The sequence below is a fragment of the Amycolatopsis sp. WAC 01416 genome (assembly GCF_003947485.1).
In the GTDB taxonomy this organism is placed as follows: Bacteria; Actinomycetota; Actinomycetes; order Mycobacteriales; family Pseudonocardiaceae; genus Amycolatopsis.
Genome location: NZ_QHHX01000013.1, coordinates 173,015 through 224,990, shown reverse-complemented (window position 1 = coordinate 224,990; position 51,976 = coordinate 173,015). Strand labels below are relative to the sequence as shown.

Annotated in this window: 53 protein-coding genes, 4 tRNA genes and 2 pseudogenes (1 of these 59 only partly in view); 41 read left to right on the top strand and 18 right to left on the bottom strand. The window is 67.6% G+C overall.

All coding sequences use genetic code 11. The features are described from left to right. The 6 genes and pseudogenes from DL990_RS37435 to hisS form a co-directional block, all read left to right on the top strand. Nucleotides 1-112, top strand: a pseudogene (locus DL990_RS37435) (IS5/IS1182 family transposase); the annotation flags it as partial. A 140-nt stretch (nucleotides 113-252) separates the two neighbouring features. Then, on the top strand, nucleotides 253-957 hold the full coding sequence (locus DL990_RS37430) for a hypothetical protein (RefSeq protein ID WP_199746763.1): 705 nt from the start codon (nucleotides 253-255) through the stop codon (nucleotides 955-957). Nucleotides 958-1,402: 445 nt separating this feature from the next. Beyond that, a pseudogene (locus DL990_RS42035) lies at nucleotides 1,403-1,852 on the top strand (phosphotransferase family protein); the annotation flags it as partial. 108 nt (nucleotides 1,853-1,960) lie between these two features. Continuing rightward, complete coding sequence (locus DL990_RS37420; protein WP_125788051.1) at nucleotides 1,961-2,140, top strand: hypothetical protein; 180 nt, start codon at nucleotides 1,961-1,963, stop codon at nucleotides 2,138-2,140. 63 nt (nucleotides 2,141-2,203) lie between these two features. After that, nucleotides 2,204-3,406, top strand: a complete 1,203-nt coding sequence (locus DL990_RS37415; protein WP_199746762.1) for a hypothetical protein — start codon at nucleotides 2,204-2,206, stop codon at nucleotides 3,404-3,406. 77 nt (nucleotides 3,407-3,483) lie between these two features. Next, nucleotides 3,484-4,785, top strand: a complete 1,302-nt coding sequence (gene hisS, locus DL990_RS37410; protein ID WP_125788052.1) for a histidine--tRNA ligase — start codon at nucleotides 3,484-3,486, stop codon at nucleotides 4,783-4,785. Nucleotides 4,786-4,847: 62 nt separating this feature from the next. Here hisS and DL990_RS37405 read toward each other — a convergent pair whose 3' ends face one another. Both DL990_RS37405 and DL990_RS37400 read right to left on the bottom strand, forming a co-directional pair. Beyond that, complete coding sequence (locus DL990_RS37405) at nucleotides 4,848-5,036, bottom strand: DUF397 domain-containing protein (protein WP_199746761.1); 189 nt, start codon at nucleotides 5,034-5,036, stop codon at nucleotides 4,848-4,850. Between the two features lie 93 nt (nucleotides 5,037-5,129). Then, a complete protein-coding gene (locus DL990_RS37400; RefSeq protein ID WP_199746760.1) occupies nucleotides 5,130-5,825 on the bottom strand; it encodes a DUF5753 domain-containing protein in 696 nt (231 codons plus the stop codon). Nucleotides 5,826-5,931: 106 nt separating this feature from the next. Between DL990_RS37400 and DL990_RS37395 the strand changes: the two genes are divergently transcribed. After that, nucleotides 5,932-6,243, top strand: a complete 312-nt coding sequence (locus DL990_RS37395) for a helix-turn-helix domain-containing protein (protein WP_233620684.1) — start codon at nucleotides 5,932-5,934, stop codon at nucleotides 6,241-6,243. A 201-nt stretch (nucleotides 6,244-6,444) separates the two neighbouring features. Further along, nucleotides 6,445-7,665, top strand: a complete 1,221-nt coding sequence (locus DL990_RS37390) for a tyrosine-type recombinase/integrase (RefSeq protein WP_370451398.1) — start codon at nucleotides 6,445-6,447, stop codon at nucleotides 7,663-7,665. A gap of 49 nt (nucleotides 7,666-7,714) precedes the next feature. On the opposite strand, the gene DL990_RS37385 is transcribed toward DL990_RS37390, so the two are convergent. From DL990_RS37385 to DL990_RS37370, 4 genes are all read right to left on the bottom strand, one after another. Next, nucleotides 7,715-7,789 (bottom strand) — tRNA-Val (locus DL990_RS37385). Between the two features lies 1 nt (nucleotide 7,790). Continuing rightward, nucleotides 7,791-7,861 (bottom strand) — tRNA-Cys (locus tag DL990_RS37380). A 25-nt stretch (nucleotides 7,862-7,886) separates the two neighbouring features. Continuing rightward, nucleotides 7,887-7,959: transfer RNA gene (locus DL990_RS37375), tRNA-Gly, on the bottom strand. Nucleotides 7,960-8,095: 136 nt separating this feature from the next. Then, on the bottom strand, nucleotides 8,096-8,521 hold the full coding sequence (locus DL990_RS37370) for an SsgA family sporulation/cell division regulator (protein ID WP_005159130.1): 426 nt from the start codon (nucleotides 8,519-8,521) through the stop codon (nucleotides 8,096-8,098). A gap of 400 nt (nucleotides 8,522-8,921) precedes the next feature. Between DL990_RS37370 and DL990_RS37365 the strand changes: the two genes are divergently transcribed. The 5 genes from DL990_RS37365 to DL990_RS37345 all read left to right on the top strand — a co-directional run bounded on the left by DL990_RS37365 (nucleotide 8,922) and on the right by DL990_RS37345 (nucleotide 14,868). Continuing rightward, nucleotides 8,922-8,993, top strand: a tRNA-Val gene (locus DL990_RS37365). An 892-nt stretch (nucleotides 8,994-9,885) separates the two neighbouring features. Further along, entirely contained in the window at nucleotides 9,886-11,412 is a 1,527-nt protein-coding gene (locus DL990_RS37360; RefSeq protein ID WP_199746759.1) for a sugar transferase, read from the top strand. A gap of 108 nt (nucleotides 11,413-11,520) precedes the next feature. Continuing rightward, nucleotides 11,521-12,135, top strand: coding sequence for a malonic semialdehyde reductase (locus DL990_RS37355; RefSeq protein ID WP_125788054.1), 615 nt, complete (start codon nucleotides 11,521-11,523; stop codon nucleotides 12,133-12,135). Nucleotides 12,136-12,274: 139 nt separating this feature from the next. Continuing rightward, nucleotides 12,275-14,335 (top strand): threonine--tRNA ligase, encoded by a 2,061-nt coding sequence (thrS, locus tag DL990_RS37350; RefSeq protein ID WP_125801505.1) that lies wholly within the window; start codon nucleotides 12,275-12,277, stop codon nucleotides 14,333-14,335. Next, nucleotides 14,332-14,868, top strand: coding sequence for an HIT domain-containing protein (locus DL990_RS37345; protein WP_125788056.1), 537 nt, complete (start codon nucleotides 14,332-14,334; stop codon nucleotides 14,866-14,868). Before thrS ends, DL990_RS37345 begins: the two co-directional genes overlap by 4 nt. A gap of 440 nt (nucleotides 14,869-15,308) precedes the next feature. On the opposite strand, the gene DL990_RS37340 is transcribed toward DL990_RS37345, so the two are convergent. After that, nucleotides 15,309-15,851: a YceI family protein gene (locus tag DL990_RS37340; RefSeq protein WP_125801504.1), complete on the bottom strand. Its 543-nt coding sequence runs from the start codon at nucleotides 15,849-15,851 to the stop codon at nucleotides 15,309-15,311. A 117-nt stretch (nucleotides 15,852-15,968) separates the two neighbouring features. On the opposite strand from DL990_RS37340, the gene DL990_RS37335 reads away from it, so the two are divergent. The 6 genes from DL990_RS37335 to DL990_RS37310 all read left to right on the top strand — a co-directional run bounded on the left by DL990_RS37335 (nucleotide 15,969) and on the right by DL990_RS37310 (nucleotide 20,290). Next, nucleotides 15,969-16,511, top strand: a complete 543-nt coding sequence (locus tag DL990_RS37335; protein ID WP_125788058.1) for a MarR family winged helix-turn-helix transcriptional regulator — start codon at nucleotides 15,969-15,971, stop codon at nucleotides 16,509-16,511. 102 nt (nucleotides 16,512-16,613) lie between these two features. Further along, nucleotides 16,614-17,255: a phosphatidylinositol phosphate synthase gene (pgsA, locus tag DL990_RS37330; RefSeq protein WP_125788059.1), complete on the top strand. Its 642-nt coding sequence runs from the start codon at nucleotides 16,614-16,616 to the stop codon at nucleotides 17,253-17,255. Beyond that, a complete protein-coding gene (locus DL990_RS37325) occupies nucleotides 17,252-18,169 on the top strand; it encodes a phosphatidylinositol mannoside acyltransferase (protein ID WP_125788060.1) in 918 nt (305 codons plus the stop codon). The genes pgsA and DL990_RS37325 overlap by 4 nt, the downstream gene beginning before the upstream one ends. 22 nt (nucleotides 18,170-18,191) lie before the next feature. Beyond that, complete coding sequence (locus tag DL990_RS37320; RefSeq protein ID WP_125788061.1) at nucleotides 18,192-19,337, top strand: glycosyltransferase family 4 protein; 1,146 nt, start codon at nucleotides 18,192-18,194, stop codon at nucleotides 19,335-19,337. Beyond that, complete coding sequence (locus tag DL990_RS37315) at nucleotides 19,334-19,816, top strand: NUDIX hydrolase (protein WP_125801503.1); 483 nt, start codon at nucleotides 19,334-19,336, stop codon at nucleotides 19,814-19,816. The genes DL990_RS37320 and DL990_RS37315 overlap by 4 nt, the downstream gene beginning before the upstream one ends. Before the next feature lie 12 nt (nucleotides 19,817-19,828). Beyond that, nucleotides 19,829-20,290 carry an XdhC family protein gene (locus DL990_RS37310; RefSeq protein WP_125801502.1) on the top strand — a complete coding sequence of 154 codons (462 nt, stop codon included), beginning with the start codon at nucleotides 19,829-19,831 and terminating at the stop codon, nucleotides 20,288-20,290. A 365-nt stretch (nucleotides 20,291-20,655) separates the two neighbouring features. On the opposite strand, the gene DL990_RS37305 is transcribed toward DL990_RS37310, so the two are convergent. Next, a complete protein-coding gene (locus tag DL990_RS37305; protein ID WP_125788064.1) occupies nucleotides 20,656-22,767 on the bottom strand; it encodes an elongation factor G-like protein EF-G2 in 2,112 nt (703 codons plus the stop codon). A 164-nt stretch (nucleotides 22,768-22,931) separates the two neighbouring features. Between DL990_RS37305 and DL990_RS37300 the strand changes: the two genes are divergently transcribed. From DL990_RS37300 to DL990_RS42515, 3 genes are all read left to right on the top strand, one after another. Then, nucleotides 22,932-24,350 carry an FAD-binding oxidoreductase gene (locus DL990_RS37300; protein WP_125788065.1) on the top strand — a complete coding sequence of 473 codons (1,419 nt, stop codon included), beginning with the start codon at nucleotides 22,932-22,934 and terminating at the stop codon, nucleotides 24,348-24,350. 201 nt (nucleotides 24,351-24,551) lie between these two features. After that, nucleotides 24,552-25,466, top strand: a complete 915-nt coding sequence (gene pdxS, locus DL990_RS37295; RefSeq protein WP_125788066.1) for a pyridoxal 5'-phosphate synthase lyase subunit PdxS — start codon at nucleotides 24,552-24,554, stop codon at nucleotides 25,464-25,466. 53 nt (nucleotides 25,467-25,519) lie between these two features. Continuing rightward, entirely contained in the window at nucleotides 25,520-25,822 is a 303-nt protein-coding gene (locus tag DL990_RS42515) for a hypothetical protein (protein WP_370451397.1), read from the top strand. On the opposite strand, the gene DL990_RS37290 is transcribed toward DL990_RS42515, so the two are convergent. Then, complete coding sequence (locus DL990_RS37290; protein ID WP_125801501.1) at nucleotides 25,747-27,126, bottom strand: UDP-glucose/GDP-mannose dehydrogenase family protein; 1,380 nt, start codon at nucleotides 27,124-27,126, stop codon at nucleotides 25,747-25,749. The genes DL990_RS42515 and DL990_RS37290 overlap by 76 nt on opposite strands. A 213-nt stretch (nucleotides 27,127-27,339) precedes the next feature. Between DL990_RS37290 and serC the strand changes: the two genes are divergently transcribed. Genes serC through DL990_RS37260 form a run of 6 tightly spaced genes read left to right on the top strand, consistent with a single transcriptional unit; the run spans nucleotide 27,340 to nucleotide 32,906 of the window. Continuing rightward, a complete protein-coding gene (gene serC / locus DL990_RS37285; RefSeq protein ID WP_233620682.1) occupies nucleotides 27,340-28,491 on the top strand; it encodes a phosphoserine transaminase in 1,152 nt (383 codons plus the stop codon). Next, nucleotides 28,484-29,638 carry an FAD-dependent oxidoreductase gene (locus DL990_RS37280; RefSeq protein ID WP_158632696.1) on the top strand — a complete coding sequence of 385 codons (1,155 nt, stop codon included), beginning with the start codon at nucleotides 28,484-28,486 and terminating at the stop codon, nucleotides 29,636-29,638. The genes serC and DL990_RS37280 overlap by 8 nt, the downstream gene beginning before the upstream one ends. 36 nt (nucleotides 29,639-29,674) lie before the next feature. Next, nucleotides 29,675-30,445 carry a class II aldolase/adducin family protein gene (locus DL990_RS37275; RefSeq protein WP_125796795.1) on the top strand — a complete coding sequence of 257 codons (771 nt, stop codon included), beginning with the start codon at nucleotides 29,675-29,677 and terminating at the stop codon, nucleotides 30,443-30,445. Further along, nucleotides 30,438-30,950: an NUDIX hydrolase gene (locus tag DL990_RS37270; RefSeq protein WP_125801498.1), complete on the top strand. Its 513-nt coding sequence runs from the start codon at nucleotides 30,438-30,440 to the stop codon at nucleotides 30,948-30,950. Before DL990_RS37275 ends, DL990_RS37270 begins: the two co-directional genes overlap by 8 nt. Next, a complete protein-coding gene (locus DL990_RS37265; protein ID WP_158632695.1) occupies nucleotides 30,947-31,651 on the top strand; it encodes an HAD family hydrolase in 705 nt (234 codons plus the stop codon). Before DL990_RS37270 ends, DL990_RS37265 begins: the two co-directional genes overlap by 4 nt. Further along, nucleotides 31,641-32,906, top strand: coding sequence for an MFS transporter (locus tag DL990_RS37260; protein ID WP_125801496.1), 1,266 nt, complete (start codon nucleotides 31,641-31,643; stop codon nucleotides 32,904-32,906). The genes DL990_RS37265 and DL990_RS37260 overlap by 11 nt, the downstream gene beginning before the upstream one ends. On the opposite strand, the gene DL990_RS37255 is transcribed toward DL990_RS37260, so the two are convergent. Beyond that, nucleotides 32,828-33,610: an AfsR/SARP family transcriptional regulator gene (locus DL990_RS37255; RefSeq protein WP_125788075.1), complete on the bottom strand. Its 783-nt coding sequence runs from the start codon at nucleotides 33,608-33,610 to the stop codon at nucleotides 32,828-32,830. The two genes, DL990_RS37260 and DL990_RS37255, sit on opposite strands and share 79 nt — an antisense overlap. A gap of 297 nt (nucleotides 33,611-33,907) precedes the next feature. Here DL990_RS37255 and DL990_RS37250 point away from each other — a divergent pair, with 297 nt between their 5' ends. Further along, nucleotides 33,908-34,990, top strand: a complete 1,083-nt coding sequence (locus tag DL990_RS37250; protein WP_158632693.1) for a bifunctional 2-polyprenyl-6-hydroxyphenol methylase/3-demethylubiquinol 3-O-methyltransferase UbiG — start codon at nucleotides 33,908-33,910, stop codon at nucleotides 34,988-34,990. On the opposite strand, the gene DL990_RS37245 is transcribed toward DL990_RS37250, so the two are convergent. From DL990_RS37245 to DL990_RS37235, 3 genes are read right to left on the bottom strand one after another with little or no spacing between them, the layout of a single operon-like run. Then, nucleotides 34,939-35,376 (bottom strand): NUDIX hydrolase, encoded by a 438-nt coding sequence (locus tag DL990_RS37245; protein WP_125788077.1) that lies wholly within the window; start codon nucleotides 35,374-35,376, stop codon nucleotides 34,939-34,941. The genes DL990_RS37250 and DL990_RS37245 overlap by 52 nt on opposite strands. A 35-nt stretch (nucleotides 35,377-35,411) precedes the next feature. Continuing rightward, on the bottom strand, nucleotides 35,412-36,179 hold the full coding sequence (locus DL990_RS37240) for a class II aldolase/adducin family protein (protein ID WP_125801494.1): 768 nt from the start codon (nucleotides 36,177-36,179) through the stop codon (nucleotides 35,412-35,414). A gap of 18 nt (nucleotides 36,180-36,197) precedes the next feature. Then, nucleotides 36,198-37,328: a glycosyltransferase family 4 protein gene (locus tag DL990_RS37235; protein WP_158632692.1), complete on the bottom strand. Its 1,131-nt coding sequence runs from the start codon at nucleotides 37,326-37,328 to the stop codon at nucleotides 36,198-36,200. A 304-nt stretch (nucleotides 37,329-37,632) separates the two neighbouring features. On the opposite strand from DL990_RS37235, the gene DL990_RS37230 reads away from it, so the two are divergent. From DL990_RS37230 to DL990_RS37220, 3 genes are all read left to right on the top strand, one after another. Continuing rightward, entirely contained in the window at nucleotides 37,633-38,361 is a 729-nt protein-coding gene (locus DL990_RS37230; protein ID WP_125801492.1) for an RNA polymerase subunit sigma-70, read from the top strand. A 129-nt stretch (nucleotides 38,362-38,490) separates the two neighbouring features. Then, nucleotides 38,491-38,916 carry a DUF2000 domain-containing protein gene (locus tag DL990_RS37225; RefSeq protein ID WP_125801491.1) on the top strand — a complete coding sequence of 142 codons (426 nt, stop codon included), beginning with the start codon at nucleotides 38,491-38,493 and terminating at the stop codon, nucleotides 38,914-38,916. 89 nt (nucleotides 38,917-39,005) lie between these two features. Next, a complete protein-coding gene (locus DL990_RS37220) occupies nucleotides 39,006-39,968 on the top strand; it encodes a DMT family transporter (protein ID WP_125801490.1) in 963 nt (320 codons plus the stop codon). Here the strand turns inward: DL990_RS37220 and DL990_RS37215 are convergent. After that, entirely contained in the window at nucleotides 39,919-41,118 is a 1,200-nt protein-coding gene (locus tag DL990_RS37215) for a pyridoxal phosphate-dependent aminotransferase (protein ID WP_158632691.1), read from the bottom strand. The two genes, DL990_RS37220 and DL990_RS37215, sit on opposite strands and share 50 nt — an antisense overlap. Nucleotides 41,119-41,384: 266 nt before the next feature. Here DL990_RS37215 and DL990_RS37210 point away from each other — a divergent pair, with 266 nt between their 5' ends. The 4 genes from DL990_RS37210 to DL990_RS37195 all read left to right on the top strand — a co-directional run bounded on the left by DL990_RS37210 (nucleotide 41,385) and on the right by DL990_RS37195 (nucleotide 45,000). After that, a complete protein-coding gene (locus DL990_RS37210) occupies nucleotides 41,385-42,044 on the top strand; it encodes a hypothetical protein (RefSeq protein WP_199746758.1) in 660 nt (219 codons plus the stop codon). A gap of 114 nt (nucleotides 42,045-42,158) precedes the next feature. Beyond that, the gene (locus DL990_RS37205) at nucleotides 42,159-42,911 is read left to right on the top strand and encodes an SUMF1/EgtB/PvdO family nonheme iron enzyme (RefSeq protein WP_125788127.1); all 753 of its coding nucleotides are present in this window, start codon (nucleotides 42,159-42,161) and stop codon (nucleotides 42,909-42,911) included. After that, on the top strand, nucleotides 42,908-43,543 hold the full coding sequence (locus DL990_RS37200) for a molybdopterin-dependent oxidoreductase (protein ID WP_125801488.1): 636 nt from the start codon (nucleotides 42,908-42,910) through the stop codon (nucleotides 43,541-43,543). Before DL990_RS37205 ends, DL990_RS37200 begins: the two co-directional genes overlap by 4 nt. Nucleotides 43,544-43,608: 65 nt before the next feature. Continuing rightward, nucleotides 43,609-45,000, top strand: a complete 1,392-nt coding sequence (locus DL990_RS37195; RefSeq protein ID WP_370451399.1) for a class II 3-deoxy-7-phosphoheptulonate synthase — start codon at nucleotides 43,609-43,611, stop codon at nucleotides 44,998-45,000. A gap of 3 nt (nucleotides 45,001-45,003) precedes the next feature. Here DL990_RS37195 and DL990_RS37190 read toward each other — a convergent pair whose 3' ends face one another. Next, the gene (locus DL990_RS37190; RefSeq protein ID WP_125788087.1) at nucleotides 45,004-45,840 is read right to left on the bottom strand and encodes a TrmB family transcriptional regulator; all 837 of its coding nucleotides are present in this window, start codon (nucleotides 45,838-45,840) and stop codon (nucleotides 45,004-45,006) included. Nucleotides 45,841-45,988: 148 nt separating this feature from the next. Between DL990_RS37190 and DL990_RS37185 the strand changes: the two genes are divergently transcribed. Beyond that, nucleotides 45,989-46,405: a hypothetical protein gene (locus tag DL990_RS37185; protein ID WP_125788088.1), complete on the top strand. Its 417-nt coding sequence runs from the start codon at nucleotides 45,989-45,991 to the stop codon at nucleotides 46,403-46,405. A 105-nt stretch (nucleotides 46,406-46,510) separates the two neighbouring features. On the opposite strand, the gene DL990_RS37180 is transcribed toward DL990_RS37185, so the two are convergent. Further along, nucleotides 46,511-47,578 (bottom strand): P1 family peptidase, encoded by a 1,068-nt coding sequence (locus tag DL990_RS37180; protein WP_125801486.1) that lies wholly within the window; start codon nucleotides 47,576-47,578, stop codon nucleotides 46,511-46,513. Further along, a complete protein-coding gene (locus DL990_RS37175) occupies nucleotides 47,575-48,186 on the bottom strand; it encodes a TetR/AcrR family transcriptional regulator (RefSeq protein ID WP_125788090.1) in 612 nt (203 codons plus the stop codon). The genes DL990_RS37180 and DL990_RS37175 overlap by 4 nt, the downstream gene beginning before the upstream one ends. A gap of 142 nt (nucleotides 48,187-48,328) precedes the next feature. Between DL990_RS37175 and DL990_RS37170 the strand changes: the two genes are divergently transcribed. Beyond that, the gene (locus DL990_RS37170) at nucleotides 48,329-49,705 is read left to right on the top strand and encodes an APC family permease (RefSeq protein ID WP_125801485.1); all 1,377 of its coding nucleotides are present in this window, start codon (nucleotides 48,329-48,331) and stop codon (nucleotides 49,703-49,705) included. On the opposite strand, the gene DL990_RS37165 is transcribed toward DL990_RS37170, so the two are convergent. Then, entirely contained in the window at nucleotides 49,706-50,272 is a 567-nt protein-coding gene (locus tag DL990_RS37165) for a helix-turn-helix domain-containing protein (protein ID WP_125788092.1), read from the bottom strand. A gap of 68 nt (nucleotides 50,273-50,340) precedes the next feature. Here DL990_RS37165 and DL990_RS37160 point away from each other — a divergent pair, with 68 nt between their 5' ends. The 3 genes from DL990_RS37160 to pdxT all read left to right on the top strand — a co-directional run. Further along, complete coding sequence (locus tag DL990_RS37160; protein WP_148106806.1) at nucleotides 50,341-51,054, top strand: AzlC family ABC transporter permease; 714 nt, start codon at nucleotides 50,341-50,343, stop codon at nucleotides 51,052-51,054. Beyond that, a complete protein-coding gene (locus DL990_RS37155; protein WP_125788093.1) occupies nucleotides 51,054-51,374 on the top strand; it encodes an AzlD domain-containing protein in 321 nt (106 codons plus the stop codon). The genes DL990_RS37160 and DL990_RS37155 overlap by 1 nt, the downstream gene beginning before the upstream one ends. A 218-nt stretch (nucleotides 51,375-51,592) precedes the next feature. Next, on the top strand, nucleotides 51,593-51,976 hold the 5' portion of the coding sequence (pdxT, locus tag DL990_RS37150) for a pyridoxal 5'-phosphate synthase glutaminase subunit PdxT (RefSeq protein WP_125801484.1). 246 nt of this gene lie beyond the right edge of the window; the window shows 384 of its 630 coding nt (coding positions 1-384); it begins with the start codon at nucleotides 51,593-51,595; its stop codon lies beyond the right edge, outside the window.

Below are 51,976 nucleotides of genomic sequence, written 5' to 3'. Positions count from 1 at the left end.
GTGCTTCAACCGGCTCAAACAGTTCCGCGACCTGGCCACCCGCTACGCCAAACGCGCCGCCTACTACCAAGCCGAACTCACCATCGCCGCGATCGTGCTCTGGCTCCAATGACTTACAGGACACGCCTAGTCCGTGAAGCCGTCGCGGCTCAGCTGCGGTACTCCGCCGGACTTCTGAACGCGCGATGCAGCGATCGGCTCCACGGCGACCTGCACTCGGCCGTCGGATTCCTGGGACACACCGCGGCCTTCATGGCGTTCGATGCCTACGCACACGACGATGCGCGCCGGATGTTCGAGTTCGCTCTGGGCTGTGCCGAGGAGGCCAACGACTGGCACCTTCGCGCGAAGGTGTTGTCCAGTATGGCCAGGCAGGAGATTTGGTGTGGGAACCCCGACGCCGGGTTGACGCTGGTCGAGCTGGCGATGGTCCGCGCCGACAGGCTCACTGCGTCCGAACGGGCCATGCTGTTGACCGCACGCGCGCGAGCGCTTGCCAAGCTCCACCGGGTCTCCGATGCGGTAACGACTGTGGGCCTCGCGGATGAGCAGTTCGCCACAGTCTCACCTGACAACGACCCTGTCTGGGTGCGGTACTACGACGAAGCGCAGCATGCCGGCGACACCGGCCACGCTCTGTTCGATCTCGCTGTCGACGGGCGCTTCGTCGGTGAAGCACGCGATCGCCTCGCCCTAGCGGTCGCTGGCCATTCTCAGCCGTACGCGCGGTCACGCACCATCTCCGGGATCAAGTTGGCGTCGCTGACGATGCGCGCGGGGGATTCGGTCGAAGCGGCCCAGATCGGGGCGTGGGCCTTGCGGGAGGCGGGCACGATTACTTCGAGACGAGCTGCCGACGATCTGCGGGAGCTGCGTACATTCGCGAATGACCACCGCCGAGTGACCGAAGTGGCTGAGCGGCAAAATGGAATCGGTGATCGGCTCGGGGTCGCGTGACCGAGGTGACTGACGAACAGGACGTCCTGAACCTCCTGGAGCGCGCCTGTGCGGCCGCAGGGCTCGATTCGTCGAACGCCTCGGTCATCCGCCTTGGCGAGAACGCGATCATCAGCATCGCGCAGGGCCTGATCGCCCGAATCGCCCGTACGGGCCAGGTCGCTTCAGCTCGCAAGGAGGTTGAAGTGGCTCGATGGCTGGAGCAGGCGCACATCCCCGCAGTCGAGCTCGCCGGCCCGGTAGACCAGCCCGTTGTCGTGGATGGCCACGCGGTGACGTTCTGGCGAGAACTGCCGCCGCACAAGCACGGGACACCCGTAGAAGTCGCCAAGGCGCTCCGGTGGCTCCATGATGCCGACCCGCCCCGAACCTTCAAGCTCTCAGAGATTCAGCCCTTCGTGAGGCTCGCCGAGCGGATCGATCTGGCAACGACGCTCAACTCGTCGACCGGGACTGGATGCGGGACTTGCTCGGAGATCTCAAGGACCGCTGGGTCCGTCGTCCAGACGGCTTGCCATGGTGTGTCGTACACGGCGACGCCTGGGTGGGCAACGTCGTGTCGACCGCTGATGATCGCGTCGTCTTCCTCGACCTCGAGCGGGCCGCGATCGGTCCGCCCGAATGGGACCTCGTGCACACGGCGATCAAGTACCGATCCTTCGCTTGGATAAGCCGGGAAGAATACGACGGCTTCTGCGCCACCTACGGACACGACGTGAGTCAGTGGGACGGCTTCGATCTGTTCAGAGACATCCGTGAGTTCCGGATGACGTGCATGGCAGTGCAAGTCGCAGCGCGAAACCGCACGGCACAGGAACAGGCGGTATGGCGTCTCGAATGTCTCCAGGGCAAGCACGGAGAGCGCCCCTGGCCCGGCTGGCATGCTCTGCCGTGAGTCTCGCGAAGTACTGATTTCGCTTCAACTGTGCGGTGTTCACAGGTGGTGATCGCCTCATTACCTTCGATGGAGCCGAGCTTTTCCCGAGCCCATTGGAGGTCTGCTGTGTCTGTATCCCTTGGTACCCAGTCGAAGGAGATCGCCGCGCCGGATGAGCGGCTTGAGGTGACCGAGCTGGCGGCCCTGGTCGCCGAGACGATTTCCGTCCGGAACGGACTGGATCGGATGACGCCGTCGCGCCTCGAGGAGTTCATGACGCCGGTCGCGCTGACAGCGCACCTGTAAGGCGATGGGACCGCGAGCTGGAAGGACGTTCTTCTGATGACTAGTGATCAGCAACGTGTCAGCTTGGAGTTCACTGCCGGCCCGCGGTCCCTCAAGCCACCTGAGGCCTGGTCGCTGGCGGACATGCTGTTGGCGAACCAGTTGCCGCCGTCGTTGTTTCAAGCCTATGTCGTCGACGATCAAGATGGATTGCGGCCGACGCCGATGACAACGGTGCTGAACGACATGCCGGCGGCTCACCGGGTAGTGCTGCGGTGCATCCGGAACACCGACATCACGACACTTCGAGCCCCTCATGTCGAACTCGTCGCCCACGACGAGAGTCCGGTCGTCGCCCTGCCCGACCTCGACGTGGGCAGCCACGAGCCGATGGCGCGGGCGCATCTTGTCGACGAGACCACGTTGCGGGAGATGGTGGCGAGCAGGATTGGGCACTTCCTTGCCCAATACGAAGTCACCGGACCGATCCTGGCCGGGATCTCCGGCGGCGGGGACAGCAATACCTTGGTCAACGGACTCAAACAGTTCGCTTCCGCGACCGGGCAGCCCGCCGGGAACGTCGTCTGCTTCACGCTGGCGATGGAGCCTTTGTGGCCTGAGTCCGCGGTCGACCGCGCTCGAGAGCTGTGCGAGAGCGCGGGGTTCGAGCACGTCGTCCTGTACGCGCAGGACATGGCAGATCTCCTCGGCATGACGAAGTCCCCGGCGGAGCTGTGGGAATCGTTCAGGAGGGATTTCGGCCCGGACACCGTGCACTTCTTCGGAACGTTCTTCGTGAACTTGGTCGGACGGCGCCTGTGCACGGATAGAGGAGCCCGCTCGCTGGCGGTCGGCTACAACCGGGAGGACCTGACGGCCGAGCTCCTGTTCTGTCTGTTCAACGGCCGTAAGCCTCTCCCTTATCCGGTCCGGCGGATGGGCACGGTGGACTGCTTGTTCCCGCTGTGGGAGATCCCGAAGTACCTGCTGGACGCCTGCTATCCGCGCTACAGCGCGAGCAACTACCGAGAGCGGGTGGACTCCACGACGCCGCACCGGTCGGCGATCTACGTCCTGGCGCACGCCCTGGACGCGCTCAACCCGCAACTATCGTTGTCCCTGCTCAAGGGAGTCTCGAAGCTCATGAACGACGTCGGGGGCTGGGAACCGCTGAACCCGATCGAAGGCACGCCGCTGATGCGGACCGGTCTCAGCGACGAGGACAGCGAGCGGCAGGTGCTCGGTCTGCTGCAGGAGTTCTTCGGGGACTGGCACGAAGCATCCTGACTGGGGCCGGTTCCGTCACCAGGTCGGGTGTTCGGCCAGAATGACCAATCAACCCACTACGTGTGAAGGGCTGGTTCATGGCGAAGGTCGAGCCACCATCAGGTACCCGCGACTTCGTGGGCGACGAGGTTCGTCGCCGGAAGCTCGCGTTCGACCGGGTGAGCACGATCTTCGAGCATCATGGTTTCCAGCCCTTGACCACACCTGTGTTCGAGCGGCTCGAGGTCTTCGCCGGGAAACTCGGGGAGGAGGCGAGCAGCCTCATCTTCAAGATCCTCAAGCGCGGTGTCCACGAGGCCACCGGAGAAGCCGACCTCGCCTTGCGCTATGACCACACCGTCCCGGCCGTCCGCGCGGTGGTCACTCATGGGAGCCGGTTGTCGCTACCGTTCAAGCGGTACGTCATCGACAATGTATGGAGGGCAGATCGCGCCGCCCGCGGGCGATTCCGCGAGTTCGTCCAATGCGACATCGACATCTTCGGTTCGGCGTCTCCGTTGGCCGACGCCGAGATCGTGTGGGCGATCAACAGCGGACTCGAGGCGCTCGGTGTCAAGGAGTTCGTCTTCCAGCTCAACTCTCGGCTGGCCCTGGCCGGCCTGCTGGAGGCCTACGGCATCCCGGACGAGCTGGGCACGCGCGTGCTCGGCTCGCTGGACAAGCTGGACAAGGCCGCTCCGGAGGTTGTGGTCGCCGAGTTGGTCGAGCGCGGTCTGACCACGACCGTCGCCGAGAGTTTGGTCGCTGACGTGATCGCCCCGGACAGCGAGCGGGTGCGCCAGCAGCTTGGCACCACCGAGCGCGGCCGCGCCGGACTGGCCGAGGTCGACCGCTTGCTCGCCTTGACCGAGGACCTCCCGGCTGGCCGTGTCCGGTTCACCCCGCGCATGGTGCGCGGCCTGGACTACTACACCGGCCCCATCTGGGAAGTCTCCGCAGTGGGGTACCCCGGCTCGATCGCGTCAGGAGGCCGCTACGACCAGCTGGTCGCCAAGCTCGGCGGGCCGGACATGCCGGCCTGCGGCGGTTCGATCGGCCTGGAACGCATCCTCGCGATCCAGGAGGCCGAAGCGCCTATGGAACAGGGCCTCGACGTCGCCCTGACCGTCCTCGGAGCTGAACGCGAGATCGTGAGCTTGGCCGGCCAGCTCCGCGCCCGCGGCCTGCGCACGGCCGTCTACCTCGGCTCCTCCGGCAAGCTGGCCAAGCAGATGAAGTGGGCCAACGAGCAGCGTTCCCGCTGGGTCCTGCTCTACGGCTCGGACGAGCAGGAACGGGGGACGGTGACCGTGCGAGACATGGAGTCCGGTGAACAGAGCCAGGTCGCGTTCGACGACGTCGCCGCGAACCTCACGGAACGGATGGCGCCGAAACCGTAGGCCCGAGGTCTTCGGAGAACGGGCCGAACGAGGCCCGTTCTCCGCGGATCCGCGGCCGGCTGTCAGCTCGGGCTCGGCAGGCGGAAGCTTCCGTTGGCCACGCCGCCGACGAACGCTTCCCACTCGCCGTGATCGAAAACCAGCACGAAGCCGTCCGGGTTCCGACTGTCCCTGAGGCCCACGGCGTCCTTGGTGATCGAGACCTCGACGCACTGGTTGTCCGGAGGATTGCTCAGGGGGACATCTTCCACTCCTTGAAATCGGTATCGAGGTGGTCTTTATGAGCGTCCTGGATGTCCATCTATCTGCTCGTGCCTTTCTGCTCTCGACGAGGCCGCAACCGGCTACAGCGACGAGGCGATGTCGAGCAAGGTGCGGCGCGTCTGCTCTGGCCCACTGGCAGCTGCCTTCTGGTGGTCCCAGAGCGTCAGGTACCGCGCCGTCCGCTTGCTGTTGTCGACGTACTCGCCGCCGTCGTGTTGCTCGAGATAGATGATGTCAACCGCGGGGTTCGTGTCGTAACCGAAGATGGTGTAGTCGTCCCCTTGGCCCATGTAGTAGCCGGCGGCGAACGGCACGATCTGCAGTTCGATGTTCGGGCGATCGATGGTCTCGATGAGCTTCGTGATCTGCGCCTTCATGACCGGACCACCTTCGGTCCGATGGAGCGCGGCCTCGTCGAGGATGAACCAGAACTGCTGGTCGGTGTTGTCCAGCACTCGTTGCCGCGCCAGCCGATTGGCGGCGTACTTGTCGATCTCCTCGGGAGTCAGCGAAGGCCGCCAGGCACGCGCGTTGGTGCGCATGTAGTCCTCCGTCTGCAGAAGGCCGGGGACGACGAGTGCTTGGTATGAGGAGTACCTGGTGCAGCTCGGTTCCATGTCGACCAGCAACCGCAGGTACTGGCGGAACCTGGTGCTGAAGGCGCCGCGCTTGGTTCGGCGGTTGCTCTCGGCTTGAAGGTCCCGCGCGTAGGCCCGGTCCGACTCGTTCGCGTCATAGCGGTCGAGTAGCACGTTGAGCTCGATCAGCTTGTTCACGTCTGCGGGTGCCAGAACCATCCGGTGCCGCAGACGTGGCAGGGCTGAACCGTGCTGCCCGCATCGCTGGAGGAGGTGAATTGTTGTGACGGACGAGTCTTTGCGGATGAGCGCTTCCGCCCCGGAGCCTGTCGATGACGGTGCTGTGTTGGCGGCGTCGATCCGGGAGCTCGCCAACGCGATCCGTGCGTTGGCAGCGCACGCGCCTCGCGATCCCGACGCCTTGCTTACGGCCGACGAGGTCGGCGCGTTGCTCGGCTTGTCGCCGAGGTCGTTGAAGGACCGGGCCGCGTCCGGGGCGTTCCCGCATCGCCGGTTCGGCAAGCACTACCGATTCAGCCGGGAGGACGTCGCGGAGATCGTGCAGTTGACGAAGAGTTCGGTGCGTCCGTATCGCGGTGGCATGCGTGCGGCGTGAGCGTCGGCCCATCACGTCCCGGAACTGGCCGGGGCGCTCTCCAAAGAAAGTGAGGTATCCGTCGTGGCCTACGCACAACCAACCGACGGTGATCCGCCGGGCTGGCGTGCTCGGTTCAAACGTCCTGATGGGACGTGGGGGAGTCGTGCCGGGTTCAACTCAGAGAAGGCCGCCGAGGCGTGGGGCGTTGAGCAGGAGGCGTTGATCCGACGCAACCTGTGGTTGGACCCGCGCGAAGCGGAGATGTTGTTCAGTGTGTTCGCCGAGGAGTTCATGGACGCGGTCGGTCCGCGGCTGGAGCCGACGACGCTGGCGAAGTACCGGTCCTTTCTGGACAACCACTTGCTGCCGCAGTGGTCGTCGTGGCCGCTGGCCGGGATCTTCAACAGCTACGTCGAGATCGAGAAGTGGCTCTCGGAGTTGCACGAGGACTACGCCGACTCGTCAGTGGCGTCGATCTTCTCGTTGTTCTCCACGATCCTCGGTGCTGCGGTCAAGGCCAGGAAGATTCCTGCGAACCCGTGTGCGGGTATCCGGGTCACCTCGGGCGAGTTCGAGGTCGAGAACCTCGTCGCGACACCAGTGCAGGCACTGCGCGCGTCGATGCGGCTCTACGAGAGCGGGCTCGGACTCGCCGGGTTCGTGCTCGGGTTGCTCGACTTCTACACCGGTTCCCGTTGGGGTGAGCTGGTCGGTCAGCAGCGCCATGAGTACGACAATGAAGCACGCGCGATCCAGATCCGCGAACCCTTGAAGGAGATCGGTGGACGTCTGTTCAAGGGCGGCCGCAGGATCGACACCTCACGGTTGGCCGATCTCGGGCCGCGGCCGAGTCGCCCGGTGACGCCGAGACGGCAGGGTGGCCGAACGAAGAAGGGCCGGACCAAGACCCCGGCGGGTACGCGGAGCGTGGAGCTGCCGCCGAGCATCGCGGTCTTCTATGAGGAGTTGATGGACAGCCACAGCTTCCCGTTCGTGCTCTGCAGCGCCGAAGGCGCGCCGCTGCGGCGGTCCAACTTCCGCAACCGGTACTGGCGCCCGGTTTGGGACGGCAGTGACGCTGAACACACGCGGTCGGCCGAAGTGGTGCAGCCGATTCTGCCGACGTTCACGTTCCACGAGGGGCGGCACAGCCATAGCACCTGGCTGGCGGAGGACGGCATCCCCGAAGTTGCCCGGCGAGCGCGGCTCGGGCAGAAGATGAAGGGCATCGCGAGGGTCTACGACCACGTGACTCCGCTGATGCGTCAGCAGATTCTGCAAGCGCTCGAGACCCGGTGGATCGGGTCGCTGGTCGCGCTCACCGCGGGTGAGCGGACGAAGCTGGGGGAGTGGTTCCCGCACCTGCATGCCACGTTCGGTGACATACGGCTCGAGACGGCTCCGAAGGCCATCGCCTTTTCATCGCCTTTTTACGACTGAAGCCCCGCCCCTCCGAGGAGGAGCAGGGCTTCTGACCTGCGAAAACAGATGGTGCGCGATACTGGGATTGAACCAGTGACCTCTTCCGTGTCAGGGAAGCGCTCTCCCGCTGAGCTAATCGCGCGAGGTGGAGACGGGATTCGAACCCGTGTACACGGCTTTGCAGGCCGTTGCCTCGCCTCTCGGCCACTCCACCGTGTCAGGCCCGAGAAGGCCTTCCGAGCGGATGACGGGATTCGAACCCGCGACCCTCACCTTGGCAAGGTGATGCGCTACCAGCTGCGCTACATCCGCACATCCTCGGTCTGGATGGGAGCTCAGATCCTCATGGTTCTGTCTCTCACCCCGTCGCCGTGGTGTGTGTGAACACTATCGAACCCCGAAATCGCCCCTGCAACCGGGGTGCCACTTGCTGTTCGCAAGCCCGTCATCAGGCCAGATCGTTGGGGATCAGGTGGGTCAGGGCGTCGTCGACGTCGACCCACAGGTGCTCGTTGCCCGGGAGCACGACGTCGTAGGTCCGGTCGAGGAAATCGGCCAGCTCCTGAGCGGACGCCTCGAACATGGCGTGCCCGGAGGGCGAGTTCAGTTCGATGAGGACGGACTCGGGGTCTTCGACGGAGGGGCGGATGCGTACGTCGCCGTCGCCCGCGTCGGCCAGGAGGCCGTCCGCGAGGAGGTCGCGCGCGTAAACCCACTCGACCCAGCCGGCGCGGCCGGTGCGGAAGGCGGCCACGACCGCGTAGGGGTCGCGAGTGTCGTATCGCAGTTCCACCTTGACAGGGACCGCGGGCGTCCGCGGCGCCAGGAGGTCGAACACCGCCGTCGAGCGGAGCGTCACGTGATCGTTGCGCATCGTCCTACCCTTCGTCTCCTTCCCGGCCCGGTCGAACCGAGTGGCGATGATGTGACGTATCGGCCGGCTGATCGGAACGCGGTTTTGCCGCAGATCACCCGGACGGGGTCATCGGACCCCGGGTCCATGCTCCGTCACCCCATCATCACCCGCGCGACGCGCAGCCATCCATGCGCCCTGCAGGCAGTCCACATGTACATACTGCGCGGTTTAGTCGTCACGCGATAGCACCGTCGCATGAATGTCGAAACGCGTCGCGGGCGCCCCCCGGCCGTGACAACCCCGGCTAGCTCGTGGTTGTTCGCTCCGTATTTGCTGGTGAGCGGAGTGTGGTCGGCGGGAACCACCCATTTGCAGGCCCCCTAAAGTCTTGGGGTAGAGTCTGCCGGACACCGCGAGCGGGCGATTAGCTCAGCGGGAGAGCGCTTCGTTCACACCGAAGAGGTCACTGGTTCGATCCCAGTATCGCCCACCGGATGAAGGCCCTGGACCATCGGTCCGGGGCCTTGATTCATTTCCGGGGCCCGTCAGCGGTGAGCCGTCCGGCGGCATTCGATCCCCAGGTCGGACGCGGGTTATGTGGGGACGGTACTTCTGCCGTCGCGGAGATCGCGGGCGGCAAGGCTGAATCCGTCGGGTGCGGCGGGGGTCGCGGTGGGCCGCCGGTTCGAAGATCGACGAGGCCCGCCTGTCCGGCCGGTGTGGACATTCGTCTAGAGCCTCGTGTCGCGTCGCGAAGGTGTCGCATCGTCCGGCCATCGAGACATCTTTGTGATCCTCGGCACGAAGCGGCCGCCGAAAGGTTCAGACCATGAGGAAAGTGATGTGGGGCATGGCGGGCGGGCTCACCCGTACGGCTCCGGCGGCGGGGCCGCCGTGATGCTGACGTGATGTGACGAAACGCCACTCCGGTGACCGATTGACAAGGTGGGTCCGTGTGCGGTGAACCTGACCGCTCGGCCGTGGTCCCCCGGACCCGTGAAATCCACAATGGACCGGCCGGAGATCGACTACCCGAGACCGTCCACTGTGGAGTTTTCCGGGCTGCTCGGCCGATCGGGGACGCGGTGCTCCAAGTGGCCGTGCGGGCCGGGAATTCGTGACTACTTTAAGTAGTTGTTCGGCGGATACGGTCTATTACGCATCGTCACCATCTTGTTATCAACAGGGCATTCATTTGCCGGATGCTCGCGCAGGGTGTGGCTGGAAATCCTTGTAACGATGGCCGGAGAGTGGCCGATACCTTGGCGTGTGTCGCCCCATCGGCCGCTGAAGGATCTCGAGAATCGATCACTCTTCGAAATCGCTCTCATTTACTCAGCGTGCTGATCCGGCGTTCGGGAATTCCCTCTCCGGGAGGTCTGATGGAAGAGTCGGTGCGGCCGTCGTCCACTGTCAACGGGACGCCGCAGCACATCGACCTTCAGTCGATCCCGCCCGCCCCTCGACGGGGTGCGGGCGATGTCGCCGCGGTCGACACCACGTCGGCGCGGCCGCCGTACGCGGCTTGGGAATCGCGCTACCGCGCCTGGGTCATCGGTAGTGACGTTTTCACCGCGTTCGTGCTCATCGTGATGAGCGCCTTCTTGATCGATCGATCGGATCCGCACGACATGCACGCGCTCGGTACCGCCGCGGCCTTCCTTTTCGGGCTGTCGGTCTGCCGTGCCTGGAGTCCGCGCGTGCTGGGCGAAGGCGCGGAGGAGTATCGGACGCTGGGCCGGGGACTGGTGACCACCGCTGTCCTCGTCGCCCTGGGCGGCCTGCTCTTCGGCGCACTCGCCGTGCAGCCCTGGGTCTTCATCGTCGTCCCGATGATCTCGGTCTTCATGTTCCTGCAGCGGTACGCGCTGAGACAGGTGCTGCACCGGCGAAGACGACTCGGTGAATGCCTGCTGCCGGTGCTCGCGGCGGGAAGTCCGGACACGGTCGCCGATCTGATCACCCGTACCAAGGCCGACCCCCATGTCGGCTGGCGGGTCGAAGCCGTCTGCACGTACTCCGGTGCCGGCGCGGAGCGGGGGAGCGGCGAGGTGGAAGGCGTCCCGGTCGTCGGGAAGCTCGACGACCTGGCAAGCCATGTCCGCCGTGGCGGCTACCGGGTGGTCGCCGTGACCGCCGATCAGCACTGGAACCCGAAACGCCTGCAGCGGCTCGCCTGGGACCTCGAAGGAACGTCCGCCGAGATGGTGGTCGCGCCGGTGCTGATGGAGGTCGCCGGCCCCCGGCTGAACGTCTCCGGTGTGCTCGGCATGCCGCTGCTGCGGGTCACCGCGCCGATGTTCACCGGCGGCCGCCGCCTGGTCAAGGAAGCGCTCGACCGGTTCGGCTCCGCCCTGCTCCTCACTCTCGTTTCCCCGCTGCTGCTGGTGATCGCGGTCGCGATCAAACTCGACGACCGCGGGCCGGTGATCTACCGGCAGCGGCGCGTCGGCCGTGACGGCCACACCTTCACGATGCTGAAGTTCCGCACGATGGTCACGAACGCCGACAAGCTCAAGCAGGATCTCCAGGCGGACAACGAAGGCGCGGGCCCACTGTTCAAGATGCGCAAGGATCCGCGGATCACACGGGTCGGTGGTCTGCTTCGCCGGTACTCGCTCGACGAACTGCCGCAGTTGTTCAACGTCGTGGGCGGACGGATGTCGCTCGTCGGCCCGCGGCCGCCGCTCCCGGAGGAGACCGCGAAGTACGCCCCCGACGCGCGACGTCGCCTCCTCGTCAAACCGGGGCTGACCGGGCTCTGGCAGGTCAGTGGCCGCAGCGACCTCAGCTGGGCCGACAGCATCCGTCTCGACCTGCGTTACGTCGAGGACTGGTCTCTCGCCCTCGACCTGGTGATCCTCTGGAAGACCTTCCGTGCCGTGGTGCAGGGGCGAGGAGCCTACTGACGCGTTCCTGTGACCGGAACCACACGCGGTGATAGTTGAACGAGAAATAGTTCAGCGCTCAACTAGGTTGGGACGGGTACACGACGCGTACGGAAGGAAGATCCACCCATGACCACCAGCGTTGAGCCGACCGAAGCCTTGAATCTCCCGCAGGACGTTCAGGACCTGTTGTTCCGCGAGGCCCGCACCGCGAACAACTTCAGCGACGAGCCGGTGACCGACGAGCAGATCCGTGCGATCTACGAGCTGGTCAAGTGGGCGCCGACGTCGATGAACAACCAGCCGCTGCGCGCGCTGGTGATCCGCACCGAAGAGGGCAAGCAGCGCCTGGCCCCGCTGATGGCCGAAGGCAATCGCGCCAAGACCGAGGCCGCGCCCGTGACCGTCGTGCTGGCCGCCGACACCGAGTTCCACGAGAACCTGCCGCGCACCTTCCCGCACTTCCCTGGCGCCAAGGACCTGTTCGCCGACGAGGCGGGCCGTGTCGAGACCGCCAAGCTCAACGCGCTGCTGCAGGTCGGCTACTTCATCATCGGCGTCCGCGCCGCCGGGCTGGCCGCAGGCCCGATGACCGGCTTCGACGCCGAGGGCATCGACAAGGAGTTCTTCGCGGGCAAGCCGTGGAAGTCCCTCGTCGTGATCAACGTCGGCAAGCCGGGCGACAACCCCTGGTTCGACCGCCTGCCGCGGCTGGACTTCGACGAGGTCGTCGAGACCGTCTGACCTCGTTCCGCGATACGCGTTGGCCTTCTTCCGATGGGAAGGAGGCCAACGCGTGTGTTAGGGGTAATGCGCGTGAGCCGTGCGGCGGGTGACGACTAACATCACACGAAACATCCGCTTGCATCGCGAGGAGTCCATCGTGTCCCAGCCGTCGTCAGTAGCAGCCGCAACCGCCCCGCGCGTGGTGGTACCGGCGGGCACTACGGCGGGCACCGCGGTCCGCGAAGCCGGGCTGCCGACCAAGGGGCCGGACACGATCGTCGTCGTGCGCGACGCCGAGGGGAATCTCCGCGATCTGTCCTGGGCGCCGGAGTCCGAGGTCGAGGTCGAGGCAGTCGCCGCCCACACCGAGGACGGCCGCAGCGTCATCCGCCACTCGGCCGCCCATGTGCTCGCCCAGGCCGTGCAGCAGCAGTTCCCGCAGGCCAAACTCGGCATCGGGCCGCCGGTCAAGGACGGCTTCTACTACGACTTCGCCGTCGACACCCCGTTCACCCCGGAAGACCTGCAGGCGCTCGAAAAGCGCATGAAGCAGATCGTGAAGGGCGCGCAGCAGTTCTCCCGCCGCGTCTTCGATTCGGTCGACGAGGCCAAGAAGGAACTGGCAGACGAGCCGTTCAAGCTGGAGCTCGTCGACCTCAAGTCCGATGTGGACACCAGCGAGGTGATGGAGGTCGGCGGCGGCGAGCTGACCATCTACGACAACCTCGACCCGCGCACCAAGGAGCGCGTGTGGAGCGACCTCTGCCGCGGCCCGCACGTGCCGACCACCAAGTTCATCCCGGCGTTCAAGCTCACCCGCGTCGCCGCCGCGTACTGGCGCGGTGACGACAAGAACCCGCAGCTGCAGCGGATCTACGGCACCGCTTGGGAATCCACCGAGGCGCAGGACGTCTACCTGGAGCGCCTCGCCGAGGCCGAGCGGCGCGACCACCGCAAGCTCGGTGTCGAGCTGGACCTGTTCTCCTTCCCCGACGAGATCGGTTCGGGGCTGCCGGTGTTCCACCCCAAGGGCGGGATCATCCGGCAGGAGATGGAGAACTACTCGCGCCAGCGGCACGTCGAAGCCGGGTACGACTTCGTCTACTCGCCGCACATCACCAAGGGCGCGCTCTTCGAGACCTCCGGCCACCTCGACTGGTACCGCGACGGCATGTACCCGGCGATGCACCTCGACGCCGAGCACAACGAGGACGGTTCGGTCCGGAAGCCGGGCCAGGACTACTACCTCAAGCCGATGAACTGCCCGTTCCACGACCTGATCTTCCGGTCGCGCGGACGTTCCTACCGGGAACTGCCGCTGCGGATGTTCGAGTTCGGCTCCGTGTACCGCTACGAGAAGTCCGGCGTGATCCACGGCCTGACCCGCGTGCGCGGTATGACGCAGGACGACGCGCACATCTTCTGCACCCTGGAGCAGGTCCCCGGTGAGCTGAAGTCCCTTTTGGACTTCGTGCTGAACCTGTTGCGCGACTACGGTCTCGACGATTTCTACCTCGAACTGTCCACTCGGAACGAAGAGAAGTACATCGGGTCCGAAGAGGTCTGGGCCGAGGCGACCGAGGTGCTGCGCACCGCCGCCGTGGACTCCGGCCTGGAGCTCGTGCCGGATCCGGGTGGCGCCGCGTTCTACGGGCCGAAGATCTCCGTGCAGGCGAAGGACGCCCTGGGCCGCACCTGGCAGATGTCGACCATCCAGCTGGACTTCATGCTGCCCGAGAAGTTCGAACTGGAGTACACCGCGGGCGACGGCAGCCGTCAGCGTCCGGTGATGATCCACCGAGCGCTGTTCGGTTCGATCGAGCGGTTCTTCGGCGTGCTGACCGAGCACTACGCGGGCGCGTTCCCGGCGTGGCTTTCGCCCGTCCAGGTGGTCGGCATCCCGATCACCGAGGACCAGGTCGAGCATCTGCGCGGCGTCGAGAAGGCATTGCGGGCCAAGGGAATCCGGGTCAACGTCGACGCGAGCGACGACCGGATGCAGAAGAAGATCCGCACCCACACCACGCAGAAGGTGCCCTTCATGCTCCTGGCGGGCGCGAAGGACGTCGAGGCGGGCGCGGTGTCGTTCCGGTTCCGCGACGGTGGCCAGATCAACGGTGTCCCGGTGGCCGACGCCGTCGAGGCGATCGCCGGCTGGGTCCAGCGCCGTGAGAACTCCTCGCCGACCGTGGCGGGCTTGGAGGCGGTCCTCCGGTGACGGGTCCCGATGGCCCTGAAGTCGTCGGACAGGACGGTGTGGGAGTCCAGGACGCGTTGCAGCGCCTGTGGACCCCGCATCGGCTCGCCTACGTGCAGGGGGCGAAGAAACCCGACGAGGGCTGCCCGTTCTGCCGTCTCCCCGAGAAGAGTGACGAGGACGCGCTGATCCTCGCGCGAGGGAAGACGGTGTACGCGGTGCTGAACCTGTACCCGTACAACCCCGGCCACCTGATGGCCGTGCCGTACCGCCACGTCGCGGACTACACGGACCTGACGGCGGAAGAGACCGTCGAGGTGGCGGAGTTCACCCAGCGTGCGATGCGGGTGATCCGCGAGGTGTCCTCGGCGCACGGGTTCAACATCGGGATGAACCAGGGCGTGATCGCCGGCGCGGGAATCGCCGCGCACCTGCACCAGCACGTGGTGCCGAGATGGGGCGGCGACGCGAACTTCATGCCGGTGATCGGGCATACGAAGGTGCTGCCGCAGTTGCTGGGGGAGACGCGGCAGCTGCTGGCGGACGCCTGGTAGCTCCCCGGCTTTTGCGGTAGGTGACCGCAGGCAGGGGGCCTTTACGGCGAAGTGTGTGCTGACGTGGTCTGCACATTGGGCAGTTCATGGCGACTGAATGTCCGTTTGATGCACATCTGAGCGGTTCCGCGTGAAGGTCGTGAGTGGCAATGAGGGTTCTAACCCTCATTGCCACTCACGACCCCCGGTGTGGAAAAGTACCGAGGCCCCAAATCGGGCACTGCAAGTCGGGAAGTGTCCGTTATGGACAGTCCAGGCCGCGCCAAGTCTCTTCGGCGAGCCCGCTGCCGCCGGGTCCATCGCGCCACCCCTGCCGTACCTCTCAATGGCTCCAGGTCTGGGCTCTGGGCGGGTCGCGAGTGTCATGAAAGGGTCGTTCAGGACGAAAAACGTCCTGAACGACCCTTTTTGACATCTCTGCGCTGAAGCCGAAGCGGGACTCAGGCGTTGAGTGCGGCCTGAAGCTCGATGTCGATCTTGACCTTCTCGGACAGGAAGGCGTTGCCCTCCGGGCCGATGCCGAAGTCGCGGCGGTTCACGGTGGCGCTGGCCGAGACGCCGAGGGTGGTGGCGTTGTCGTTGGCAGGGTTGGTGCCGATGCCGTTGAACTCGGCCTCGAGCGCGACCGGGACGGTCTTGCCGCGCCAGGTGAGCTCGCCGTCGATGACATAGTCGCCGCCGTCCTCGCGGATGCCGGTCGAGCGGAAGGTGATGACCGGGTGCTCGTCGATGTGGAAGAAGTCCTCGGACTTGAGGTGCGTGTCACGCCCGTCGACACCGCTGGCGACCGAAGAGGCGTCGATCTCGACGGTGACCGAGGAGTCGAGGATGTTGTCGGCGGTGACGACCTCGCCGGTGAAGGCGGTGAAGTTGCCACGGGACTTCGCCAGGCCGAGGTGCTTCACGGTGTAGGCGATGTCGGAGTGGGCGGTGTCGATCGTCCACTTGCCGGTGACGTAGCCGGGGATCTCGGTGGTGGTCATGAAAGTCGATCTCCAAAAGTCTGGGTGCGGCTGTGGTGAACCCTCAGCTGGTTGAGCGCTCAACCGTGACTGTAGCGCAATTTGGTTGAGCGTTCAACCAGGGGTAGAATGGGTGGCATGTCCGAACCCCGATGGCTCTCCGACGAGGAGCAAAAAGTCTGGCGCGACTTCTCCGCGGCCACGCGGATGCTGCAAGCGCATCTGGAAGGCCAGCTCCAGCACGAGGCGGGCATGCCCCACACCTACTACGAAGTGCTCGTGGCCCTGTCCGAGGCGCCGGAAAGGCGGCTGCGGATGAGTGAACTCGCCGACGCGCGCAAGGCGTCGCGCAGCAGGCTTTCGCACGCGGTCGCGCGGCTCGAGGCGAACGGCTGGGTGCGCCGTGAGTCCTGTCCCACTGACAAACGCGGCTCCTGGGCGGTGCTCACCCCCGCCGGTTTCGCCGCGCTGGAGGAGGCCGCGCCCGGGCACGTCGAGGCCGTCCGCGAGAGCCTCTTCGACCCGCTGACCCCCGAACAGGTGAAGGCGCTCGGCGAGATCAGCGCCGCCGTGCTGGAGCGGTTGTCGCCGAAATGTGCGGCCGCCGAGGCGGAACTGGCGCTGCGGGAAGGGACGCTCGCGGATCTCGAGGAGCCTGCCGAACTGGCCAAAGCGGACTGACCGGGAGCCGCTCCAGGGCGGGCACGACGACGGGCGTCGGTGCGGGTGGATAGGCTTCGGGCGGCCACCCGACCCTGCTGCTTAGGTGCACCTGAAGAACCGATGCTCAACATTTTCGCGCGCGCCTCCGTTTCCCGCGTCACCGACCCCATGGGGAAGGTGCTCGTGCGTGCCGGGCTGACCCCGAACGCGATGACCGTCATCGGCACGGCCGGGGCGGTGCTGTGCGCGCTCGCGTTCTTTCCCAACGACATGCTGCTGTGGGGCACCTTCACCGTCTGGGGCTTCGCGATGCTGGACCTGCTCGACGGTGCGATGGCCCGCGCCCGCGGGTACGGCACGGCGTTCGGTGCCGTCCTCGACGCGACCTGCGACAGGCTGGTCGACGGCGCGTTGTTCGCCGCGATCGCCTGGTGGTGCTTCGTCCACGACGACAACCGCCCGGCCGCCGCCGCGGCGTTGATCTGCCTGGTGCTCGCGCAGGTCATCTCGTACGTCAAGGCCCGTGCCGAAGCTTCCGGGCTGGAGGCCGACGGCGGGCTCGTCGAACGCGCGGAACGCCTGATCATCGCCCTCGTGGGAACCGGACTGCACGGTCTGGGCGTTCCGTACACCGTGGACATCACGCTCTGGCTGCTCGCGGTGCTTTCGGTGATCACCCTGCTGCAGCGGACGGCCGCGGTGGCCAAGGCGGCGAGGGCCGCCAAGGCGGCCGGGCCACCCGCCGCGGAGGGTGGGGCATGAGCGGGTTCTCCCAGCGGCTCAGTGACTTCGGCTACGCGGCGGGCTGGCGGCTCGCGCGCTTGCTGCCGGAGTCCGCGGGCGCGGTGACCTTCGGATTGGGCGCAGACCTCGCGGTCCGGCGGGACGGCGGCGGCGTCCGCCAGCTGCGGCGCAATCTCGCCAGGGTGGTGCCGCAGGCCGACGGCGTCGAACTCGACGAACTGACCCGCCGCGCGATGCGTTCGTACGCGCGCTACTGGCACGAGATGTTCCGGCTGCCCTCGATGGACCACAAGGAGGTCAGCCGCAAGGTCGCCCAGTCGATCACCGGCGTGGAGAACCTCGACGCCGCCCTCGCCGAGGGCAACGGTGCGGTGATGGCGCTGCCGCACAGCGGGAACTGGGACGCGGCGGGTGTCTGGCTCGCGGATTACCTCGGCGGCTTCACCACGGTCGCGGAGCGGCTGAAGCCCGAATCGCTGTACCAGCGGTTCGTGTCCTACCGGGAGTCGCTCGGTTTCGAGATAGTGCCGCTGACCGGTGACAGCTCCGCGATGCGCGTGCTGCTCAAGCGGCTGCGTGAGAACAAGGCGATCTGCCTGGTCGGCGACCGGGACCTGACGAATTCCGGCGTACCCGTCAAGTTCTTCGGCGAGCAGACCCGGATGCCCGGCGGGCCTGCCAGGCTGGCCGCCACCACCGGCGCCGCGCTGATCCCGGCGGGCTGCTGGTTCACCGAGGACGGCTGGCAGATCCGGTTGCATCCGAGGATCCGGGTCACGAACCGGTCCGAGGTCCCGGCGGCCACCCAGGCGCTGGCGGACATCTTCGCCGGGGACATCGCCGCCCATCCGGCCGACTGGCACATGATGCAGAAGTTCTGGCTCTCCGACTTCGAAGCCGGGGAACAGGCCGAGCTCGGCGAAGCGAGTTGAGCCGATGGCTCAGGCGCGGGTCATGAAGATCGGGATCGTCTGCCCGTACTCGTTCGACGTGCCGGGTGGCGTGCAGGGGCACGTCATCGATCTCGCGAAGGCGCTGCTGGCGCGCGGGCACCAGGTCTCGGTCCTCGCTCCGGCCGACGAGGACTCCGACGTCCCGGATTTCGTCGTCCCCGCCGGGAAGGCGCTCGGCATCCCGTACAACGGCTCGGTCGCGCGGTTGCAGTTCGGCCCGGTGTCCTACTCCAGGGTGCGGCGGTGGATCCGCGACGGCGACTTCGACGTCCTGCACCTGCACGAGCCTGCCGCACCGAGTCTTTCGCTGCTGGCGCTGAAGGTCGCGGACGGCCCGATCGTGGCGACCTTCCACACCGCGACGACCCGTTCGCGCACGCTGGCGGCGTTCCAGCCGGTGCTGCGCCCGCTGCTGGAGAAGATCACCGCGCGGATCGCGGTGTCGGCGCTGGCGCGCCGCGTCCAGGTCGAGCACGCCGGCGGGGACGCGGTCGAGGTGCCCAACGGCGTCGACGTCGACTTCTTCTCCCGGGCGCTTCCGCTGGACGGCTATCCGCGAGCGGGCGGCACGGTCGGGTTCGTCGGGCGGTACACCGAGTCCCGCAAGGGGATGGGTGTGCTGCTGGAGGCGTTGCGGATGCTGCTGCCGGAGTTCGAGGAGCTGCGGTTGCTGGTCGTCGGCCGCGGCGACGCCGATCAGCTCCGGCGTGAGGCAGGGCCGGAGCTCGCGCCGCATATCGACCTGCTGGGCCAAGTCGACGACGAGACGAAAGCGCGGGCGCTGCGCAGCGTCGACGTCTACTGCGCCCCGAACACGGGCGGCGAGAGTTTCGGGATGATCCTCACCGAGGCGATGGCGGCGGGGACCCCGGTGCTGGCCAGCGGCCTGGATTCGTTCCGCCGGGTGCTCGACGACGGCAAGGCCGGGATGCTGACCGAGACCGGCGACGCGGCGGCACTGGCCGACGGATTGCGTGAGCTGCTCGGAGACCCGGCTCGCCGGGTGTCGCTGGCGGCGGCCGCGGGGGAGCGGGTCGCGATGTTCGATTGGTCCGTGGTCACCACACAGGTTCTGCGCGTGTACGAGACGGCGATCGCCGCCGATCCCCGCCGGGTCGGCGCGGGCGAACGCGAGTTCAGCCGATGACGACCTGGGTGTGGATCGGCGGTCTGGTGGCCGCGTTCGTGGTACTGGGCGGGCTTTTCCTGCTCGCGACGGCGAACCGGCTGGATCGGCTGCACGTCCGCACGGACGCGGGCTGGGCGGCACTCGACGCGGCCCTCGCGCGGCGTGCCGTCGTCGCCAGGGCGGCCGCCGCGATCCTGAGCGACGAGGAGCTGCGCGCGTTGGCCGAGCGTGCCGAGCGGGCGCGCAGGCAGGATCGCGAAGCCGAGGAAAGCGAGCTGACGCTGCGGCTGGCGCGAGTCGACCGCGCGACCCTGCCGCCGCCGCTGGCCGAGGAGCTGACCGACGCCGAACACCGCGTCGTCATCGCGCGGCGCGTGCACAACGACGCCGTCCGGGACACCCTGCATCTGCGGCGGCGGCGGAAGGTCCGGTACTTCGGTCTCGCCGGGACAGCCCGGCTTCCGGAATACTTCGAGATCGCCGAGCCCGATCTGTAGGAGGACGAACCGATGAGCGAGCGGCTGCTGGTGGCTGTGTTCGCGACGCCGGTGGCGTCGTTCCTCCTGCGCTATGGCGCGGATCTCGGCTATCGGGCGGTGTTGTTCGACCCGGACGGCGCCCGCGCGACGGATGTCGAGAACGGCTTGGAGGCCGTCACGACGGTGCCGGAACTCGGCATGGACGCCGACGTCGTCGTCACCGACCACAACCGGCCCGAACTCGGCGACGTGCTCAAAGCCGTGCTGGACCGGCCCACCCGGTGGGTCGGGGTGCTCGGCAATCCGCGCCATGCCGGGCAGCAGGTCGCCGCGCTCCGGGCGCTGGACGTCGCGGACCGGGAGATCGCCCGTGTCCATCGCCCGGTCGGGCTGAACATCGGCTCACGCACGCCGCCCGAGATCGCCATCGCCACCCTGGCCGGCCTGCTGGCCGACCGGAACGGCCGCCCCGGCGGCTTCGAATTTTCTTGAGGAGAAGGCCGAAAGTGGCGTGATCACGGACGGATCTCGCGTGATCGGACGCCGCACACCGAGTGCGGCCTCCAGTCACGCGAGTCACGTGCCCAAACACGTCACCACCGGCGCCGTCCACTTATTGAAGGGTTTGGCGAAGGTGGCGGGTTGCGAAAGCCACGGGGCAGGGGGCGCGGTAGCGGAGAGGGGATCTTCGCTACCGCCGGTGCCGTCGCTGACACCCATGGTCGAGATGCGTCGCGAAAGCCACTTTCGCGACGCCTGGTGCCCCGAAAGTGGCTTTCGCGACACCCGGGGGCCCCACGGCCGCGAGCGGATCCCCGCGCCCCGACACCTTTGCGCTACCCCTCAATACCTACCCCTCAGTGAAGGGCGACCGCTCCCTCCGGCATCGGCTCGAACCGGGCGTGCCTGCGGGTGAACGTCGCCGTGCCCGACGTCAGTGAACGCAGGTCGATGGCGTAGCGCAGGAGCTCGACCGCGGGCACCTCGGCGCGGATGACCGTGCGGCCGCCTTCACCCGATTCGGTACCGAGTACGCGGCCGCGCCGGGACGAAAGGTCGCCTAACACGGTGCCCAGGTGCTCGTCCGGCAGCCGCACCGCCACCTCTTCGAGCGGTTCGAGCAGCGCGATCTTGGCCGCCGCGGCGGCCTCCTTCAGCGCCAGCGCGCCCGCTGTCTGGAACGCGGCGTCCGACGAGTCGACGCTGTGCGCCTTGCCGTCGACGAGGGTCACCCGGATGTCGATCAGCGGATGGTCGTCGACGATCCCCCGCTGTGCCTGGGCTCGGACTCCCTTCTCGACACTCGGGATGAACTGGTGGGGCACCGAGCCGCCGACGACCTTGTCCACGAACTCGAAGCCCGAACCCCTCGGCAGCGGCTGGACCTCGATGTCGCAGACGGCGAACTGGCCGTGGCCGCCGGACTGTTTGACGTGCCGTCCGTGCCCGCGGCCCGGCCCGGCGAAGGTCGACCGCAGGCTGATGCGGACGGGCTCGGTGTCCACGTCGGCGCCTCCCGCGCGCAGCCGCGACAGCACGACGTCGGCGTGCGCCTCGCCCATGCACCACAGCACGAGTTGGTTGGTCTCGGCGTTGCGGTCCAGCCGCAGCGTCGGGTCGCCCGCGACGAGCCGGGAAAGGTTGCGCGCCAAGGTGTCCTCGTCGCTGCGTGTCTTCGCGATGACGGCGACCGGCAGCAGCGGTTCCGGCATCGCCCACGGTTTCATGATCAGCGGATCCTCCGGCGAGGAGACGGTGTCGCCCGTTTCCGCCGAGCCGACCTTGGTGAGTGCGCAGAGGTCGCCGGCAACGCAGTACGGGACCTCGCGCAGGTTCGCCCCGAGCGGCGAGTACAGATGCGCGACCCGTTCGTCGGTGTCGTGATCCTCGTGGCCGCGTTCGGCGAGACCGTGGCCCGAAACGTGCACCGGCCGTTCGGGTCGAAGCGTTCCGGAGAACACCCGCACCAGCGACACCCTGCCGACGTAGGAGTCGACAGCGGTCCGGACCACCTCGGCGGCCAGCGGGCCGTCGGGGTCGGCGCGGAGACCGGCGTGCGGTTCGCCGGTGGGCGAGGTGACCTCCGGTGGGACGTGCTCCAGTGGTGACGGGAAGGCGCGCACGATCCCGTCGAGGACCTCGGCGAGCCCGACCCCGGTCGTCGCGCACACCGGGATCACCGGATGGAAGGAGCCGCGGGCGACGGCGGTTTCGAGGTCGGCGATCAGCGTGTCCTCGGAGATCTCCTCGCCGGAGAGGTAGCGGTCCATCAGGGACTCGTCCTCGCTCTCGGCGATGACCCCTTCGATCAGTTCGTTGCGGGCCTCGGTCATCCGGGCGAGATCGGCCTCGTCCGGCTCGCCGACCTCGGGTGGGAAGCCGTTCGAGTAGTCGAAGTAGCGGCGCGTGATGAGTCCGACGAGCCCATCGCGAGCGGGGAGGTACAGCGGCAGGACTCCGGCGCCGAAGGCCTCCTGGCAAGCGGCGATCTCGCCTTCGGGATCGGCGCGATGATGGTCGAGCCGCGAGACGACCACCGCCCTCGGCATCCCGACGGCCGCGCACTCCTCCCAGACCGCGACCGTGGCCGCGTCGACGCCTTCCGCCGCGCAGACCACGAACAACGCCGCGTCGGCGGCACGGAGCCCGGCCCGCAGTTCGCCGACGAAATCGGCGTACCCGGGGGTGTCGATGAGGTTGATCTTGTGGCCCTGGTGCAGCACCGGCGCGACCGAAAGGCCGACCGACCGCTGCTGCCGGACCGCGGCTGGGTCGTGGTCGCATACGGTGGTGCCCTCCACAACCGAGCCTGCCCGCGTCACCGTGCCGGAGGCGGCGAGCAGCGCTTCGGCGAGTGTCGTCTTGCCTGATCCCGAGGGGCCGACCAGGACGACGTTGCGTACTTTCGCCGGGTCGTCCACAGCGACGGCGGCCCCGGAGTCTCCGTTCTTGCTCTGTTTGTCGGCCATGCCGATCTCCTCACCACACGATGCCGCGTACAGGTGTGTCCTCGATCACACACCCGCGACCGCCGTCGCGGCAAGGCGACCGGCGAGGGACCCCCCGAATGTCGAAGCGCCGTTATGCTCGATGGCGGACACCCGGAGGCGGATCCGACGGTGGGGGATGAGCGATGGAGCTCGACAGACGAACGGTGTTACGGCTGGCAGGAGCGGTTCCGGTGCTCGCGGCGGCGCCCGCGGCGATCCCCGAGGGCGGTGGTCCGTGGGAACGGCTGCGTGCCCGGCTGACGGGTGAACTGTTCCGGCCTGGCGACCCCGGCTACGACGAAGTGAGGCTCGGGTTCTTCAGCCTCTACGACCATCGGCTGCCCGCCGGTGTCGCGGTCTGCGCGACCGAGGACGACGTCCGGCATTGCGTCGATTTCGCTGCCAGGCAGCGGATTCCGATCGCGGCCCGCTCGGGCGGGCACAGTTACGCCGGCTATTCCGTTGTGGACAGAGGACTCGTCGTCGACCTGTCCCGGCTGAACACGGTCGAGATCCTGCCCGGCGGCCGGGCGGCGATCGGCGCGGGCGCGCGGCTCGGGCAGGTGTACGAGGCGCTGGCGGCGGCGGGCCGCGCACTGCCCGCCGGCAGTTGCCCCCAGGTCGGCATCGCGGGCCTGACCCTCGGCGGCGGAATCGGCGTGCTGGCCCGCAAGTACGGGCTGACCTGCGACAACGTGGAATCCGTGCGCTTTGTCGGCGCCGACGGGAAACAGCGCCTGGTGTCGGCGGAGACCGCGCCGGACCTGCTGTGGGCGTTACGCGGCGGCGGTGGCGGCAACTTCGGCATCGTCACGTCGTTCACCTTCCGCACGGCGGCGGCCAGGACGTTGACGAACTTCAACCTGATCTTCCCGCCCGACGCACTGGCCGCGCTGGTCGCGGCCTGGCAGGAGTGGCAGCCCGCGATGCCGGACGAACTGTGGTCCGGGATGGGCCTCGGCGCGACGGTCGCGAACTGTGGTGGCTGCTTCGTGGGCTCCGCCGCACAGGTGAACCCGCTGCTGGACGATCTGATCCGCCGCGTCGGCACTCAGCCGACCAAACGCGAGGTGACCGAACAGGGCCATCTGGCCACGATGCGCGCCTTCGCGCAGGAGGCCGACTTCCCCGCCGCGGTCGCGCAGCGCGGCGAGTACGTGGCCACATCGAGGATACTGACCCATCCGGTGCCCGACCCCGGCGCGTTGGCGTCGTTGCTGACGAGCGATCCGGAGCTGTACTCGATCGTGGACGCGTACGGGGGCGCGATCGCGCGGGTGCCGTCGAGCGAGTCGTGCTTCCCGTACCGGTCGGCGCTGGGCAGCATCCAGATCACCCGTGGTCTGGAGGGCGGCGAGGCGGCCGCACGCCAGTCGATCGGCCTGGTCCGGGACGAACTCGGCCGGGAGTACGGGCGGGCCGGGTACGTCAACTACATCGATCCGGAGATGCCGGACTGGGCGAAGGCGTACTACGGCGACAGCCTCCCGCGACTGCGCCGAGTGGCCCGGAGGTACGACCCGGACGGGCTCTTCGCCTTCGAACAGGGCCTGGCCCGCTAGCCCCTCTTCCGCGATTCGGCACCAGCTTGCGGTAGTTCGACGTCGAACTACCGCAAGCTGGTGCCGAATCGCGGGCGGGTGCGGGCCAGATCACCCAGTGGACTGCTGAAATCGCCGTGAACTGGCCTGCTTCAGAGGTCCAAAAGCGGCCTACCCTCGAAGGCGTCACCCCACCTCGTGCGCTTTCCGAAAGGTCCAGCAGTGTCTGACGACTCCACGAACACGGCCACCACCTCGCTCACCGGCACCGCCCGGGTCAAGCGCGGGATGGCGGAGATGCTCAAGGGCGGTGTGATCATGGACGTGGTCACCGCCGAGCAGGCGAAGATCGCCGAGGACGCCGGCGCCGTCGCGGTGATGGCGCTCGAGCGGGTCCCCGCGGACATTCGCGCGCAGGGCGGCGTGGCCCGGATGAGCGACCCGGACCTGATCGACGGCATCATCGAGGCCGTTTCGATCCCCGTCATGGCGAAGGCCCGCATCGGCCACTTCGTCGAGGCTCAGCTGCTTCAGTCGCTCGGCGTCGACTACATCGACGAGTCCGAGGTGCTGACCCCGGCCGACTACGAGAACCACATCGACAAGTGGGCCTTCACCGTCCCCTTCGTCTGTGGTGCGACCAACCTCGGCGAGGCGTTGCGCCGCATCAACGAGGGCGCGGCGATGATCCGCTCCAAGGGCGAGGCCGGCACCGGCGACGTCTCGAACGCGACCACGCACATGCGCAAGATCCGCGCGGAGCTGCGCCGCCTTTCCTCGCTGCCCGAGGACGAGCTTTACGTTGCGGCGAAGGAACTCCAGGCCCCGTACGACCTCGTCAAGGAGGTCGCGGCGAAGGGCAAGCTCCCCGTCGTGCTGTTCACCGCCGGCGGCATCGCGACCCCGGCCGACGCCGCGATGATGATGCAACTCGGTGCCGAAGGCGTGTTCGTCGGCTCCGGCATCTTCAAGTCCGGCAACCCGGCTCAGCGCGCCGAGGCGATCGTCAAGGCCACCACGTTCTACGACGACCCGGACGTCATCGCGAAGGTTTCGCGCGGTCTCGGTGAAGCGATGGTCGGCATCAATGTTTCAGATGTTCCCGAGCCGCACCGGCTGGCTGAGCGGGGCTGGTAACAGCCGGACGATCGGCCAAGAGGCCCTGTGAACACCTGTTCACGGGGCCTCTTGTGTTCCGGAACGCCGGCGGTCCCGGCCATACGATTCGTTACAGCCAGAAGTGCCACGAGAAACAGGCGGATATGTGCTTCCGAAAGCACAGGCGACAGCAGGCGGCTCTGGTCGCCTTCACTGCGAGCAGCACAGGGACCTTTCCGGCGTCGTTGCTCGGGAACTTCGTGAGTCCCCGGATGGCAGGCCTGCACGCCCGCGACCGGCCCAGCTCGTCATTCATTGCCTACGAGTCCGGGCTGGTCGGCACCGACAGGGCTGAGCGGTCACGGTCATCGGCGGGCGGGCGCCCGAGTGCGTAATAGGCCCAGCCCGCGCCGCTCCACCGCTGAGCGTCCAGGGTGTTGCGGCCGTCGATGACCTGGCGCGTGGCGACCACGGCGCCGACCACCGCCGGATCGACTTCCTGGAACTCCCGCCATTCGGTGAGGTGCAGTAGCACGTCGGCACCGGTCGCTGCCTCGACCGCGGAGCTCGCGTAGTTCAGGTTCGGGAAGTTCTTGCACGCGTTGTCGGCCGCCTTCGGGTCGTAGACGGTCACCTCGGCGCCCTGGAGCTGGATGGACGCGGCGACACTGAGTGCGGGTGAATCGCGGATGTCGTCCGAGCCGGGCTTGAACGCCGCGCCCCAGACGGCCACTCGCTTGCCGCGGAAGGAACCACCGCACCGCTCGCGCGTGAGGTCGACCATCCGGCGCCGACGGCGGAGATTGATGGCATCCACCTCGCGGAGGAAACCCAGCGTGTGCCCGACGCCGAGCTCGCCGGCCCTGAACTGGAAGGCGCGGAGATCCTTGGGCAGGCAGCCGCCGCCGAAACCGAGGCCGGGCAGAAGGTACTGCTCGCCGATGCGTGGATCGTGGGCGAGCGCGCGGGCGAGGTGGGTGACATCGGCGCCGGTGGCCTCGCAGACCTCGGCCATGGCGTTGATGAACGAGATCTTGGTGGCCAGGAACGCGTTGGCGGACACCTTGACCAGTTCCGCCGTGGGCAGATCGGTGACCACCAGCGGCACACCGCGGGCGAGCGGGATCCGGTACACCTCGCGCAGCAGGGATTCGGCTTGTGGGGAACTCACCCCGAAGACCAGGCGGGCCGGGTTGAGTGTGTCGCCGATGGCGAAGCCCTCGCGCAGGAACTCCGGATTCCAGGCCAGCTCGACGTGCGCACCGGCCGGCGCGCGCCGGCTCAGGCGGACGGCGAGCCGCTCCGCTGTCCCGACCGGGACCGTCGATTTCCCGACCACCAGGCCCGGCCCGCGCAGAGTGGGGGCCAGCCGGTGAATCGCTTCTTCGAGAAAATGGAGATCGGCTGCCCTGTCGGTCTTCTTCTCCGGCGTTCCGACGCAGAGGAAATGTACGGTAGGCGCGCCGCCGGCGAACTTTTCGATCTCCTCGTACGAGGAGGTAAATCGCAGTCGGCCGGATTTCAGATGTCTTCGGACAAGAAGTTCGAGGCCCGGCTCGTAGAACGGTGGAGTTCCGGCGGAGAGTGCGGAAATCTTTTCCGGATCGGTGTCCATGCCGAGTACTTCGTACCCCATTTCAGCCATACAAGCTGCGTGTGTGGCACCCAGATAGCCGGTCCCGAGAACGGTGATTCGCATAGTTGGGATCCCCTCGGTGGCACGGGCTGCCAGTCCGATACTGCGTCGTCCCGCTCGGCAAGGTCAAGTGTGAATCGGCTGATAGGCGGCCCTTTTTCAAAGGTCCACACAGTTTCCATATAGGCCCCATAAATGTCCCACAGAGAGCCGTCGGTGAGCGGCCCCCGACGCGGGGAGGCTTTACGATCCGGTGTTGTGCCTGACGATGAAGCAGTGGATTTGAGTCTCCCGGAAGGCCTGTTGCCCGCCGACGGGCGATTCGGGTGCGGCCCGGCCAAGGTGCGGCCCGAGCAACTGGACGCGCTCGCCTCGCGCGGCGCGGACTTCCTCGGGACCTCGTACCGCCGTGGCGCGGTGCGCGCGTTGCTCGGGCGGGTTCGCGCCGGGCTGCGGGAGCTGTTCGAGCTGCCCGCGGACTATCAGGTGGTGCTCGGCAATGGTGGGGGCACGGCCTTCTGGAACATCGCCACCCACGGCCTCATCCGGAACCGGGCCCAGCACCTGTCCTTCGGTGAGTTCTCCGGCCGTTTCACCGCGGTCGACCGGAACACGCCGTGGCTGGCCGAGCCTTCGGTGATCGAGAGTCCACCCGGAACCTGCCCGGTGCCGCGCGCGGAGCCGGGAGTCGATGCCTACGCGCTGACGCAGAACGAGACCTCGACCGGCGTGGCCATGCCGATCCACCGGGTACCCGGTGCCGATGTCGATGCCCTGGTGCTGGTCGACGGAACCAGTGCGGCTGGGGGCATGCTCGTGCGGCCGGAGGCGTTCGACGTCTACTACTTCGCACCACAGAAGTGCTTCGGTGCCGACGGTGGGTTGTGGATCGCGCTGATGTCACCGGCGGCGGTGGCCCGCGCCGAGGAGATCGCGGCCGGCGGCCGGTATATTCCGGAGTTCTTCAGCCTGCCGGCCGCCATCGGCCACTCGGCTCGTGACCTCACGTTCAACACCCCGTCGGTGGCGTCGCTGTTCCTGTTGAGCGAGCAGATCGACTGGCTGCTCGGCCTCGGCGGGTTGAGTGGCGCCGCGGCCAGGGCGGCGAAAACGGCCGCGCTGGTCTATGGCTGGGCCGAGGATTCGCCTTACGCGGCACCGTTCGTCGCTGAACCGGAACAGCGGTCGCCAGTGGTCGCGACGATCGAGTTCGCCGAGCACATCGACGCGGCACACATGGTCGCCGGGCTGCGGGCGCACGGCATCCTCGACCTGGAGCCCCATCGCAGTTTCGGCCGGAACCAGATCCGCATCGGCATGTTCCCGGCGATCGAGATCGCCGACGCCGAAGCACTGTTGTCCTGTATCGACCATGCCGTCGCACAGCTCGGCCGACCGGCCGGGCGGGGAAGGAGGTCCAATGCCTGATGCACCTACGGTCGTGGTGGTCGGTGCTGGGATCGTCGGCGCGTCCATCGCCCACAGCCTTGTCCAGCGGGGTTGGTCGGTCACCGTCGTCGAACAATACACACCGGGACATGTGCGGGGCTCCAGCCACGACACCTCCCGGGTGCTCCGGTTGTCCTACGGCGGAGGCCGTGACATCGACGTCTGGTACACCCGCCAGGCCTGGCGGGCCCGGCAGCTGTGGCAGGAAATCGGGGTGGAGGAAGGAATCGAGCTCTTCCACAACGTGGGCGTCGTCTGGTTCGCCAAAGGAGAGGCCGAATTCGAGGAACAGAGTGCTCGCAGTCTCGAGGCGCTGGGTCTCCCGGTCGAGCGGCTGGCCCCCGAGGCGGCCCGCGACTTCTTCCCCGACGTGCGCTGCGACGACCTCGAATTCGTGTTGCACGAACCGAGCAGTGGCGTGTTGCGGGCTCGGCTGGGCGTCCTGACCCTGATGCGCCGTGCTTTGCGGGCAGGTGCCAGGTTGCGCATCGCCAAGGCCCGGCCGGATGCGAAAGGCAGGGCCATCGTGGACGGCAAGGTGCTGCCCGCCGATCGGACGATCTGGGCTTGCGGTCCGTGGCTGGGACGTTGGTTCCCGCATCTGGCGGAGATCGAATCCGTCCGGCAGAACGTCTTCTACTTCGGCGTGGAACCGCAGTGGCGGACGCCCGGCCTCCCGGTGTGGGTCGACGGTGGCGCATACGGGGCCGGGGACATCGACGACAGCGGCTTCAAGGTCGGCGGGGCGCTTGGCGCCGCTCCGGTCATCGATCCCGATCTCGCCGACCGCCCTCCCGATTCGGAGGCCGAGCAAGCCGCCCGGTGGGCGCTCGCCAACCGGTTTCCCGCGCTGGCCGGCGCTCCGCTGGTTTCCCGGCACGTCTGCCAATACGAGCTGACCGCGGATCAGCATTTCCTGCTCGCGCCGGTGCCGGAATCGGTTGGCGGCTGGCTGGCAGGCGGGGGCGGGCACGCCTTCAAGTTCGGTCCCGCGTTCGGTGAGTACACCGCCGACCTGATCGAGGGCGGCGAGCAGCCACTGCCCGAGTTCGGGCTGGGACCGCGGGAGAAGTACCAGAGCAAGGAGAGCACGACCCCGGGACAACTGGCTCGCCAGCATCGCTGAGTTTCCGGATCGGTAGCCAACGACAAAGGAGAGAACATGTTGTACGAAGCCGAACGGCAGCTGCTAGTGGAAAGCATCAACGACATGGCCCGCTGGGGGATGATCGAGACTACCGGCGGTGGCCTGAGCGTCCGGGCCGACAACGGCGACATCATCGTCACCGCCACCGGTTCGGCGTTCGCACGCTGGAAGGTCACACCGCGCGACATGACGGTGATCTCGGCGACCGGCGAACTGAGGGAGCGCACCGGGGGAGTGGCGCCGGTGGGCGCGCTGATCCACATGGCCGCCTACGAGATGTTCCCCGACTGCCGCGCGATCGTGCACGCGCACAGTGCCTATGTGCTCGCGTTCGCCTCACTGGGCATGGGCATTCCCTCCTGTGTCAACCAGCTGGACACCTTGGGCGAGGTGCCCTGCCTGATCGCCGACGACACCGCGGTCAAGGGCGGGGTGCTCAGCGGTGAGTCTGACCGGCCCGAGGTCAAGCTGCCCGACGGCATCGCCCAGCGGCCGGAGATCGCGGCTGTCGACACCTACCAGCTCATCCCGCAGCTGAAGCAGAAACTGGGCCCGCGGGCGGACGAACTCAAGCGCCACGGCCTGGCGTGCGTACTCTATCGCCATGGTGCCTTCACTTTCGCCCGTGGACTGACCGAGGCGGTGGAGAACCTGGCCAGGGTGGAGATGAGCGCGCGGACGGCCGTCTTCCAGGCGATCCTGCGCGGCGGTCTGGCCGGGATCGAGCCCAATCTGCTGTTCCCGAAGGCGGGGCTGGCCGTCGAACAGCAGCTCGCGGATGTCTGACGGCTCCGCCGAAAGCGCTTACTACGCGCAACTCGCCCGGACCAGGGGCGCCGCCGGGGCGGTGCAGCTCGACGGCAGCGGCCGGGTGCTCCTGGTACGGCCCGGGTACAAGCCGGTCTGGGACCTGCCTGGAGGTGTGATCGAAGCCGGGGAGTCCCCGCTGGCCGCGTGCACTCGCGAGGTGCGGGAGGAACTCGGCATCACACCGGTGCTCGAGCGGCTGGTCGGGGTGGTGTGGTTCCCGTCCCGGCCTCGCCGCACCGCGTCGAACCTGTTCGTGTTCGCGGGTCGTCTGCCCGAGACCGCTCAGACGGCCATCGAACCCGACCCCGGCGAGATCGCCGAATTCGGCTTCTTCCCGGTGTCGGCGCTACCGGAGGTGGAACCGCACACCGAACGCCGGGTCCGCTCGTGCGTCGAGGGATATCTCGGTGGAGGAACGGTGTACTACGAGGAATCGACGAAACCGGCATGGTACGGCGGTTCCGGGGAGGGGCCGGGATGAGCCCGCGCGAACCGGTCGAAACCGTACTGCTGGATGCCGGGGGAGTGCTGATCATGCCTGCCGCCGAAGCCGTGATCGCGATCCTGCGGGTCGGAGGTGTGCAGGCCGACGTGGGTGTGATCGACCGCGCTCACTACGCGGCCACCGCGGCGAACGACGCGTTCCCTCCGCGGAATCGCCTGCTGTACCTGAACGCCTTCGCCAGGGCGTGCGGGGTCGAGGACGACCGAGTCGAGCGGGTGGTCGTCGAACTCGCCATCGCCATCGACGGTCCGAAGTGGACTCGCGAGCTGGCAGGGGCTGCGAAGTCGTTGCGCGCACTGAGTTCCTTGCCGGTCGCACTCGGCGTGGTGTCCAACTCGGTCGGGGTGGTGGCCGAACAGTTGCGGCAGGCCGGCATCTGCCAGGTGGGGCCGGGAACCGGGACCCCGGTGTCCCTGGTGATCGACTCCGCGCTGGTCGGCGTCGCCAAACCGGATCCCGGGATCTTCCACCTCGCGCTGCGGGAGCTGGACGCCGAACCCGGGCGGACCGTCTACGTCGGGGACACCGCACGTATCGACGTGGACGGTGCGCTCGCCGCCGGGATCCGGCCCCTGCACCTCGATCCGCATCGTGACTGCCCCGATCCGCCAGGGCGACACGAACACCTGCGCAGCCTCGGCGATCTGGCCGCGTGGGTGCACGCTCATGGACGATGACCCGGGCCGCCTCACGATCCGCCGGTCGCCGAACCGCTGGGTGCTGCTGTCGGTGAGCCTGATCGCCTGGGCGGTCGGCGCCACCGCGGTGTTCCAGCTCTCGCTGGTGCTGCCCGCTTTGCGTGCGGAGACCGGGATGTCGCTGGCGCTGGCCGGAGCACTGGTCGGGGTCGCCAACGGCGGACTGACCGTGGCCATGCTGGGTTGGGGTCTGTTCGCCGACCGCTTTGGTGAACGGTGCGCCATGTCGTGCGGCCTGTCCCTCTGCGCCCTGCTCCTGTGCGTGGCCGCTGCCACCGATGGTGTCGCGGCCCTGTTCGCTGTCTTCGCCCTCGTCGGGGCGACCGCGAGCTCGGTGTACGCACCGAGCGGGCAGGCGGTGGTGCGGCGGTTTCCCGTTCGACAGCGCGCTTTGGCCCTCGGACTCACCCAGACCGCGACGCCGCTCAGTTCGGCGCTGGCCGCGGCGATCGTGCCGGGTGTCGCGGCCGCTTACGGCTTGTCCGTCGTCTGGCTCGGTATGGCCGGGCTCTGCCTGCTGACCGCGCTGGTGGTGTTCCTGTTCTGCGGGCAACCGCGGGCGGATGGGACCCCGGTCGTTACAGCGTCCGGCGGTGCCGAGCCGGTACCGTGGCGACGGATCTACGGGGCCTGCGCGTTGCTGATCCTGCCTCAGTCCGCGCTGCTCACGTTCAGCGTCAGTTACCTCGTCGATGATCGAGGCTGGAGCCCGGTGCAGGCGGGGTGGCTGCTCAGCGGGGCGCTCCTGCTCACCGTGCTCACCCGGCCGCTGGCCGGTTACCTCGCGGACCGTCTCGGAGCCCCGCTCGGCTTGATGCGGATCTTCGCCTTCGGTAACGCGGTCGTGCTGTTGTTCGTCGTGATCGGTGCGGTGACCAGGACCTGGCTGGGCACGGTGATGGTGCTCGTCGCCTGCGTCTCGACGATCACCGGTTACGGGCTGGCCTCCACGGCGGTCGCCGGATTCGCCGCGCGGGCCCGGTTGGGGCGTGCGCTGGGAGTGCAGCACACACTGCAGAGCCTGATGACCACTGCCGGTCCGGTGGTGCTGAGCGCGGTCATCGGCAAAGCCGGGTACGCGGGGGCGTTCGCGGTCATCGCGGTCGCTCCTCTCGCCGGTGGGGCGCTACTGCCGGTGGCGGCCGAACGGCCCGGTCAGTCCCGGCAGCAGTGCTCGAGCACTTCGGTGGAGGGCGCGCCGGCGAGGATGGCCTGGTGGACTCGGCGAAGATAGGCGGAGGGTTCCACGCCGGTCTGCGAGACCAGGTTCCGCCGCGCGTCCAGGTACGCGCCGAGGGCCTCGCCTTTGCGCCCGGACCGGTACAACGCGAACATGTACTGCGACCAAGTGAGTTCCGAGATCGGGGAAGCCGCGATCAGTTCGCGGAGTTCACCCACCACCTCCTTGTGCTGCCCCAGCCGCAGCCGCGCCTGGACGAGATCGTTCAGCACGTCGGCCCGGCGTCCCTCCAGCGCGGTGATCGGTGCGATCAGCGCGGGGGTGACACGGACGTCTTCGAGCGGTCTTCCGCGCCACAGCTCCAATGCGCTGCTCAGGCATTCGGCGGCGAGTTCATGGTCGGACTGGCGTAGTGCGGCCCGCCCCTGCGTCGCGAGCCGTTCGAAGACGGACAGATCGAGTTCGTCGGCGCGCACGCGCAACAGGTATCCGGGCATCCTGGTGATCAGACGGTCTCGCCCAGCGTCGCCGGCGGTGTCGAGCAGCCGACGGACACCGGCGACATAGCTGTAGACGTTCGCGACCGCGGAGCGCGGAGCCGGGCCGTCCCATAGCATCGCGGTGAGCCGGTTCACCGACACGATGTGGTTGGCATTGAGCAGGAGTATGCTCAACAGCGCTCGTTGCTTCGGCGTGCCGAGGCCGCTTACCCGGCTCGCCGGGCCGGCTTCAACGGGACCCAGAACACGGAAATCCATTTGTCATGCCTCCCCCAGTGCCCGAAGATCAATTGACGTGAGTGCATTCGCAAGGCGTCGGGTCGCGAAAATGACACTTTAGGCCAGAGTGTCACAAGTCTGGAGTTCATGCAACGCGATCGAACGGCCGATTTCATGCGAATGGGCCTTGACTGCCGGCTGCGCCGACGCTATCGCCGCCGTGGTCTTGCCGAGTATACCCGGAATTAGGCCCGGAATTCTTTTCTGGCATGTCCGGAATGGCGTAGGATGACTGTCGGGGATTTATCGCCGAGTCTTTTCATGGAGGGCGGGGTCGTGAACTTCACCGATGACGAACTCCTGCGAATCCGACCGGAGCGGATGGCATCCGCTTATATGGAATACCGGCGATCCGGTTACGAGTTCATCTATCGCGCGGCGTTGGAGAATGGTGTGCTCGACGAGCTCGGCACACCGCGGACCGTGGCGCAATTCGTGGCCCGGCATGGAGTTGCATCGGGCAAGGCGGTGGTCGCCGAGTTGCTTCTCGAAGCGCTGAACAGGTGCGGAGCGGTTCGCCGAGTCGGTAATCGGCCTTCGCGCTTCAGTGCGGTGACCGATTACGTGCCGCCACGATCGATTGACGATGAGCTGATCCGGCTGGCCACCGGCAAATCGAGTTACCGGGAGCTCGGGTATAGTGGGAGTTTCGGCCGTGTGGTGACGTCTCTGACCCATGAGGAAAAGCATGCGTTGTCGGGTTTCGATGCCTCGAACGCCGATCTCTGGGATCAGGGAATGCAACTCCCGTACTATAGGTACGCTCGAATGTGTGCGGTGCGCACGCTGGTTTCCGCGGGTTCCGATTTACTTGATCTGGCTTCCGGAACCGGATTGGGGCTGCTTGAACTCGCGCGTCATACGACCGGCGGTGGCGAGGGTCGGTTCGTCGGCGTGGAGGTCAGCCCGGACTTCGTCCGAGTCTCGGCCGAACGCACGGCCGATGCTCCCCGGACTCGCATTGTCCAGGGGGATCTGGAACAGCCACTCGCCCTTCCCGGTGCGCAGTGCTTCGACGGTGCGATGCTGGTCGGCGCTTACCACTATCTGCGGGACGCGACGCCGATGTGGCAAAGTATGGCGCGGCTGGTGAGAACAAGCGGTGTGGTGTGCTTGGCAATGGCGTACTTCCGCACCGGCAGCTATGACCAGGAACTGGTCGATCTGCGTTACGCGCAAAGGAACCCGGTCGCACACCCCCGTACCCGTGCGCAGGTGATCGCCGAGGCGGGGGAGGCGGGTTTCGTACTGGAGCGCGAGTTCTGGTTCGGCTGCTTCGGCTGGCTCGCTTTCCGCGCTACAGGCGATCAGCGCGGATCGGAGGGCGCGGGCATGACCTCGCAGCCGAATTCCAGATAGGCCACGCGGCCGTCGTCGTGCGCCCGGCGGCAGACCTCGATCCGCCGGGCGATATGCGGTGCCATAAGCTCCCGGAACCTGAGCCTGTCGACGAACTGGCAGGCCGACAGCTCGTCGGCCGGGAGCCGGATCGCGGGGATCACCTCGTCCGGGATCCGGCCGGCGAAGACGAACACATTCGAATCGTCCCGGCCGGACCGCGGTGGTATCCAGTCGACCCCGGCAAGCGGACCGAGCACCGGGGCGATGCCGAGTTCCTCGCGCAGTTCCCGCACGCACGCCGCGAGCGGCGACTCGCCCTCCTCGATCACTCCCCCCGGCAAGCCCCACCCCGGTTTATAGGTGGGTTTGACGATGAGAATGCGTCCACGATCGTCGAAGAGCATTCCCGCGGACGCGCCCCTGGTTCCCGGTCGCGCGCTCAGCGGCTGTTCCCCGAATACAGGTTTTCCGACCAGGTTGCGCCAGGGTGGTGCAGTGCGTCGGGTTTGATCCCGCTGATCCCGCCGTGCAGGGTGGCCTGGAACAACGCGGTCCGGGCGCTGACCTCGATCCGCGTGAGATTCTCGACGGCCTCGTCGAGGTGGCGGGCGAAGACGAAGACGCCGTGCCGGTAGACCACGAAACCGAGGCCGTGCTTGTCCAGCTCGTCGGCGCGGGAGCCGAAGTGTTCCAGCATCTGGGGGTTCACCGTGAGAAGGTAGCCCGCGATCACGTCCGGGCGCGATCCCATGCATTCGGCGACATCGATGTTGACTCGTCCGGCGAGCACATCCTCCTTGACGGTGGGGTCGTCCGAGGTGAAGCAAGGGACCTCGCCCATCGTGTCGAGCTTGTTCGTGCAGGAGGGCACGCCGAGACCGAGCGAGGCGAACGCCAGGCTGTACGGTGCGTGGGAGTGCACGATCGCGTTGCAGTTCGGGAATTCTCGGTAGATCGCCATATGCAGTGGCGCGTCCGGTGGCGCCAGATCCGTGGCGCGCTCGACGATCGAACCCTCGGGCCCGTAGACCATCAGGTTGCGGGCGGTGATGTCCCACCGCACGAACGCGGAGCTCGCGGTGGTGCTTACGATGTTCCCGGAGCCGGCGCGGACGCTGACCGAACCACCGGCCGGATCCAGCGTCCCCCAACGCGTCATGTCGCTGACGGCCCGGATGATGTGGTGGCGTTCGGCTTCGTGACCCATTCTGGCGATCCTTTCGATTTATGCCGTCCGGTCGGGTACCGACAGCGGCGAGGTGTTCCGGTTCCACGCGCGAACTTCTCGCGCGAGCCGGGCATAAGCGAGGAAGCAACGGGTCTGGGAGAACGATCGGGCGTTGAGCCGGGCGCGGCTGCCCATGGCGTCGAGACGGCTCGCGGGCCACCTCGCGGCCTCGGCCAGCGCGAAGGCGAGGCCGCCGGGATCGTCGGCGGAGTAGACGAGGCCGGTGATCCCGGGTATCACCAGTTCGGTGCTGCCCCCGCGATCCGGCACGATCTGCGGGATGCCGGCGCCGCCCGCTTCGAGCACCGAACGTCCGAAACCTTCGATGTCGCAGGCCGAGACGAGGACATCAGTACCGGCCTGCCACCGGTGATCCGGTACATGGCCAGGGAATCGGATGTCCCGGCCGGGGTAGAGCTCGTCTGCCAACCGCCGGAGATCCGGCAACGCCGTACCGGTCCCGTAGATGTTGAGCTGTGCGTGCGCGGCGAGTTCGTCGGGCAGGCGTGCGAAGGCGTGGATCACCCGGTCGATCAGTTTCCACGGCTCGGTTCGGGCGACCACCGAAAATCTGCGTGGCAGCGGTGGCTTCCGGGGTTTCCGGTACAAATCGAGGTGGACGGCGTTGTGGATGGTGACCGCGTTGACCGGGAGGGAAGACAGCTCTCGGATGCTTCTCGTGGCGGCCCGGCTGACACCTACCCAGCAGGCGGCCTGGGAAAGGATGTCCCAGTGGAGTTCGCCGGGCAGCCGGGGAACCAGCCGCCGTACTCGGGGATCGACGGTTCGCAGGCGCTGGTCCGCAACCAGGATTCCCCGCAGAACCGAAATGACCGGTACGCCGAAGAAATCCGCCGCCGCGATATCGACCATCGCTGTCCGATGCGCTCCGATGAGCACCGTTCCGGCGGAATCGTCACCGAGTTCAGCGACCAGTGCCTGTTCATAGGCGTCGTAGTCCGTGACGTGCCGTACGCGAACACCCGGTGGATCAGGCGTGGGGGCGCCGTCGTTGCCCCACCAGATGACGACGACCTCGATCCCGAGCAGTTCGCGAAGGCCCCGCGCCAGTTCGAACGTCGACCGTTCGGCGCCCCCGGACGCCGTTGTCAGCCACGTCAGTACCACGCGCCGGAAGAGCGCCTGGCTTGCTGGTGTTCGCGGTATCCATCGACTGGCCATTGGGTGAACTCTGCCAACCGGGCCTACAGGGAGGCCACCGGAACGCCACAAAGATCCTACAACTCGGTGGGATCAGAATCGTCTACTGTGGACTGCGGACACCAAGATGAGGACACGGGTTCCCGCGTGCGGGAGGCACCGTGCGCAGCCCCGGATCACCACATCTGCTCCACCGTCATCACCAAGGTCCGGCCGAGACGAGGGGACACCGCCGGTGTCTTCGTTCAAGGTACGGATCGTCTGACACTCGCTGACGCCCACCAGGTCGAAGCGGGCTGAACTCGTCAATTCGGACCACGGGGTCCGCTGGCTACAGCCGATGCCGGATGCCTTGGTGCGGCCGGAAAGCGACGATCCCGCGGTCGCGGTCGCGGTCCGCGACAGCATCCGGCTCGCGCTCATGGCCTGCCTGCAGTATCTGCCGGCCCGGCAGCGCGCGGTCCTGATCCTCCGTGACGTGCTGGCGTTCTCCGCCACGGAGGTCGCCGACATGCTCGACACCACCACGGCGGCGGTCAAGAGCACCCTTCGCCGCGCCCGGGCCAAGGTCGAAGAGATTTCACCGGCGGCGGAACGGGTCGTTCCGCCCACGGACCGGGAACTCCGCGCCCTGCTGGCGCGGTACATCACGGCTTTCGAGAACTCCGACGCGGCGGCTCTGGAAAGCCTGCTGCGGCAGGACGCCACGCTGGAGATGACGCCGGCGAAGACCTGGTTCTCCGGCAAAGCGACCTGCGTTCCCTACCTCACGAAGTACGCGCTCTTCTCGCCTGGAGACTGGCGGATGGTCCCTACGAGCGCCAACGGGCAGCCCGCTGTCGTGGCGTACCTCCGTGGTGAGGACGGTGCCCATCACGCGTTCGCGATCGCGGTCCTGACCCTGGCCGTCGACGGCATCGCCAGGATCACGCTGTTCGGGGAACCCGGGATGGCCGCGAAATTCGGCAGGCCTCAGGTTCGCCCGGTGTCCGACCGGTGAGGACCATCGCCCCGGTCGTCCTGTGAGGGGCGAGTTTGACGTGCGGGAAGCGCGTCCCTAATGTTGCGTAACCATGAGGGTGGTTACGCCAAGATCCCACCCCGCGGACGGAAAGGGCAGGAGACCCGTATGAGCACCGCAGGTCAGCCGTACAAGGTGGCGATCGTTGTCGATGAGGGCTTGCCGTCGGGCTTGGCCGCGAACACCGCGGCCGTGCTGGCCCTGAGCATCGGCAGGCAGGTCGAGACGATCATCGGACCCGTGATCAAGGATGGTGACGGAAGCGCGCACGCCGGAATCACCACGATCCCGATCCCCATCCTCACCGCGGCCGCGGACAAGGTGCGGGAGATCAGGAATGACGCCTGCGCAAGGGATGTCGAATTGCTCGTCGTGGATTTCACCGACTGCGCGCAGAAAACCCGGAACTACGCCGATTACGGCAATCTCCTGGAAGCGGCGACGGGCAGTGAGATCAACTACCTCGGAGTGGCGCTGTACGGGCCGAAAAAGGCAGTGCAGCGGCTCACCGGGAGTCTGCCCCTGCTGCGCTGACGCGGTCGCCGTTGACAGTCCTCCGCGGCGACCCTAGCCTGAAAGCGTAACCACCAGGGTAGTCACTAGTATCGACGCGGGGGGCCGGGTTGACCAGGATCAAGCAGGGCCACGAATTACCGAATCTCGCGCCTGGTGCGCAGACCGCGGAGCCCGCTCCCTATGGCCCGGTGGTCTGCGTTGTCATCGCGGCCGCGGTGCTGAGCAGCTCTTACACGCTGACCAAGGTCGCGCTGCGCGACGTGCCTCCGCTCACCATCGGCTTGATCCGGTTCGCGCTCGCCGCCTTGGTGCTGGCGGTGTGGGTCCACGTCGTTCGCCGGTACCCCCGGCCGTCCGGCGCGGATCTGCGAAGGCTCGCGATCGGCGGACTGCTCGGCATCACGTGCTACTTCGCCATCGAGAACATCGGGGTGCAATTGGCGACGGCCGCCGACGCGGCCTTGCTGGTCGCCGCGTACCCCGCGATCACCGCCTTTCTGGAATTGGTGATCTACCGCCAGCGGACCCAGGTGAGCGGTCTCATCGGCATCGCGTTCGCCATCGTCGGGGTCTGCTTCGTGGTCGGTTACGCTCCTTCCGCGAGCGGGACCCGATTGATCGGCGATATCTTGCTCGTGGCGAGCGGAGTCGTGTGGGCGCTGTACAACTTCGTCACCCGGACCGTCGCCAATCGGTATCCCACCCCCGTGGTGCTCTACTACCAGTCGGTCGCCGGCGCGATCGCGTTCGTGCCACTGGCCCTGATCGAGGCGGACCAGTGGCGTGTGCCGGAGCATCCGGCGGCGACCGTGGGCTCGCTCGCCGCCCTCACCATTCTGTGCTCGATCGCCGGGCTCGGCCTGTATGCCAAGGCGTTGCAACGACTGCGCCCCAGCACCGCGGTGAACCTGCTCAATCTGGTCCCGATCTTCGGGCTGCTCATCGCGGTCGTCACGCTCGGGGAGTCGGTGACCCCGTTGCAGCTGGCCGGCGGGATCGTCGTGGTCATCGGCGTCACCATCACCACCCGCTACGAGCACCGGAAGTCTGGCCGCCGGACTGGGTCGTGACCCAGGATTCTTGATCGACAAAGGAAATCAGGCGCTTCGCCCCTTCCACGATCCGGTCTTCCGACGTGGTGAGGGACAATCTGAGGTAACCCCTCCCTGCCGGTCCGAAGGCGGAGCCCGGCGCGGCCGCCACCCCGTGCCGATCGAGCAAGCGCGACGCGAATTCGCGGTCGTCCACGCCAGTGGCGGTGATGTCGACCCAGGCGTAGAAGGCCCCCGCGGGTACGGCCGGCCGGGAATCGGTGTGGCCGAACACGGCGAGCAGGGCGTCCCGGCGGTTCCGGTAGGCCTCACGCATCTCGGCGACCTGGTCCTGCGGCCCGGTCAAGGCGCTGAGCGCCGCCCATTGCGCCGGTTCGCTCACGCAGGCGAGCAAGGACTCCTGGCACTTGGAGACGACTTCGGCGGCGTCGGCCGGAACCGCGAGGTACCCGACACGCCAGCCGGGCATCGCGTAGGTCTTGGAAAAGCTGTAGGCCGAAATGACCCGGTCCTGCGCCACCGCGGCGGCACTGGTGAAGGTGTCGTCGAAGGTGAGTTCGTCGTAGCACTCGTCGGAGATGACCCAGAGACCGCGGTCGCGGGCGAAGTCCAGCAGTTCGCGCATCCGCGTCGGGCCCACCACCGCGCCGGTGGGGTTCGACGGCGAGTTCAGCAGCAGCACCTTGGTTTCCGGTGTGACGAGCTGTTCCAATCGCCGCACGGAAGGGGTGAACCCCGCGTCGGCGTCCAGTGGGTAGCGCTCGGGACGGAGCCGGAGCAGCCGGGCCATCGTTAGGTAGTTGGGCCAAGCCGGATCGGGAAGCAGTACCCCGTCCCCTGGCCGGGTCACCGCGAGCAGAGCCGCGAATATGCCCTGGCTCGCGCCCTGTGTCACCACGACCTGGTCCGCATCGACTCGGTATCCGTTGCGCGCCACTATTTTCTCGGCGATGGCCGCGCGGAGGTCCGGGAGCCCCGCGCTGGGCAGGTAGTGGGTGCGGCCCGACCGTGCCGCGGTGTGCGCCGCGTCGACCACGTGAGCCGGCGTCGGAAAGTCCGGATCTCCGATGTCGAGCCGGATGGCGTGCGCATGCCGGGCGGCCAGAGCTGCGATTTCCCGGATACCGGAATTCGGTAACGCGCTGGCGGCCTCATTCAACTCGGCCATCATGATTCCCCCTTGTTGGTCAGGTCAGGTCGGGCACGGCGACTGCTCGCGGAAAAGGACCAGGCGAGTCCGAGGACAATTTCGTTAAGGTGATCGATACGCCCCGGCGCGGGCGGCAATGCCACGCTGATTCGAAGTTGTAGCCCATTTCCGGCGCCGGGTCAAAGCGTTGACTTCCGGATCATCACTGCTAGCATCGGGCACAGTAACCATGAGGGTGGTTACTGATCTTGGTCCGGTCGAGCCGGGCCCTAGGGGGTATTGGCATGGGGAGCCAGCATGAGCGTGTCCAGGATCGGCTCAGACCCGAGGCGGTCGGCAAATCGGTTCGGGAACTGGTCGTCCGTTCCTCGGAAGCCCGGCCTGGTGACGTGATCGCGACACTGGGACCGGCGGGGACCAGCAGTGAGGCGGCCGGCTGGCATTTGGCGGGCCGTCTCGGCATCGCGCGGGACATCGGGGCGGTCGAGCTCTTCCCGTCTTACGAAGAAGCCCGGGCCGCGGTGAAAGAGGGGCGGGCGAGCAGGTTGCTCGTCGCCAACGCGTACCAGGGCATCAGCGAGTTCTACATGGACCGGGTACTGGGTCTCGAGCGGGCGTTCGTGTTCGACACGCCGTTGTACGGACTGGCTTCGCGGCAGGATCGCCCGTTGCCCTTGACTTGCCAGATCAGTACCCATCCGGCACCCGTCGCGCTGATCGGGCAGTTGCTTCCACCCGGCTACGAGGTGGCAGAAGTGGATTACGCGTTGTCCACCAGCGCGGCCGCGGAACGTGCCGCGAACGGCGAAGTGGACCTCGCCTTGACCACGAGGCCTGCCGCGCAGCGGCACGGACTCCGTTTCATCTCACGGACCAGGCCCATTCGAATGCTGTGGTCGGTCTTCACCCGACTGCCTCCCGGTGACCGGATTTCATCGAAGTAGGCAGAACAAATCGCAATCGGCATGCCCGAACGTAAACCGCCGTGAAACGGTGGTCTGGCGTCGGCATGCCCGATTTATCGATTCTTTCGTCCAAGGAGATCAGTTGTGGGCAGTATGATGCTGGAATCCGTTCAGCTCATTCACGGCGGACGGTTCAGACGGGGGTCTTCGCTCTCACCGGACGAGCAGCCGGTCGCCGAGATCGAACTCAGTCCGTTCCACCTCGACACTTATCCGGTGCTCAACCGCCAGTTCGCCGAATTCATCGAGGACGGCGGATACCGGCAGGCGCAGCTCTGGACGCCGGCGGGATGGTCGTGGCTGGAGTCGACCGGGGCGACCCGGCCGAACTACTGGGACGACCCGCTCTGGTCGGCGCCCGAGGTGCCGGTCACCGGGGTGAGCTGGTGGGAGGCACTGGCGTACGCCCGCTGGGCGGGCAGGACGCTGCCCACCGAAGCCCAATGGGAGTACGCCTGCAAGGGCACCGCGGGGAACACGTACCCGTGGGGCGAGGACGAACCGGACCTGACCTTGGCGAACTTCGCGCCGGACTGCGATCCGGTGGAGCGCCGGCCGACCAGTCCCGATCACTTCCCGCGCAACGTCTCCGAGTTCGGTTGCCACGACATGGCCGGGAACTTCGCTGAATGGTGCCTGGACAACTATGCGACGGCGTATCGCACCTCGGGGAAGGATCCGTTGTACCGCACGGCGGAAGAGGACGACCACGTGGCACGGGGTGGCTGCGGGCTTCACGACGCCGACTACCTCCGGAGTTCGGCACGAGACCACTACCACCCGGGGCTCCGGGACAACCTGATCGGCTTCCGCTGTGCCCGCCCCGTGGACGGAGCGGACTCGTGAACGCGCCCACTCCCACCCGGCGAGGACGTAAACCCAACTCACTCCGCTACTACCAGGACGGCCCGCCGGAGCGGGTCGACCTCGACGCCTGGCGCCTGGAGATCGCCGATCCCGGCGGAATCCTGGGGCGGCTGACCCACAGTGATCTCCAGTCGGTGGCAAGGGTGGAGGAGTCCCGCCGGTACGTCTGCGTGTGCAACTGGAGCGTGCGGGAAGACTGGGGTGGCGTCCTGCTCGAAGACGTGTTGCGGCTGGCAGGCTGGCAGGGCACAGGTGAAGGCCTGTACCTCAGGCAGCGGAGTATCGGCACGCCGGAGAAGGGCGTGTACGAATCGACCATCCCGCTCGGTGACGCGATCGCCAGGCGTGCGCTGCTGATCGACCGCGTCAACGGCGGAGAACTGCCCCTCGAACGCGGCTACCCGTTACGGCTCATCGATTTCGGCCTCTACGGGTACAAGAGCGTCAAAGGACTGAGCGGACTCGAGATCACCACTACGTTCGAGTTCGGCGAATGGGAGCGAAAGGCCGGTTACGAACTGGACGGGCAGATCCGCCCCAAGCGGTACCGCTTCTGCGATCTCGGCAAGCACCACTTCATCGATCGACCCGGCGAAGTGACCGAGCTGTGAACGGAGAGCCCATGGCCGAAAGCCCGGGTGTCGTGCTCGCCGAGCGCGATGGGGAACACCCCTGGATCGACTGGACCGCCACCGCCTGGTTCGAGGCCGGTGACGCGGCCGCCCCCTCGCCCGCCGGGCCGCGCGCCCGGCTCGCGGAGGCGTGTTCCCGGCCGGCGGCGCAGCAACCGCGCTGGGCGGACGAATCGTCGCGCCGTCGAGTGTGCGGAGTACTGGAAAGCGTTCCGCCCATCGTGGTCCGGCCGGAGGTCGACCGGCTCCGGAGCCTGCTGTCCGAGGTCGCGCGCGGCCGGGCGTTCCTGCTGCAGGGCGGTGATTGCGCGGAGACCTTCGCCACCAACACCGAGTCCCACATCCGGGCCAACGTGCGGCTGTTGGTGCAGATGGCACTGGTGCTCACCCACGGCGCGAGCGTGCCGGTGGTGAAGGTCGGCCGCATGGCCGGGCAGTACGGCAAACCGCGCTCGAAGGACATCGACGGGCAGGGCCTGCCGGTGTACCGAGGTGACATCGTGAACTCCGCGGTCGCTTCGGCGACGCGGCGGGTGGCGGATCCCCAACGGATGCTCGGGGCTTACGCGAATTCGGTGACCACGATGAATCTCGTGCGCGGACTCGCCGGTGGCGGGCTCGCCGACCTGCACGGGGTACACCGGTGGAACATGAACTTCGTGCGCGGATCGGCGGCAGGCGAGCGGTTCGAGGCGCTGGCCGCCGAGATCCAGCGCAGCCTGCGGTTCATGGACTCCTGCGGCGTGGCCGCCACTCCGTTGCACACCACGGAGATCTTCGCCAGCCACGAGGCGCTGGTGCTGGACTACGAGCGTGCACTGGTTCGATGGGAGCAAGACGAGGATCCGGCCTCCCGGCTGTACGACCTGTCCGGGCACTTCCTGTGGGTCGGCGAACGCACCCGTCAGCTGGACGGCGCCCATCTCGCGTTCGCGGAACTGCTCGCGAATCCGGTCGGGGTGAAGCTCGGTCCGGAGGCCACGGGACGGCAAGCCGTCGAGTACGCCCGGCGGCTGGATCCTCATCGCGAGGCAGGCAAGCTCACCTTCATCACCCGGATGGGCAACGATCGGGTGCGGACGGTGCTGCCCGCGATCGTGGAGGCGGTCACGGCCGCCGGGCACGAGGTGGTCTGGCAGTGCGACCCCATGCACGGCAACACACACGAAGCGAGCACGGGGTACAAGACCCGGCACTTCGACCGCATCGTGGACGAGGTCCAAGGCTTCTTCGAGGTACACGGGGACCTCGGCACCCACGCGGGCGGTGTCCACCTGGAACTGACGGGGGAAGACGTGACCGAATGCGTCGGTGGTGGACAGAACATCTCCGACGCGGACCTGCCGACCCGGTACGAGACCGCCTGCGACCCGCGGCTGAACACCGAACAGTCGCTGGAACTGGCCTTTCTGATCTCCGAAATGCTTCGGGGGTGAACGCTATTCGCCGGGTCCCTCCGGGCGTTGCTCGCCCGCGCCGAACTTCTCCCGGAGCACGCTGAGCCCCGGACCGTAGGCGGCCTCCAGCACGTCGCCGTGCGACGCGAGCACTTCCAGCTTGTAGAGGTCGTGGCGGATCAGCTCGGTGACCGGGACCACCAGACCGGGGTGGGTGGTCCAGGCCGCCCTGCTGAGCCCGGCACTGGACACGTTGCCTGCGATGACCTCCCGGTTGTCGACGCTGACCACAAGCCAACGTCCGCCGAGGCCCTTGGTGACCTCGTCGGTGAGCGGGTGCGGGTAGACCCTCGCGAAGGGGTACTCGGGGTCACCGTAGGCGACCGCGGTGACCTCCACACCGCGGCCGACCGCGGCCTTCAGTTCACGCCGCAGCTCCCCGGCGTCAGGGGCCCAGATCTCCAGCAGGATCTTGTGAGCGGCGCCCTGCACGAGCTGGCGGGCGCGGGCGACGATCTCCTCACGCCCTTGGATGTCCCAGATCACCGCGTTGGTGTCCTGCTGCTCGGCGTAGTCGTTCATCGCGGCCTCGGCGAGGTCCAGACCGGCAAGCATCTCCTCGCGTGCCCGGTCGATGAGCTCCTTCGGCGGTACCGGGCCGTACTGCCTGGGCTCGCCGTGGGTGACGTGCACGGCGCCCTTGTGCTCCAAGGAGTCGAGCACCTCGTACACCTTCGCTCTGGGCACCCCAGACCGTTTCGCGACGCCGTAACCGGAGGAAGGTGACTCCTCCAGCAAGGCGAGATAGGCGCGGGATTCCCACTCGGTGAGGCCGAGCACCTTCATCTGCGCCGCGGTCGGGGTCATGTTCTTCTTCACGGGGAGCAGAATTGCGCCGGTCGGGTGACCCTGTCAATCCGGCGTCCCGTGGTGCCACCTCGCGCGCGAGGAGGTTCTGCCTGTGCTAACGACGGTCTTGCTGAGGCTCGGCCATCGAGCGGCGCGCCGGCGCTTATAGGCTTCGGGTATGAGCCAGTCGATCCAGTTCACCGACCGTAACTTCAAGCTCGCGGTCGTCCAAGAGCTGATGTACAACCAGGACCTTCTGCCGAAGTTCACCCTGCGGGAGTACGCCGCCGAGCAGGGCTTCACCTACGACGGTGGGAGCGTCGAAGCGGTACCTGAGGCACTGGCCTACTTCGAGGCGCTCGAGGTCCCCGTCGAGCTCGCGGAGAAGATCACCGAGATCGAGATGGACGGCGGCAACGAGATCTACCTCGAGATCGCGCCGAACTGGGACGGCGAGGACGCGCTGTTCGACGTCGACGAGTTCGCCGACCTGCGGCACTTTCCCCACCTGAAGTCGATGACACTGCTGTACACGGGCAACGAGGAAGCACTCCAGACGCTGCGTGCCCGCGGTATCGAGGCGGACTGGCTCTGACCCGGCCACCGGCAGGTCTATCGGTCAGGCGCGAGGAGGTCGTGAGTGGCGATTCGGGTTAGAACACGAATCGCCACTCACGACCCCCAGGGCCGACCCGCCTGACTACACCCCACGCCAGCGCGCCGTCGGCAACGCGGGTACCCGGTGACCGCGATGGCCGGTCATCTCATCGTTCGCGAACAGAGCGTTGAGCACCGCCTCTTCGGTCGCCTGCACCACGGCCTCGAAGAACGGGTCGAGCCTGCCCCACGGGACGAACCGCAGGCTTTCGTATTCGGCCTGCTCCGTTCGCGGGAACCGGCTGGTGAGCGCCCCCGGGTTCGCCGTGCTGAACGCGAGGAAGAGGTCACCGGAGAAGTGCGAGCCGGTGGTGCCGGTGCGGGCAAGGGCGAGCGGGACGCGGCGGGCGAGCGAGGTGCACTGACCGGGCAGCAGGGGAGCGTCGGTACCCACGATCACGATCACCGATCCCGCGCCGGACGGTGCCGCCCAGTCCTCCTCCATCGGGTTGTCGGCGCCGAGTTCCGCTCCGACGTGTTCACCCGCGACGGTGAGCTCGCGACGTGAGCCGAAGTTGGCCTGCACCAACGCGCCCACGGTGTACTCGTCGTCCCCATAGGACACGCGGCGGGAGGCCGTTCCGGTGCCGCCCTTGAAGCCGTAACAGGTCATCCCGGTGCCGCCGCCGACGGATCCTTCGGCGACCGGACCCGCTTGCGCGCCGTCGATCGCCGCGACGGCGTGTCCACTGTGGATCGTCGGGGCGGTGCTGTCGTTCAGGTAGCCGTCCCAGGTTTCGGCGACCACCGGCAGCAGCCATTCGGCGGCGACGTCGGGCCGTTCCCGCACCACCCAGTCGATCACGCCGCGGTGGCAGGCGCCGACGGCGTGCGTGGAGGTGATCAGCACCGGCAGGGTCAGCGACCCGGTCTCGGCCAGCCACGCGGTACCGGTCATCTCACCGTTGCCGTTGAGCGCGTACGTCCCGGCCGCGCACGGCACGGCGAAGTTCTCGCGTCCGCGCGGCAGGACGGCGGTGACGCCGGTCCGCACGGACTCGCCCTCGACGAGCGTCGTGAAGCCGATCTCGACGCCGGGGACGTCGGTGAGCGCGTTGTGCTCACCGGTCCGGCCGGGGAGCGGGACACCCAGGTCACGGGCGCGGGTCATGGACGGTCCTCCAAGGGGTTCGAGGTGGCTGTGCGGGCGTAGGAGAGCAACATCGCTTCGGCGGTCGCGGTTTCCAGCGTCGGCACGGCCTGGGTGAGGTGCAGGCCGTAGCCGTCCTCCAGTGCGACCAGGTTCCGCGCGATCGACACCGCGTCCGCGGTCAGGGCGAACTCGCCGGTTGCGGCGCCCGCTTCGAGGATGCCGGTGTAGATCCGGACCTGCTGTTCGTAGAGCGTGATGTGCCTGGCGGCGTACACGGGATCGCGGCGGGCGATCGTGCCGAGTTCGTAGAGCAGTACGCAGAGTTCGTCGTCGGGGCCGGTGGGCAGTCCGCTGCGGATCATCGCCAGCAGGCGCCCGGACGGGGTCGCCTTCGTGCCCGCGGCCAGTTCCCGCGCGGAACAGAACCGCGCCACCGCCTCCCGCTGCACCTCTTGGAGCAGGTCGGCGAGGGTGGGGAAGTAGTACAGGACCGAACCCGACGACAGGCCCGCGCCCTCCGCGACGTCCCTCAGCCGCAGGTTCAGCACCCCGCGTTCGAGGACGGCCCGTCCGGCCACCTCGATCAGTTCGGCACGTCGCTCCGTCGCCTTGCTCGGTCTCGCCATGCGTTCATTCTTCGAATCTTGTTCGAAAAACGCAAGGGTCGAGCTCGATCAGCTCTTGACGTCACACGGACGAGGGCCTTTGATGCGTGCTCAACAGTTCTTCGAAGGAGATTCAAGGAACCCACCTTGTAGGAGGTCGGCCGTGTCCACTCCCGCCCTGCGCCGCGGTCTGCGCACTCTCGGCACGCTGCTCATCACACTCTCCGCGATCAGCCCCGCTTCGTCGGTCTTCATCATCGCGCCGGGGGTGATCTCCGGGGCCGGGACAGGCGCCTTCTACAGCTTCGTGGCCGCTGCGGTCGTCGGGGTGTTCATGGCCTTCGTCTACGCGGAACTCGCGTCGGCGTTCCCGCTGGCGGGCGGCGAGTACGCGATCGTCACCCGCACGCTCGGCAGGCTGCCGGGCTTCGCCGTACTCGGCCTGATGATCATCACGCAGGTGCTCATCGTCGCGGTGATCGCGCTCGGTGTCGGCACCTATCTCGGCGTGCTCATACCCGGCGTGCCCGGTCCGGTGATCGCCGCCGTGACCTGCGTGGTCGCGGCCGTCGTCGGGATCTTCGACATCAAGCTCAACGCCTGGGTCACCGGGATCTTCCTGGCGATCGAGATCCTCGCGCTGATCGTGGTCAGCGCGCTCGGGCTGTTCAACCCGGCACGGTCGTTCACCGAACTGCTGGCGCATCCGGTCGCTTCCGACGGGAGCCCGGCGACGGTCGGCGCCATCGCGATCGCCACGTCGGTCGCGATCTTCGCCTACAACGGCTACGGCTCGGCGGTGTACTTCGGCGAGGAGACGCAGGACGCCTCCCGCGGGATCGCCCGCGCGATCCTGCTCGCCCTCGGCATCACGGTGGTCGCCGAACTGATCCCGGTGACCGCCGTCCTGCTCGGCGCGCCCGACCTGAACGCGCTGTTCGCCTCGGAGAACATGCTGTCCTACTTCATCGACTCGCGCGGTGGGGGAACGCTCGACACCGTCCTCGGCCTGGCCGTCGCGCTCGCGATCATCAACGCGGTGCTGGCGATCGTGCTGATCAGCTCGCGGATGCTGTTCAGCAGCGGCCGCGACCGGGCGTGGCCGTCGCCGGTCAACCGGGCGCTGGCCGCGGTGCACCCGAAGTTCGGGACGCCCTGGGTGGCCACCGTCGGCACCGGACTGGTCGCCGCGCTGCTCTGCTTCGTCGACCCGAAACTGCTGCTGGTGGTGACGAGTACGTCGATCGTGGCGGTTTACGCGGCGCTCTGCCTCGGCGCGATCGTCGGAAGGCGCACCGGAGCCACCGCGCACGCCAAGTACCGGATGCCGTGGTTCCCGGTCGCGCCGGTGCTGGCGCTGGCCGTGCTGGTGTTCGTCGTCTACCAGAACCTGCTCGACCCGGCGGTGGGACGGCCGAGCCTGATCGTCACGGCCTGCGTCGCCCTGCTTTCGATCGTGTACTACGTCTTCGTGCTGCGTAGGAAGGGCGGCTGGAAGCTCGCCGACGTCACCGAAGAGAAGGCCGACGAGCCTGCTTGATCAGGTGTACTCGGCGATCTCGACGCCGTACGTGCCCGGTTCGAGCGCCTCGAAGATGTGCGGGATGTCGCCGGGGTAGCAGATGTAGTCGCCGGGCAGCAGTTCGACCGGATCGTCCTGCGGCCCGACCCTAGCCCGCCCGGCGCTGAGGATCATGTGCTCGACGATGCCGCTCATATGCGGATCCGAAAGCCGCGGCTTCCCTGGCTCGGCGCGAATCAGGTAGACGTCGCGCCGGGCCCCGGGCGGGCACGAGCTGAGCAACGTGCACGCGTAGTCGGCGTGTTCGGCGAACACGGTCGGTCCGCTGCCCGAGCGGATGACCTGCACGCGGGGGCGTTCGGGCTCGACCACCCGGGAGAACGGGACGTCGAGCGCGACGCACAACGCCCAGATCGTCTCGACGCTCGGATTCCCGGCCCCGGACTCCAGCTGGGAGAGCGTGGACTTGGCGATGCCGGCGCGTTTGGCGACCTCGGTGAGGGACAGCCCGGTGCGGGCGCGCTCCCGGCGCAGGGACGTGGCGATGACGTCCAGTGGGGCGCCGTCGGAAGCGGTCGGGGACATGCGTTCGCTCCATCGGTCGTTGCGTTCGCCTTGACGAACACGGCTGCGTTCGTTCATTGTATGACGCTATGCGTTCGATATGGCGAACAACCACTCGTGTCCTGGGGCGCGATCTTCTCCGTGACATCGGGCTGGTCTGCCTCGCCGACACCATTGTCGGCATCTCCTACGGTGCGATCGCGGTGGGCTCCGGCTTCCCGATCTGGGCGCCGATGCTGCTTTCGGTACTGGTCTTCGCGGGCGCCTCGCAGTTCATGTTCGTCGGCATCATCGCCGCCGGCGGCAGCCCGGTGGCGGCCGTCGCGGCGGGTCTGCTCGCCAACGCGCGGCATCTGCCGTTCGGCTTCGCGATCGGAGACGTCCTCGGCAAGCGGTGGTCGTCGAGGATCGTCGGCAGCCACCTGATGATCGACGAATCGGTCGCGTTCGCGCTGGCCCAGCGCGACGAAGAGCGGCGCCGGGCGGCGTACTGGGTGTGCGGGATCGGGCTGTTCGTGTGCTGGAACGTCGGTGTCCTCGCCGGGGCGTACGCCGGCACCGCGATCAGTGACACCGACGCCTTCGGCCTCGACGCGGCCTTCCCGGCGGTCCTGCTCGCGCTGGTCCTGCCGTCGTTGCGCGATCGTGCCACCCGGCTGCCGGTGTTCCTCGGGGTGGCCGTCGCGCTGGCCGCGACGCCGTTCCTGCCCGCCGGCCTGCCGGTGCTGCTCGCGCTGGTCGGCGTGCTGGCCGGAGTGGCCGCGAAGGAACCCGCCGAACGCGAACCCGAGGGAGTGCACTGATGGACCCGCTGGACCTGATCATCGCCGGCGGCGTGCTCGCCGCCGGGACCTTCGCCTTCCGGTTCGCCGGGCCGGTGCTGAAGGCGCGGTTCACCGTGTCGCCCAAGGTCGAGAAACTGATGGCGCGTTCGGCCGTCGTCCTGCTGGCCGCGCTGGTCGCGGTCGCCGCGCTCACCGAAGGCCACGAGTTCGCCGGATACGCCCGGCCCGCCGGGGTCCTGGTCGGCGGCGTGCTCGCCTGGCGCAAGGCGCCGTTCGCGCTGGTCGTCGTGGCGGCCGCCGCGACCGCCGCCCTGCTGCGGCTGGCCGGGGTCCCCTGACCTGGCCGTTCCCCGGGGCGCCCAAGGCCGTGTCCGGTGAGGCTGTTCGCGGTCTTCGCGCCCAGGTGGTCCTTGACGGCACGGGCGGATGCGGCCGAGTACGACCCGGTACGAGGCCGATCCGCCCGCACCGTCAGGAACCACCTGGATCACGAAGCCCATCGAACAGCCTCACCGGACACGGCCTAAGCTGGGGGGAAGGTCTTTCGGGAGGTCGGGTGGCGATCGCGACGGGGGCACGGCCGGTGGTCGGCGTGCTCGCACTGCAGGGCGACGTGCGTGAGCACGCCGCGATGGTGGAACGCGCCGGCGCGCGGGCGCTGCCGGTCCGCCGCGCGAGCGAACTGTCCGAAGTGGACGGTCTGGTGCTGCCGGGTGGCGAATCGACCACCATGTCGAGGCTGCTGGAGACCTTCGAACTGCTGGAGCCGCTGCGCGACCGCATCGCGGACGGCATGCCGGCGTTCGGCTCCTGCGCCGGCATGATCCTGCTCGCCCGCCAGGCCCTCGACGGACGGCCTGACCAGCGGCAACTCGGCGGACTCGACGTCGTCGTCCGGCGTAACGCGTTCGGGCGGCAGGTGGACTCCTTCGAAGCCGAC

Coding starts and splice junctions, on each gene's coding strand:
- DL990_RS37255 (WP_125788075.1), bottom strand. CDS start 33,610: ATGGATTTCCGTGTTCTGGGTCCCGTTGAAGCCGGCCCGGCGAGCCGG.
- DL990_RS37310 (WP_125801502.1), top strand. CDS start 19,829: ATGAGCGAGCGGCTGCTGGTGGCTGTGTTCGCGACGCCGGTGGCGTCG.
- DL990_RS37370 (WP_005159130.1), bottom strand. CDS start 8,521: ATGCGCAACGATCACGTGACGCTCCGCTCGACGGCGGTGTTCGACCTC.
- DL990_RS37290 (WP_125801501.1), bottom strand. CDS start 27,126: ATGCGAATCACCGTTCTCGGGACCGGCTATCTGGGTGCCACACACGCA.
- DL990_RS37300 (WP_125788065.1), top strand. CDS start 22,932: ATGGAGCTCGACAGACGAACGGTGTTACGGCTGGCAGGAGCGGTTCCG.
- DL990_RS37155 (WP_125788093.1), top strand. CDS start 51,054: ATGGACCCGCTGGACCTGATCATCGCCGGCGGCGTGCTCGCCGCCGGG.
- hisS (WP_125788052.1), top strand. CDS start 3,484: ATGGCGAAGGTCGAGCCACCATCAGGTACCCGCGACTTCGTGGGCGAC.
- DL990_RS37180 (WP_125801486.1), bottom strand. CDS start 47,578: ATGACCCGCGCCCGTGACCTGGGTGTCCCGCTCCCCGGCCGGACCGGT.
- DL990_RS37175 (WP_125788090.1), bottom strand. CDS start 48,186: ATGGCGAGACCGAGCAAGGCGACGGAGCGACGTGCCGAACTGATCGAG.
- DL990_RS37185 (WP_125788088.1), top strand. CDS start 45,989: ATGAGCCAGTCGATCCAGTTCACCGACCGTAACTTCAAGCTCGCGGTC.
- DL990_RS37215 (WP_158632691.1), bottom strand. CDS start 41,118: ATGGCCGAGTTGAATGAGGCCGCCAGCGCGTTACCGAATTCCGGTATC.
- DL990_RS37210 (WP_199746758.1), top strand. CDS start 41,385: ATGGGGAGCCAGCATGAGCGTGTCCAGGATCGGCTCAGACCCGAGGCG.
- DL990_RS37240 (WP_125801494.1), bottom strand. CDS start 36,179: ATGGGTCACGAAGCCGAACGCCACCACATCATCCGGGCCGTCAGCGAC.
- DL990_RS37160 (WP_148106806.1), top strand. CDS start 50,341: ATGCGTTCGATATGGCGAACAACCACTCGTGTCCTGGGGCGCGATCTT.
- pgsA (WP_125788059.1), top strand. CDS start 16,614: ATGCTCAACATTTTCGCGCGCGCCTCCGTTTCCCGCGTCACCGACCCC.
- DL990_RS37305 (WP_125788064.1), bottom strand. CDS start 22,767: ATGGCCGACAAACAGAGCAAGAACGGAGACTCCGGGGCCGCCGTCGCT.
- DL990_RS37430 (WP_199746763.1), top strand. CDS start 253: ATGGCGTTCGATGCCTACGCACACGACGATGCGCGCCGGATGTTCGAG.
- DL990_RS37270 (WP_125801498.1), top strand. CDS start 30,438: ATGTCTGACGGCTCCGCCGAAAGCGCTTACTACGCGCAACTCGCCCGG.
- DL990_RS37395 (WP_233620684.1), top strand. CDS start 5,932: ATGAGCGCTTCCGCCCCGGAGCCTGTCGATGACGGTGCTGTGTTGGCG.
- DL990_RS37325 (WP_125788060.1), top strand. CDS start 17,252: ATGAGCGGGTTCTCCCAGCGGCTCAGTGACTTCGGCTACGCGGCGGGC.
- DL990_RS37245 (WP_125788077.1), bottom strand. CDS start 35,376: ATGCTCTTCGACGATCGTGGACGCATTCTCATCGTCAAACCCACCTAT.
- DL990_RS37265 (WP_158632695.1), top strand. CDS start 30,947: ATGAGCCCGCGCGAACCGGTCGAAACCGTACTGCTGGATGCCGGGGGA.
- DL990_RS37340 (WP_125801504.1), bottom strand. CDS start 15,851: ATGACCACCACCGAGATCCCCGGCTACGTCACCGGCAAGTGGACGATC.
- DL990_RS37315 (WP_125801503.1), top strand. CDS start 19,334: ATGACGACCTGGGTGTGGATCGGCGGTCTGGTGGCCGCGTTCGTGGTA.
- DL990_RS37320 (WP_125788061.1), top strand. CDS start 18,192: ATGAAGATCGGGATCGTCTGCCCGTACTCGTTCGACGTGCCGGGTGGC.
- DL990_RS37260 (WP_125801496.1), top strand. CDS start 31,641: ATGGACGATGACCCGGGCCGCCTCACGATCCGCCGGTCGCCGAACCGC.
- DL990_RS37225 (WP_125801491.1), top strand. CDS start 38,491: ATGAGCACCGCAGGTCAGCCGTACAAGGTGGCGATCGTTGTCGATGAG.
- DL990_RS37355 (WP_125788054.1), top strand. CDS start 11,521: ATGACCACCAGCGTTGAGCCGACCGAAGCCTTGAATCTCCCGCAGGAC.
- DL990_RS37165 (WP_125788092.1), bottom strand. CDS start 50,272: ATGTCCCCGACCGCTTCCGACGGCGCCCCACTGGACGTCATCGCCACG.
- DL990_RS37280 (WP_158632696.1), top strand. CDS start 28,484: ATGCCTGATGCACCTACGGTCGTGGTGGTCGGTGCTGGGATCGTCGGC.
- DL990_RS37335 (WP_125788058.1), top strand. CDS start 15,969: ATGTCCGAACCCCGATGGCTCTCCGACGAGGAGCAAAAAGTCTGGCGC.
- DL990_RS37275 (WP_125796795.1), top strand. CDS start 29,675: ATGTTGTACGAAGCCGAACGGCAGCTGCTAGTGGAAAGCATCAACGAC.
- DL990_RS37205 (WP_125788127.1), top strand. CDS start 42,159: ATGATGCTGGAATCCGTTCAGCTCATTCACGGCGGACGGTTCAGACGG.
- DL990_RS37360 (WP_199746759.1), top strand. CDS start 9,886: ATGGAAGAGTCGGTGCGGCCGTCGTCCACTGTCAACGGGACGCCGCAG.